The following is a 57,671-nucleotide window of genomic DNA, read 5'->3' as shown; positions in this document are numbered from 1 at the left end:
ATTCGTCAGGTGTTTGCCTGGAATATTTGCCTTTACCGCCACAGATATAAATGCCAAGTTCTTTACTATGCGGATTAACAGATCGTTTTAAAGCGCCCATTACAGATGTTGTAATACCCGACGAGTGCCAGTCCATCCCCATAACAGCCCCCAGGCTCTGAAACCAAAACGGATCGCTAAGGCGGCGCAATACTTCATCCTTGCCATAGTCTAATACGATGGTCTCTACAACAGCCAGCCCCAATTTTGCCATCCGCTCTGCCAGCCATTGTGGTACATAACCATAATGCAAAGGCAGATCAGCACTTCCCGAACGCTTCATGCTAACAAATTTAGCAAATAAATTATTGATACAAAAATATATATGCATTAGGGAGTGAAGCGGATACCGGCCTGCGCCCAAGGCCTGCAGCAGCGGATAACCCGGCCCGAAGGGAACGCCAACATTTATTTTATGATTAAGTAACATTCCAGATAAAATTTACTCAACCCAACTAACCTAACGCAAAAACATTTACATTAGCTAAACCAATATATAATCCTACATGAACAAACTACTACTCACCTTTTTGTTGTGTGGCGCGGCCTTTTGCGCTTTTAGCCAGCCGGCACCAAAACCTTACGGGCCCTTACCAACCAAAGGACAATTGCAATGGCAGGAAACAGAAATGTATTGTATTATTCATTTTGGTCCTGACACTTATACCAACAAGGAGTGGGGCTTTGGCGATGAAGATCCTTCGATAGTAAATCCGGCAGAGTTCAGTGCTATGCAAATTGTTGGCGCGGCTAAAGCCGGTGGATTAAAAGGCATAGTGGTGGTAGCCAAGCACCATGACGGTTTTTGTATGTGGCCAACTAAAACTACCGGGCACAACATTTCAAAGAGCCCGTATAAAAATGGTAAGGGCGATATTTTAAGGGAGTATCGTGAAGCCTGCGACAAGCTGGGAATGAAGATGGGCGTATACTGCTCGCCGTGGGACAGGAATAGCCCTTTGTATGGCAAACCTGCGTATGTTACTGATGTTTATCGCAAACAATTAAAAGAATTATATAGTAATTACGGCCCGCTCTTTATTGTATGGCATGATGGCGCAAATGGCGGCGACGGTTATTATGGCGGCGCCAAAGAAAAGCGAACCATTGACCGCTCCACCTACTATGGCTGGGACGAAACCTGGGGCATAGCCCGCAAGTTGCAGCCTAACGCAGTTATTTTTGGCGACGTTGGCCCCGATGTGCGGTGGGTGGGCAATGAACGCGGTATAGCCGGCGAGACCAGCTGGGCAACTTATACGCCACACGCACCTGAAGCCGGCAAGGCGCCCGGCAATGGTTTTGTGCTGGACAAAGAAGGTACCGAGGGCCATCGTGACGGTCAATTCTGGATGCCGGCTGAGTGTGACGTTTCAATCCGTCCGGGATGGTTTTATCATGCTGATCAGGATGATAAGGTAAAGTCTGCTGAAACGTTAATGGACTTGTATTATAAAAGCGTTGGCCGGGGCGCGTGTTTAGACCTGGGATTATCACCAAACAGGTTGGGTTTACTGGCTTTAGGCGATGTAGCAACGTTAGCAGCATTTGGAACGACCTTAAATCATACTTTTGAAGTGAATTTAATGAAGGACGCAACCCTTACTGCCAGCAATATCCGCGGAGCGAACAAGCTAAAATATGGCCCCTCAAAATTGTTAGACAATGACCGTTATAGCTATTGGGCCACCGATGATAAGGTTACTACACCGGAGCTAATAGTTGATATGCACGCTCCCAAAACTTTTAATGTAATACGCCTGCGAGAAAATATTAAACTGGGACAGCGCATTGATGCGGTAGCGGTTGATGCTTACCGGGATGGAAAATGGCAGGAAGTGGCTACCGCGACCAGTATCGGCGGCAACAGGTTGATCCGTTTAAAGGACGATGTTACCACCTCAAAAGTAAGATTAAGAATAACCAGGGCCGCCGCGTGTGTGGCATTGAGCGACTTTGGCCTTTATAAAGAAGCACTTTTAACATTTCAAAAATGACGACCTCTTTTAAAAAAATAATTACCCTTTCAGCATTTACGTTTATGGCACTAACTGCGGCTGCACAGCATAATTTGTTTGATACTTTTTCAAAACCGAAACTGGTATCTGATCAGTTTGCTTTTACCGAAGGATGCTCGGTGGCTAAAAATGGCGACGTGTTTTTTACCGATCAGCCTAATGACAAGATCTGGAAGTATGAGGTTGAAACCGGGAAGCTATCTGTTTTTCTGGATAAGGCCGGGCGGTCAAACGGTACCTACTTTGATAAAAAAGGCAATTTAATTACCTGTGCCGATGAGAAGGGCGAGTTATGGTCTGTCAGCCCAAAAGGTAAGGTTACGGTACTGATGACCAGTCTGGAGGGCAAGCAAATGAACGGCCCGAACGATATCTGGATCGATAAAAAAGGCGGGATCTATATGACCGACCCTTACTACCAACGCGACTACTGGACGCGTAAGATAACAGAACTGGATGGCGAACATGTCTATTACCTGCCAAAGGGCGCTAAGACACCCATAAAAGTAATAGGTGATATGCGCCAGCCTAACGGCATTGTAGGCACCCCGGATGGCAAATACCTGTATGTGTCTGATCTCGGTGCTCAGAAGACTTATCGGTATACAATTAACAGTGATGCCAGCCTGAGCGGGAAAACATTACTGTTTAATCAAGGATCGGATGGGATGACTTTGGATGAGCGGGGCAATATCTATATCACAGGTAAAGGAGTAACGATCTACAGCCCGGAAGGTAAGAAGATTGCTAACATACCCAATACCGACAACTGGACCGGCAATGTTGTATTTGCAGGAAAGAACCGGGACATCCTGTTTATAACAGCATCTAAATGCGTTTATGTATTAAAGATGAATGTTAGGGGTGTGGAGTAAATCACCCTCAATTTATTATACCAGGACCTTATAGTCATACCCCAGGACCTCGCCGACATTAACGCCCGACACGAGCTTCCAGGCCTGCTGCTCATCTGCAAATTGCGGGATTTCTAGATCTGAGTCTATAGCAGCTTGTGTATAGAAATTCGACCGGGTGGGGTGTGACGGCGAAACGGCATTATAAGTATAACCAAATGCCTGTTTATCCAGTACCGCGCAGCTTATGCCTATACAATCCGTAAGGTGGATCAGGTTAACCGGCGCAGCGCCATTGGGTACGCCGGCCCTGCCGGCAAAGAAACGCCCCGGATCACGGCCCGGGCCAATCAAACCGGCAAAGCGGACAATGGTAGTCGTAAAATCGGTTTGCTGTTTTAAAAGGTCCTCGGCGGCTAACAGGATCTTGCCTGATTCGCTGTCCGGCTTTGGGGCGTCCACCTCGGTAACTACGGTGTTGGTATCACCGTAAACGCCGGTGGAGCTTACCAGTACCACCTGTTTGATGCCATGGCTTTTGATTAGCGATATTAACCGCTCAACTTTTAACAGGTAGGCAGCGCCGTTACCTGCCCTGGCTTGTGGCGGGATGCTGATCCATAATACATCACATTCAAAGAAGGCGGCATCGATAGTCTCATCGTTTGGTGTCAGATTGATTAAATAGGGCTCAATCCCGTTCCCGGCCAACCAGGGTAATTTATTGGCTGATGTGGTTGATCCTTTCACTTTTATCCATTTGTTTACCAGGGCTTTGCCCAGTTCTGAACCATACCATCCGCAGCCTAAGATACTTACCGTCATAATTCAAATATCTGTCTTTTTTATTTAATAGCTAAACTTTTGGATAGCGATAACCGTTGTTGTTATATGAAGATGAAGAAAGAGATCATAGCGACATCAGCGTTATTGGGCGTTGCAGGTATAGCTGCTTTGGCTTTACAGGCGCAGGATAAACCACTACAAACCGTTCAATATGTTGAGCTGGATAAATATTTAGGAAGGTGGTATGAGATAGCCGCTTTCCCGCAAAGCTTTGAGCGTGGCTGCAGCCATACCTATGCCGAATACAGCTTAAACCACGATGGCAGCATCCATGTTAAAAACACCTGTATTAAGGACGGTAAAGTTAAAGTAGCCAACGGCAAGGCAACCGTGACCGATAAGAAGACCAATGCCAAACTTGCGGTCCAGTTCTTCTGGCCGTTTAAAGGTAAGTACTGGATAATCGGTTTGGGGCACGATTACTCGTATGCGCTGGTGGGGCACCCTAACCGTAAATACCTGTGGATCCTGGGACGCAAGCCCCATATGGATTCGCAAACCTACAATCACCTGGTTGCGCTGGCAGCAGCAAAGGGTTTTGATGTGCGGAATCTGATCAGGACGGAGCAGGACTAAAGGCGCGTTTCCGTGTTAGGTGATCCACTTAAAAATGTGGATCACCCGGATCACCTAAAATCGTTAATTATTTAATTATCAGCTATTTGGCAAATAAAGCGGATCACTTCGGATCAGCATTATAAGTCAGGATCATTAAGTATAAATACTTCATAATTAATTGATAATCAATTAATTGAAAAATGGCTTGTTTTTGCCCTTTTTTGAGGAGTGGATCAGTAATGTGGATCACCTGAAAATTAACCGATGTAGCCGTGTGCCCGCTTTTGTTGTGTATTATCCCAACAAATGAGTGTTGTCGGACTTTGGATGTTTTGAACGCGCGCCGGCACTCAATTGCCGCTAGGGCTGTTACTTTGTCTTGATACAAAGTAACCAAACATCAAGTCAGCCGATAGGCTTCTTTGGCGCACAGGGCCTTTGCGCACAAAACAGGTAAAACCTGAAGGGCCCGGTCCTTTTGCCGCCTTTGTCGCGCCGGGCTACAGCTCCAGGCAAAATTACCAATGCCCTTGCCGCCGCACGGCCCGGCTTGTTTTACCTGTTTTCGCCCGAAGCTTTTCGGCTGACGGCCCGCTAACAAGACTCCGGATTGATTTGCATTATCCGTGTGTCCGCCTTTGTTGGTGTTGTCACCAACAAAATGATTCGTGCGGACTTCGGACGTTTTGAACGCGCGCCGGCGCTCAATTGCCGCTAGGGCTGTTACTTTGTCTTGATACAAAGTAACCAAAACTTAGCGTAGCGATCTCATCCACACCATTAAAAACAAACAATAAGTGGATACATCAAGGCAGCCGATAGGCTTCTTTGGCGCGCAGGGCCTTTGCGCGGCAAAACAGGTAAAACCTGAAGGGCCCGGTCCTTTTGCCGCCTTTGTCGCGCCGGGCTACAGCTCCAGGCAAAATTACCAATGCCCTTGCCGCCGCGCGGCCCGGCTTGTTTTACCTGTTTTCGCCCGAAGCTTTTCGGCTGACGGCTTGCTAATGAGATCCCGGATGGATCTGCATTCCGCCGCCTTTGTTGGTGTTGTCACCAACAAAATGAGCGGGAGCCGGATTCAATGAGCCATAAGTCCTGATCACCCCCTTAAATTGTCCTTTTTGCACATTTACGCGTAAGTAACCTAACTGTATCTTTGGCTAAACTAAATCAGAAAAAAACTTATGGCAACTCAAATTTTTTTAAACCTGGCGGTAAACGATCTTAACAAATCTGTAGAATTTTTTACCAAATTGGGTTATACGTTTAACCCCAAATTTACCAACGACAAAGCAACCTGCATGGTCATCAGCGATACCATTTACATCATGCTGCTTACGCGGCCTTTCTTTCAGACGTTTACTGAAAAAGAAATTATTGATGCCCACAAATCCGTAGAGTGCTCTATCTGCATCTCGGCCGACAGTAAGGATGCCGTTAACGAAATGGTAGCCAAAGCAGAAGCAGCAGGCGCAACCATACCCAACCCGGCTACCGACTACGGCTTTATGTACCAGCACAGCTTTGCCGACCTTGACGGCCACCACTGGGAATATGTATGGATGGACCCCAACGGCATGCCCGAGCACGTGGGTTAACCAATAGCCGTTCGGGGGTTAGTCCGACAGGCTACCCGCAATAAAAGCCCCGGGCCGGAAGATCCCGGGCTTTTTGTTTTTACGGTAATGGTGTTACTAGCGGACAGTAGCGGACAAGAACAAAGAGCCCCGGCCCGTGCAATCCGATAGCTATCGGATCCTTCCCCCCGGGGAGGGTGTAGGAGGGGTTTAACAAGCGACAAGACTAATCTCTAATCAACCAATCTCTAATCACTAACACGTGCGTTGCCTCCGGCCCGGGCTGTTCATTCATACGCGCACCAGGCATTAGGCGCGGGGCCGGTATCCATTTCCATCCCTAACGCAGGCCGGCGCGACTGGCCATTTGTCTGAACCATGATTCGTAGGATTGATGAATTACCGTGCCGTGGAGACGCAATATTTTGCGTCTCCACCGACAGCCATCTGCGCGGCACCCTCGTGCGATTCCCCTCCTGAGAGCGGCGAAGGGGTGTGTCATTCCTGTGTGGGTATGTTATTTATTCAAAAGCTACCGCAAGCGTCCCCGCTTGTGGTACGGTGATAGGTTAACGCTTTGCTTGCCTATCTTCTACCTGTATGATGCACCACAAGCGGGACGCTTGCGGTAGCGGGGGTAGTCGCAGACTACAAGCATACACGGTCCGAAGTTTTGCAAACTTCGGACAGCAGGATAAAAATCGAGGAGTTATCTGATTTCAACATCAAATTAAAAACAGCACTTAATTACAATCCCAAAAAAGAGAAAAAGGACGAAGGAGATGACGATTTAGAATTAGTGCCGTTGTCTTAAAATAACCTAAATAGACTAAAAAACATAAGTTATTGATATATTTAAGCCGCTTAACGAGTTGATTTTTATTGACCTAAATTATCATAGTATGAAAACAAGTGTTTCCGATGCTTTGCGTATAGTAGTTTATGCTATAGTTATGTTTTTCATTATACCTCTAATTTTTTGTGGGTTTAACTGGTTATGCGTAAATGGCTTACTCTTGTTTTTTGAATTGAAATCAAGAATAAACTCTTTTGTTTTTTGGCTTTCGTTTTTAGTAATAGGGATATCAATAATTTATTTCATAAGGTATATTTTCGCTTTTATATCAATTATGATAGTTAGTCTATTTAGTAAGATATGCCCTATATGGCGGTACAAATTTTCTGAAAGATACACCGTAGCTATGTGCGTCATAACAATTGCTTTCGTAATGTATGGTTTTTATAACGGTGGTGACAAGAACGATTTTATGGCTTACATATCAATTGGGAATGCTTCGGGTCTGTAGCTGCAATGCCGCGTAAGGGATGGAAATGGATACCGGCCATCGCGCTTAAGGCCTGCAGGCGTATGAATGGACAGCCCGGCCCGCAGGGGTACGCCCAAATCACGCTGTCATTTCGAGCGAGCCAGGGGCGGGCAATAGCGCGAGGAGCGACGAGAAATCTTAAACTCCATGCTGCGGATCGCTTGTATATAATCGCTTTTATAAGATTTTTTCGCTATCGCTCAAGAGAGAAGTTCTCCCTCGTACCTCGGTTCGAAATGACAAACTGCTTTATACTCACGGTACAGTATCCACCATCATCATTCTTAGATTTGGTTACAACTTGCGTGTATCCGGTTAATTTTATTTTGATTAATGCCCCTACATTTGTATTGTTAAAAAAGTAATTGCACATCAGTAAAAAATCACCTATGTCAGCAACAGAACCATACCGCATCCGCACGATTGATGAATATCATCATTTAGCCGGTTTGCCCAGGCCGGAGCATCCGTTAGTCAGCGTTATTAACATGGCCGATGTAAGATGGGTAATGACAGATCCGCCGGTTAGCCGCACGATCGATTTTTATTGTATCACCTTAAAGCGGCACAGTGGCAGTGGTTTCAGGTACGGGCAGCAGCAGTATCAAACCCAGGGCGGTATTATGTATTTTATGGCGCCGGGGCAGGTATTTGGTCCGCCGGCAAGGTATGACGAAGCAAATAAAACTACCGGGTGGGGGCTTTATATACATCCTGATTTTTTATGGAAAACGCCGTTGGCCAAGATAATAAGGCGGTACGAGTACTTTGATTATGCCGTAAATGAGGCGCTGGCATTAACCGAAAAAGAGGAGGCGATAATGATCAGTATCATACAGAATATCCAGGCGGAGTATAATGCCAACATGGACAGGTTTAGCCAGGATATCATTATATCGCATATAGAAACGCTGTTGAATTATTCTGACAGGTTTTACAACCGCCAGTTCCTTAGCCGTAGGATCGAGAATAACCAAATGCTTGACCGGTTGGAGGATTTGCTGAACGGCTATTTTAACGGCAGGGATCTGTTGGCGCACGGCTCGCCCAGTGTACAGTATGTAGCCGAAAAATTAAATATATCGCCCAACTATTTAAGCGGATTACTTAAAACACTCACCGGGCGCAATACACAACAGCATATCCAGGACAAAATGCTGGAGAAGGCCAAAGAAAAGATCTCGACCACGGAGCTGTCTGTAAGCGAGATCTCCTACGAGTTGGGTTTTGATCACCCGCAGTCTTTCAGTCGTTTGTTCAAGGCCAAGACCGGGCTTTCGCCCCTGGAGTTCAGGCAAACCTTTAATTAACTAAACATTACAGACGCTGACGAGCGTATCGATATATATAATTTGTTCTTTGAAAGTGTAGTGATTAGAGATTAGTTAATTAGTGATTAGGTTGTTTAGGCGCTAAAAACCATTCACTCCATCACTCATTCGCTAATACACTCATTAATTTATTTAACACTGTTAAATTCATGACAAATAAATGATACGCTATTAAAAAAAGCGTTATACATTTGTACCGTTTAACAGTGTTAAATAAATTAATGCCCAAAACAGCATGGCAAGTAAAGACAGGATATTACGTTTAAAAGAAGAAACCCGTTGCAATATACTGGATGCTTCTTTGAAGATTGTAAAAGAGGGGGGATGGGATGCCTTAAGTATGCGTAAGATAGCAGACGAGATAGAATATACGGCGCCTATTATTTATGAATACTTCTCAAACAAAGGGGCTATCTTATTGGAGCTTACCCGTAAGGGGTTTTTGTTATTAGCTAAAGATCTGGAAGCTGCAAAAAGCAGGCACCGCTTACCGGCCAAACAGCTGGAAGCCATGTGGCTGGCCTACTGGAACTTTGCCTTTGCCGAAAAAGAACTGTACCAGGTGATGTACGGCGTTGAAACCAGCTGTTGCGAGATGGCTAAGAAGATGCCCGAATCTGAACTGCCTATGGACCTGATATGGGACGTAATTGTTGAACTGATGACGCCGATAATGGCGCCGCATGTGCCAACCGAAGACGAGATTTGTATTAAGTACTATACGTTTTGGTCGGTTATTCACGGATTAATATCAATCAATATGGTTAACCGCGGTACCAGCGATGAAACCAACCACGAAGTTTTAAAGACCGCTATCAGCGGCATTATCCGGTCGATAACCGGCTAACAACATCGTTAAAAGGATAAAATTTTTTACAACAGAATTAACATTGTTAAACTATTTAACAGTGTTAATTAATCAAATTCAAAATCTACTATTAAAATAAATACACCATGACAACTCCATCACTTCCTTATTCATTTAACACTGTTAAAAAAATTAATAGTGTTATAGCAATTGCGCTAGCACTGGCATCGCTGCTTTTATTAAACAGCTGTTCATCAACGCCCGCCGCCACGCCGGCACCGCCGCCGCCGTCATTACCGGTGGGTACTGTTCAAACCAGCTCGGTAACTACTTACCAGGAATATCCGGCTTCTATTGAAGGCGCGGTTAACGTTGAGATCCGTCCGCAGGTTGGCGGGTCATTAGACCGCGTATTTGTTGACGAAGGCGCTTTGGTATCAGCCGGTCAGCCGTTATTTAAAATAAATGATCAGCCTTACCGCGCCGCATTAAATAATGCACTGGCCAGCCTGCATGCCGCAGAAGCCGCACAAGCTAATGCACAGCTAGAGATTGACAAATTAACCCCGCTTGTTGCCAACAAAGTTGTTTCAGACTATCAGCTTAAAACAGCGAAAGCCACTTTCCAGATCGCCAAAGCCAATATCGAATCGGCAAAGGCAAATGTTTCAACCGCGCAGATCAACCTGGGGTACACATTAATAAAAGCGCCCGTGAGCGGTTACCTGGGTCGTCTGCTAAAAAAACAGGGTAGCCTGGTTTCGCCGCAGGATGTTGAAGCTTTAACGCAGTTATCAGATGTACATAACGTTCATGTTTACTTCTCATTAGGCGAGAAAGATTTCGTAGGCTTTAAAGACCAATATGCCGGCTCAACCTTAAGGGACAAAATAAACCACCTGCCACCGGTAGCTTTATTACTGGCTGACAACACCGAATACGCTATTAAAGGTAAGATAGATATGATTGACGGCCAGTTTGACAAAACTACCGGCGCCATTACGGTACGTGCCAGCTTTGCCAACGCGCAGGGCCTGCTGCGCTCGGGCAATACCGGTAAGATCCGTTTAAGTTTGCTACATGCCAACGCGCTTACCGTGCCTGAATCTGCCACTATTGAAATGCAGGACAAAATATTTGTATTTACAGTAGCAGATAGCAACAAAGTGAAAAAAGTACCGATCACCATCGAAGGTAAAAATGGCACAGATTACCTAGTTAAAGACGGCGTAAAAGCAGGCGACCAGATTGTATTAAGCGGTATTGACCACTTACAGGAAGGCGTTAAAATAGCCCCGCAAAAAGCGGCAGACAAGGTTGCTAAAAACTAATATTTAAAAGAATCAAGAACCGGGAATCAGGAAATCAGGATAGTTTGGAGATAGACGTTTTTGTCTTAACCCTTAGATACTGGCGCTTGATTCTACAACACAACACATCATGTTTAAAATATTTATAAAAAGGCCGGTACTGGCAACTGTTATCTCCATACTATTGGTGATACTGGGTGTGCTTGGCCTGAAAAAATTGCCCTTAGAGCGTTTTCCTGATATAGCCCCTCCGGCGGTATTGGTGACCGCCGTATATCCCGGCGCCAACGCCGAAACCATTTTACGGTCGGTAACCCCATCTTTAGAAGAAGCGATAAACGGGGTGGAGGGAATGACCTACATGACCTCTACCGCCAGTAATGATGGTACCTTAGGCGTTACGGTTTACTTTAAACAGGGAACCAATCCCGACCAGGCAGCAGTAAACGTTCAAAACCGTGTTTCGCAGGCTACCAGCCAGTTACCGGCAGAGGTGGTTCAATATGGTATAACCACTACCAAGCAGCAAAATAGCTTTATAGGTGCCATAGGTGTTTACACCGAAGATCCGAAAAAATACGATCAAACCTTTATAGCCAACTATGTGCAGATCAATATTATTCCGGAGATTAAACGTATTCCGGGGGTAGGTTCAGCCAGTATATTTGGTGGTATAAAAGATTACTCGATGCGGGTTTGGCTAAACCCCAGCCAGATGGCAGCTTATAAAATTACCCCTGCCGAAGTTATGGCAGCCATACAGGATAAAAATTTGGAGGCTGCGCCGGGTAAATTGGGCGTACAAAGCAAAGAGGCATTTGAATATGTAATTAAATACAAAGGCAAGCTTACCCAACCGGAAGAGTATCAAAACATTGCTATCCGTGCAAATGCTGATGGATCTGTATTGCATTTAAAAGATGTGGCGCGTGTAGAGCTGGGTACTTATTCATATACCAGTGCAACCCACCTTAACGGGCACGACGGTATCATTATCGGTGTTATACAGTTATCAGGATCTAACGCCAACGAGATCCAGATAGCCATTGATAAGCTGATGGAAAAAGCGTCGAAGGAGTTCCCGGTCGGCATCAAATACAACCAGTTCTATCGTACCAAAACCGATCTGGACGAATCCATCACCCAGGTTGAACATACCCTGATCGAAGCATTTATACTGGTATTTATCGTAGTATTTATTTTCTTGCAGGATTTCAGGTCCACCTTAATTCCGGCTATTGCCGTGCCGGTTGCAATTATCGGTACATTTTTCTTCATGAACCTGTTCGGTTTCTCGGTTAACCTTTTAACGCTGTTTGCGTTGGTACTGGCCATAGGTATTGTGGTGGATGATGCCATTGTGGTGGTAGAGGCGGTGCATGCTAAAATGGAACACAACCCGGGCCTTTCGCCCAGGGCTGCAACCACACAGGCTATGCATGAAATAACAGGTGCCATTATCTCTATTACGCTGGTTATGGCGGCTGTATTTTTACCGGTTAGTTTCATGACCGGGTCTACCGGTATATTTTACCGTCAGTTTGCGTTAACCATGGCTATAGCGATCTTAATATCAGCTGTTAACGCCTTAACGTTAAGCCCTGCACTGGCAGCATTATTCCTGAAAAATAAACATACCGCTGACGGCCATGAGGCGCCCAAAAAAGGCTTTAGTGAAAAATTTTATGCGGGCTTCAACAGCAGCTTTAACTACATGACCGATAAATACATCGGCGGAGTAAGAACGCTGATCAAGAACAGATGGGTTGCCGTATCCGGCCTTGCATTGGTGACAGTTGCCACGGTTTACCTGGTAAATACCACCAAATCGGGCTTTATCCCAACAGAGGATCAGGGCTTTGTGGCGATAGCGGTTTCAACACCATCAGGTAGTTCGTTAGATGCCACCAATAAAACATTTAAACAGGCCGAAGATCAGTTAAAAACTTTACCATCAGCAAGGTTTGTTACTGCGCTGTCTGGTTTCAACTTTTTAACGCAATCAAGCAGCCCGTCGGCAGGTGTAATATTCCTGCTGTTAAAACCCAATGAGCAAAGAGGCGGTGTTAAGAATATTGATGATATCCAAAATATCGTAAGGGGTAAATTAGCCGGTATACCGGGCGGTACCTTCTTTGTGTTCAGTTTCCCAACTGTGCCGGGCTTTAGTAACGTAGAAGCGCTTGATGTGATGCTGCAGGATAAAACCAACGGCAGGCTGGATAAGTTTAGCGGTATTGCCAATAACTTTATCGGCAAGCTGATGCAGAAAAAAGAGATCGCTTTTGCCTTCACTTCTTACAAAGCAGATTATCCGCAATTACAACTGGAGGTTGATGATGAAAAAGCCAGTCAGCTGGGTGTAAATGTTAAGGATATCTTAGCTACCATGCAGGCCTATTTCGGTACCGCTCAGGCATCAGATTTTAACCGCTTTGGAAAATACTACCGCGTGGTTGTTCAGGCTGATATTGCCGACCGTACTGATCCAGCGGCTATTGACCGTGTGTTTGTAAAAAACAATAAAGGCGAAATGGTGCCGGTTAACACGCTGGTAAAATTAACCCGTGTTTTTGGTTCAGAAACCGCGTCAAGGTACAACCTGTTCAACTCTATCGAGGTGAATGCCATCCCAAAACCCGGCTACAGCTCGGGTGATGCCATCAGGGCGATCCAGGAAGTTGCCAAAGACGAATTGCCAACCGGCTTTGCCTACGAGTTCTCGGGCCAAACCCGCGAAGAGATCTCATCAGGAGGGCAATCTACCATCGTATTCCTGATGTGTTTGATATTTGTTTACTTCCTGTTATCGGCACAATACGAAAGCTATATCTTGCCGCTGGCGGTGATCCTGTCTATCCCTACAGGTGTCTTCGGTGTGTTTGTGGTATTAGGTTTAACCGGTATCGAAAACAATATCTACGTGCAGGTAGCCCTGATCATGCTGATAGGCTTGCTGGCTAAAAATGCCATCCTGATCGTCGAGTTTGCCATACAGCGCCGCAGGGCAGGACGCGACCTGGTAGCATCAGCCATTGAGGCCGCTAAATTAAGGTTGCGCCCCATCGTCATGACATCCCTGGCCTTCGTGTTTGGTTTGTTCCCGATGAGTATCGCTACCGGTCCGTCGGCACAGGGTAACCACTCTATCAGTATTGGCGCCGCAGGCGGGATGGTATCCGGCGTATTGCTGGGACTGTTTATTATCCCGGTACTGTTTGTGATCTTCCAGCATCTGCAGGAAAAAATTACCGGTGTTCCGTTCGCTTTGGATAAAGATCACGAAGATCATCATCACCATCAAAATGGCGTAACTATACCGGCCGTTCCTGAAACCCAACTGGTATAACTTTTAACACTTACTAAAATGAAGAATTATATAGATAAATACCTTTTGATAGCTGCTGTACTGGTGCTTGGCGCCTGTAAAGTATCAAAGGATATGAAAACACCGCAGGCTGAATTGCCTGCGGCTTTTAGAAACAGTACCACCACGGATACCACCAGCATCGCTGACATCCCGTGGAAGAATTTCTTTACCGATGCCGAACTGCAAAAGCTGATAGACAGCGCCATTGTAAAAAATTACGATATGCAACTGGCTATCAAAAATATCGAGGCATCTCAGTTACTGGTTAAACAGGTAAAGTGGAACTATGTGCCAACTGTTGGTTTAAATGTTAGCGCCAGCACCAGCCGCCCGTCAGACAACAGCCTGAACGGACTTAGTTTAGCAAACGCGGGTATAGGTACCAAACATATCGAGGATTACTCGGCTAATTTATCCCTGTCATGGGAGGCTGATATATGGGGTAAGATCCATAATCAAAATAAAGCCGCCTTAGCTGCTTATTTGCAAACTACCGAGGCTAAAAAAGCGATACAGACTAATATTGTAGCTTCGGTTTCGCAAGGTTATTATAACCTGTTGATGCTGGATGCCCAGTTAGCAACCGCGCAAAGAAATGTAAGGTTAAACGATAGTACGCTGCGCATTATCAACCTGCAATATACCGCGGGCCAGGTTACTTTACTGGCGGTACAACAAGCCGAAGCGCAACGATTGGCCGCATCGCAATTAGTGCCGCAATTTGAGCAGAACATAGCCCTGCAGGAAAACGCGTTACGCATATTAACCGGCGAATTGCCCGACAGGATTGAGCGCAATAAAACCTTAAATGAGGTTACTTTTTCTGATAACCTTTCAGCCGGGTTACCATCAGTATTGGTTAGCCGCCGGCCTGATGTAAAAAGCAGCGAGCTTGCACTTAACATAGCCAATGCCAACGTTGGCATTAACCAGGCCGAAATGTACCCCGCTTTGCGGATCACTGCCAGCGGTGGTGTAAACTCGTTCAAAGCCAGCAATTGGTTTAATATCCCGGCTTCGTTATTCGGGATAGTATCCGGCAGCGTTTTACAGCCTTTGTTAAATCACAAAGAGTTAAAAACCAGTTATGAAGTAGCAAAGATTGATCGGGAGAAGACAGTGATCCAATTCAGGCAGACGGTATTAACTGCCGTTGGCGAGGTATCTGACGCGCTGGTTAAGATCGACAAACTCAAAGCCGAACAGGATATTGCAGCCAACCGGGTAAATACCCTCCAAAAAGCAACAGCCAACGCCAACCAGCTCTTTAAAAACGGCATGGCAAATTACCTTGAGGTTATAACTGCTCAGGGCAACGTTTTACAAAGCGAGCTGGAGCTGGCCACTATTAAAACCGAACGCTTAAATGCAGTTGCAGAACTATACCGTTCGCTTGGAGGGGGTTGGCGCTAATGTGTATTGTGTAACATTTACACATCTTTAGCATTTTTTTATAACATTATTAAAGTTTTGTTTGGATTTTGAATACTTTTAGAACCGCAATCTATTGCTAAACCAAAAGACAGCCAAACAAAACTTTAATTAAATGAAATTAAGACTCTTTAGCTTTTTAAGCATTGCTCTTTTAGCACTGTTAAGTGCAGGTAATGCCGAAGCACAGGTAAAACCACGACTATTGGTTTTTAAGAAAACGGCAGGTTTTCATCATGGCTCTATCCCGCTTGCGGCACAGGCTATCATGAAACTGGGCCAGGAAAATGGTTTCCTGGTTGATACCACTACCGATGCGGATAAGATTACAGAAAGCAACTTAAAAAAATACACCGTATTGGTGTTTGCCAGTACAACCGGTGATATTTTAAACAACAGGCAGCAAGCCGACCTGGAAAGATATATCCAGGCAGGTGGTGGTTTCGTGGGCATCCACGCTGCTGCCGATGCGGAATATAACTGGCCATGGTATGGCCGGATGGTAGGCGGATATTTTGCACATCACCCTGCACAGCAAATGGCTACTTTAACTGTGGTGGATAAAAGCTTTATCGCTACTAAAATGTTGCCGGCCGAGTGGAAACGCAAGGACGAGTGGTACCATTATAAATCCGTAAATCCGGATATCCACGTATTGATAAATTTAGAAGAATCATCACTTAACTATGCTAAAAACGGTGGGGATGATGCCTTTAAAATGGGGGCCAGGCACCCTATAGCCTGGTATCATGAGTTTGATGGCGGCCGGGTGTTTTATACCGGTTTGGGCCATACTGATGAATCCTACAGCGAGCCATTATTTTTGCAGCATTTATTGGGTGGTATTAAATATGCTATCGGTAATAACACGCCGCTAAATTACGCCAAAGCAAAAACCCAGCGTGTACCTGAGGATAACCGGTTTAACAAAAAACAACTGGTTACCGACACTTTTGACGAACCCACCGAAATGACCGTTTTGCCAAACCTGGACATACTGGTAGCACAGCGCAAAGGCGAGTTTATGTTATATCATCACCTTACCAAAAAAGTTACCAAAGTTGGTCAGCTTGATGTTTACTATAAGACATTGCATACCCCCGGTGTTAACGCCGAAGAAGGTTTATTAGGTGTACAGATCGATCCCGATTTTAAAACCAATCATTATTTCTATGCTTATTACAGCCCTTCCGGCTCGGTAGTTAACCGCTTATCGCGCTTTACCCTGATCAACGATAAGGTTAGTATGAAAAGCGAGAAAGTTGTTATAGAGGTTAAAACAACCCGCGAAATTTGCTGCCATACCGGCGGGTCGATCGCCTTTGGCAAGGACCATATACTTTTTGTTTCGCAGGGCGATAACACAACGCCCTTTGATGAGCCTAATGACGGCAGGGGTAAAAATCCGCCAAACTCCTATTCCTATTCTCCGTTGGATGACAGGCCCGGGTTTGAGCAGTATGATGACCGGAGAGGATCCGGAAACACAAACGACCTGCGCGGGAAGATCCTGCGTTTAAAAATACACCCGGATGGCAGTTATACCATCCCTGAGGGTAACCTGTTCCCTAAGGGAATGGAAAAAACCCGCCCTGAAATTTATGTAATGGGTAACCGTAACCCATACCGGATTTCTGTTGATAAAAAGACCGGCTTTTTATACTGGGGCGAGGTTGGCCCGGATGCTAACAATGACAGCCTTGAAACACACGGCCCGCGCGGTTATGACGAAATTAACCAGGCCCGTAAAGCCGGTAATTTTGGCTATCCCTATTTTGTTGGAGACAACTACCCGTACCGCGAGTATGATTACGCAACCGGTAAAGTTGGCGCCGCGTTCGACCCTAGTCATGTTGTCAATAATTCAAGAAACAACACCGGTTTAAGCGTGTTGCCAAACGCACAACCGGCATTTATCTGGTATCCGTATGCCGAGTCGCCGCAGTTTCCTGAGCTGGGTTCAGGTGGTCGCACCGCTATGGCCGGCCCGGTTTATCACTCCGAAGATTTTAAAACGCCGGGCGCTTTGCCGGCTTACTATAATAACAAGTTGTTTATTTACGATTTTATACGCGGCTGGATAAAAGCGGTAACCATGGATGCACAGGGTAACTACGTATCAATGGAACCATTTATGAAAGATGCCAAATTTAATTCAATGATAGACATGGAGTTAGGCCCAGACGGCAAATTGTATGTACTAGAGTATGGTAACGGCTGGTTCAAGAAGAACGGTGATGCCGGTTTAGTGTGTATTGAATACAACGCAGGCAACCGTGCGCCGGAAATTGCGGGCCTAACCAGTGATAAAACCTACGGCGCATTGCCAACAACGGTAACCCTCTCGGTTAAAGCTACTGACCCTGAAAATGATAAGATGACCTATACCTGGAACTTTGGTAACGGCATTAAAAAAATCACCAGCCAGCCCCGGGTAACTTATACCTATCCAAAGGCAGGCACTTTCAACGCAAGGGTAACGGTTAAGGATGTTAAACTGGCATCCGTAACCAGCAAGCCGGTTATTATTGCAGCGGGCAGCCTTGATGAGCCGGTTGATCCGTCATTGCCATTTGCAGCCGGTAAAGCATTAATGATGTCAATGGATTGTAAATCATGCCATAAAACAAATGAGAAGGTAATAGGCCCCGCATTTGCTGATGTGGCCAACAAATACAAGAAAAATAAAGCCAGCTATACGGCGCTTACCAATAAAATACAAAATGGCGGTACCGGTGTTTGGGGCGATGTTACCATGCCCGCCCACCCAAGCTTAAAAGCTGACGAAGCTAAACAGATATTGGATTGGATCTTCTCTTTGAAGAAACAATAGTACTAAGTCAACACCTTACAAAAGCCGAAACAGATCAGTCTGTTTCGGCTTTTGCGTTATACGGTTTTTTTGATTTGCAGTGGCAAACCGGTTGTGGATCCGCAAAAGCATTAAATTTGAATAGCCTGTTGCAAAACTATTTATTACAATTAGTTGTTTAAAATATTAATAATGAATTAATAATATGGATAATAAAGATAAAGTTGGCAGCCCTGACAGGGAACTGATCAATATTCATGAGAATTATGAAGTGGAATATTGGGCTGAAAAATTAGGTGTAACAGCCAGCAGGTTGCGTGAGGCAGTGCAAAAAGCCGGAAACTCGGTAGCGGCCGTAAAAGCATATTTAAATAATTAAATAATATCGACATGGGTCTTGAAAAATATGCAGAAAAGCGCGACTTTACCAAAACTGCCGAACCTAAAGCCGGCCGCAGTAAGGATAAGGACCACTTAATGTTTGTAATACAAAAGCATGACGCGTCGCGCCTGCATTATGATTTCAGGCTGGAAATGGATGGCGTATTAAAGAGCTGGGCGGTCCCCAAGGGCCCGTCAACCGACCCGAAAGTAAAACGGCTGGCAATGATGGTTGAAGATCATCCGTTTGATTACCGCAACTTTGAAGGCATTATCCCGCAGGGAGAATATGGCGGCGGTACCGTAATCGTCTGGGATGAGGGAACCTATGAGCCTATTGAGGAGATAAAAGGCAAAAAAGCGCAGGAAAAACATTTGCTCCAACAGTTAAAATCAGGCTCGGTTAAAATCAAGCTGCACGGTGAGAAACTGAAAGGCGAATTTGCCCTGGTTAAAACCCATGGCATGGGCGAAAATGGCTGGCTGCTAATCAAACACAATGATGATTTTGCGTCTAAAACGGATATTACCAAAAAAGATAAATCAGTACTGTCCGGCAAATCCATTGAGACCATGGAGAAAACCAGCGAGAAAGTTTGGCAGCACGGTCATGAAGAAGATGTAGACGAATCGCCTAAAGAAAGTAAAAAAAAAAGCCTGGCAAAACCGGCTGAGGAAGTGGTGGTTGAAAACCTGGCTGAGGGGCAGGTGGCTAAAAATGAGCCCGATATAGAGGCGTTATTAAAGGCTGCGCCAAAATCGCCGGTACCTAAAAACATAAAACCCATGAAGGCCACCCTGGTGGACGAGCCTTTTGATGACCCCGACTGGGTGTACGAAGTTAAATGGGACGGTTACCGGGCCATTGCTGCTATTGATAAAAAAGGAGCTGAGCTTATTTCACGCAACAACATCCCGTTTGATAAATACTATCCCATTAATAAAATTCTTAAAAACTGGCAGCTAAACGCTGTGATTGACGGTGAAATTGTGGTACTGAACGACAAAGGCTTATCTGACTTTGGCGCACTGCAAAACTGGCGAAGCGAGGCCGATGGTAACCTGGTTTACTATGTCTTTGATATTTTATGGTACGAAGGTAAAAACCTGATGGGCCTGCCGTTGAGTGACAGGCAGGCAATTCTGCAAAAAGTTTTACCAACTGATACCGACCAGGTAAGGCAAAGCAAAGTGTTTGCCGCCAATGGCAAAGAATTTTTTGCTGCCGCCGAAAAAATCGGAATGGAAGGCATTATTGCTAAAAAGGCAAGCAGTATTTATACTTCTGATCTGCGGTCAAAAGAATGGTTAAAAATCAAGGTGCAGCGCCGCCAGGAGGTGATAATTGCTGGTTTTACCAAAAATGCGGGTACTGCCAAAGCCTTCAGCGCATTGATACTGGCCGTTTATGACGGGGATACGTTGAAATATGTAGGTAAGGTTGGTACCGGGTTTTCTGAAAAATTGCAGAAAGAAATGATGGCAGAGTTTAAGCCGTTAATAACCGATAAAAGCCCGTTTGATGTTGAACCTGATGTTGACAAGCCATCACGCTTCAGGCCGCAGCGCCTGGGTGCCAAACCAACCTGGTTAAAGCCTGACCTGGTAGGCGAAGTTGCTTTTGCAGAAGTTACCAGCGACGGCGTTTTCAGGCAGGCTTCATTTAAAGGACTGCGTATTGATAAAAAAGCCAAAGATGTAATACTTGAAACACCAAAAGATACGGAGGATGTTGTGAAAGAAGCAGAAGAATCACCTGCGGAGGAAACCCACGATGCCATTAAACCGCCATCAGATAAAGACCGCAAAACCCTGCTCAACCCTAAAGATGAGACACAGGTGCGTAAAATATGTGGCCATGAGTTAAAATTTACGCATTTAAGTAAGGTTTACTGGCCCGAAGACGGGGTTACCAAACGCGATATGTTTAACTACTACTATCAGGTGGCCGACTATATTTTGCCTTACCTGAAAGACAGGCCCATGTCGCTTAACCGTTTCCCTAACGGAATACACGGGCCAAGCTTTTATCAAAAAGATGTTAAAGGTAAAGCACCCGATTGGGTAACAAAAACATTCCCCTATACCACCAGTGAGGGCGAGCATAAAGAATACCTCGTTGGGTCAGACGAAGCATATCTGCTCTGGATGGCCTCTTTGGGCTGTATAGAAATGAATCCCTGGTTCAGCCGGATTCAATCGCCGGATAACCCGGATTATTGTGTGATTGATCTTGATCCGGATAAAAACACTTTCGACCAGGTGATAGCTGCGGCCTTAGAGGTAAAGAAAGTGCTGGACGCGTTGGATGTGCCTTGTTATCCAAAAACATCCGGTTCAACGGGGATGCATTTATATATCCCCTTAAATGCCAAATACAGTTATGATCAATCGCAGATGTTCGCCAGGATCGTTGTATCGCTGGTACATAAACAAATCCCTGATTATACCAGTTTAGAACGGATGATATCGGCCCGAAAAGGTAAAATGTATCTTGACTTTCTGCAAAACAGGCCGGGTGCCACTATAGCCGGGCCCTATTCATTACGGCCCAAAATAGGCGCGACGGTATCGATGCCATTAACCTGGGATGAGGTTAAACCCGGACTAACAATGAAAGATTTTACTATATTTAATTCGATAGACCGGCTAAAAGAAACCGGCGACTTGTTTAAAGGCGTTTTAGGTAAGGGGATTGATCTGGAAAAAACAATTAAAAAAGCCAAAAGTATTTTTGGAACCTGATAAAAACGATGGCAGCATTTTATTTTAACATCAGCAGCGAATTACCGTTAATGGTAGTGCCCGAAACCAGGGTATCAATGGATGGACATCCTATACTTACCCATTCTTACAGCCTGTACAGAAACACAAATGGGGATAACGCTGATGCAGTTTTATCGCCTGACGACCAGCAACGGCAATCCAACCCCAATTACCTGGGTTCTATAACTTTTGAGATCCCGGGCCGCGTGTTTAATTATATTGCCGACGGGCAGGCATCTTTATCGCGTGATGAGCTCGAGCAAGCCATTGAGCAAATATCACACTATCGTGATCATCCGGATTTATGGCCACAATCAGATAACGTTTAGCAAGCCGGCTATCTGGCAGGATAAAGCATCAAAAAAAAATCCCGGACAAACGGCCCGGGATTTTTTTGTTAGATTATGGCTGATGGGTTATACCCCCAAGTCTTTTATAATCGCATCAATTTTAGCGTCAAGTTCACTATCAGTTTGCTGATAAGCATCTTTACCGGCCAATTTGCCATTTACACTACAATAAAATTTGATCTTGGGCTCGGTACCCGACGGGCGGGCAGATATAATGCTGCCGTCAGCAGTTATAAACTGCAATACATCAGATACCGGCAATTCAATAGCTGATGTGGTGTTTGAGGTCAGATCGGTTTCAATCCGGCGCTCATAATCCTTAACGGTAATAACTTTTGATCCGCCCAAAGTAGCCGGCGGGTTAGTACGGAAGGTTTCCATCATGGCCTTAATCTCTTCGGCACCTGTTTTACCTTTTTTAGTGATCGATATTAGTTTTTCCTTATAAAAGCCATACCGGATATACATATCAATCATAGCCTCAAACAAGCTGCTGCCTTTATCTTTATAGTAAGCGGTCATCTCGGCAATAAAAGCGCTTGACACTACGGCATCTTTATCCCTAACCAGTTCGCCTATCAGGTAGCCATAACTTTCTTCGCCACCACCAATAAAGGTTTGTTTTCCTTCAAATTTGGTCATCAGCTCGCCAATATATTTAAAGCCGGTTAAGGTGTTATAAAATTTAACCTTTTTGGCTGTCGCGATAGCCTCAATGAGGTTACTGGTAACAATGGTTTTTACAATGTATTCTTTTCCGGTTAATTTGCCTTTTTCTTCCCAGGCGGTTAGCAGGTAATTAATTAACAGGCTACCGGTTTGATTGCCGTTAAGCAATACAAATTCATTGTTCGTATTTTTTACCGCGACGCCTACGCGGTCAGCATCCGGGTCAGTGGCCAATACCAGGTCGGCGTCTATTTCCGCAGCCTTTTTTAGCGCTAAGGTTAATGCTTCCTTCTCTTCCGGATTTGGGTATATCACGGTAGGGAAGTTCCCGTCAGGGGTAGCCTGTTCTTCAACCACATTTACGTTTTCAAATCCGAAGCTCTTCAAGGCAGGCGGTACCAGGGTTATGCCGGTTCCATGAATGGGCGAGAAAACTATGCTCAGGTCCTTTTGGCGTTTTATAGCCTCCGGCGATACGGAAAGCGCGGTTATTTTTTCCAGGTATTCTTTATCGATCTCCTCGCCGATGAGCTCTACGTTTTCAGGGATCCGGTCAAATTTAACGGCATCAATACTGGATATCGCAGCAACTTCGTCCATTACAGCTTTATCGTGCGGCGACACAAACTGGCCGCCATCAGCGCCGTAGGCCTTATAGCCATTATACTCTTTCGGATTATGTGACGCCGTAAGCATCACGCCGCTTTTGCATCCCAGTTTACGTACGGCGTATGATAGTTCGGGCGTCGGGCGCAAAGCACTGAAAAAGTATACATGAATGCCATTGGCCGAAAAAACATCAGCCGTTATTTTAGCGAACAGGTCCGAGTTGTTACGGCTGTCGTGCGCTATCGCCACGCTTATTTTTTCGTTGGGATAAGTCTTCTTTAAAAAGTTAGCCAAACCCTGTGTTGCAGCGCCAATGGTATATTTATTGATACGGTTTGATCCCGGGCCCATAATGCCCCTAAGGCCGCCGGTACCAAATTCAAGATCGCGATAAAAAGAGTCTGTTAGTTCTGCATAGGCGTTGGTGTCTATCATTTGCTGAACTTTTGCTTTAGTTTCAGCATCATAGTTTCCCTGTAGCCATGAGTTGGCTTTATTAAGAATTGTTGGATCTAATTCCTGCATATTATTGGTTTATTTTCTGTTATCAAATATGATAAAAAAATGAATGGGAAGCATTTTTGTTTCCCATATTTTAAATTTGATGGTGGGTGGATTAGGAACCACACTGCTGTGTAGCTTAATAACAAGCCGCTGTTACTTTGTTTGAACCGACATATAATTCAAAATTCAAAACCGAACGAAGCATTGTTCGTATTCGTACAGTATCTGATCGGCATTTTTATTTAAGTATTTTATAATCAAATATTTATGTAACTGGCATGTTTTTGCGTAATTATAATTAATCACTCGTTTTATAATCCCTATATATGATCAAAAATTATCTGAAAGTAGCTTTTCGTAACATGATAAAAAACAAGGTCCATACCGTGATTAACATGGCCGGCCTTTCAGTTGGCCTGGCTTGTAGCCTGCTTATTTTATTGTGGGTGCATAGCGAATCGATGGTAGATGCTTTCCATAAAAACAGCTCAAATCTTTACCAGGTTTACGAAAGGCAATATTATGATCATAAAGTTGTGGGACAGTACTATACGCCGGGCGTTTTAGCCGCCGAAATAAAGAGGACGATCCCTGAAGTGCAATACGCAACCAATGCCGTTTTTTATGAAAAACATAGTTTTAAAGCCGGTGACAAAATAATAAAACTTGCAGGTGGCTCGGCAGATGCAGATTTCTTTAAAATGTTTAGTTTTCCTTTAGTAGAAGGAAATGTCCAAAGTGCATTAGCCGCCATCGCTGATATCGCCATATCAAAAAAAATGGCCGAAAATTTCTTTGGGAGCGCGCGGCTCGCAATAGGTAAAATAGTTCGCATTGATAACCGGAAGGATTTTATAATTACATCGGTGTTTGACAACGTCGGGGCAAATTCTTCAATAAAATTCGATTACCTGATCAACTGGTTTTCTTTTCTTGAAGATAACCCATGGGCGAAAGAATGGAATAACAATACGCCCTTTACTTACGTCCAACTGCGTGCTGGTGCAAATCCGGCTTTAGTTGACAAAAAAATCACTAATTTTTTATTGAATCTGGATAAGGATGAAAAGAAAGGAACTTTTACCGAAGAGCTTGGTTTGCAACGATTTGATGAGGCTTATCTTCATGGAAATATCGCTAACGGGAGAATTGAAGGCGGAAGAATTGAATACGTGCACCTGTTCAGCATCGTAGCCATATTTATTCTGTTAATGGCATGTATCAATTTCATGAATCTAACTACGGCTCGTTCAGTAAAAAGAGCAAAAGAAATAGGCGTAAGAAAAGCTATCGGTGCGCTGCGTGGCGTATTGATTAGACAATTCATTATTGAATCCTTATTAATAACCGTTATTGCAGTAATCTTCTCTTTGTTTTTGCTGGTTGTTTTGTTACCGGTATTTAATCAAATTACCCAAAAAAGTATTGAGTTTCCTTTCTATCAATTATCATTTTGGCTGCAGTTATTGCTTATTACATTAGTAACCGGTGTAATTTCAGGAAGCTACCCCGCCTTATTTTTATCATCCTTTAATCCCGTTAAAGTTTTGAAGGGGACGATGAAGCTTAATTTGGGCACCACGTTGTTTCGGAAAAGCCTGGTTGTGTTTCAATTCGTCTTATCGGCGGTATTGATTATCGGTACGGTTATCGTATCCCGGCAAGTGAGCTATATTCAATCTATGAACTTAGGTTACGATCGCGAAAATCTTATTTACGTGCCTATGGATGGGAGCCTTGCTCCAAAATACCAGGTATTTAAAAATACGGCGCTCAAAATGCCCGGTATTGTTTCAATAACGCGGGCTTCAAATACGCCAACTAACATAGCACAAACTACAATTGGCGTTCAATGGGACGGAAAAAAACCGGATAATAATATATCATTTACAAATGCCGCCATAGGCTATGACTATGTCAAAACGATGAAATTAAAAATGCTGGCCGGTCATGATTTTTCAAAAGATTTTGCAAGTGATTCTGCGGGTTATATCCTAAATGAAACCGCAGTTAAAAGGATCGGTTATACCGATCCGATCGGGAAGTCTTTCACCATATGGGGTAATAAAGGTAAAATCATTGGTGTGGTAAAAGACTTTCATTTCAATTCGATGCACGAGCAGATAAAACCGCTTGTATTACAATATGGAGAGAGGTTGAACGGCGGTAATATTTTGATAAGAACCATTCCGGGGAAAACAAAAGACGCGTTGGCAAGTCTGGAAAAAGTAAATAAAAAATTGAACGCTGGTTTCCAGTTTACTTATACTTTTTCAGACGAAGAATATAACAAGCTATATAACAATGAACAGATAATTGATAAACTTTCAAAAGGGTTTGCTTTCCTGGCGGTATTTATCTCTTGCTTAGGGCTATTGGGCCTGTCCATGTTTACTGCCGAGCAGCGGGTTAAAGAAATAGGTATCCGCAAGGTGTTAGGCGCAAGTGTGGGATCGCTGTTTAGTTTATTGTCGTCGGAGTTTTTAATATTAGTTGTAATAGCTTTGTTTATCGCTCTTCCTATTGCCTGGTATGCTACGCATCAATGGCTGCAAAGCTTTGCCTTTCATGCAACTTTACAGTGGTGGATATTTGGGTTGTCGGGTGGCTTGATAGTTTTGATCGCTTGGGCAACAATAAGTTTTCAGGCGGTAAAATCTGCGTTAGTCAATCCTGTCAAAAGTTTACGTTCCGAATAAAATGATTAATTAATCCGGTTGATGTCAGCAGCGTATAATTAACCTGAAACTTTTTTTTGTTAATTATTTGGTTAAATTTGGTTTAACAGTTAACCGGCCGTTTATTACCGGTTAAGTAACAAACAATATGAAACCTAAAGAACCACAACAACCCGGCTCCAGAAGAGATTTTATTAAGAAATCTGCAATAGGGGCGGCTGCATTTACCATCGTACCACGTTTTGTATTGGGCAGGGGCTATCTGGCCCCCAGCGATAAACTAACCAAAGCTGTGATAGGTGTTGGCGGTATGGGCCGCGGGCACCTGGTTTACGAGAATACGCCTGTAGTAGCCATTTGCGACGTCGACCAAAAACATCTGGCGCAAGCCGCCGGCATGCTGGATAAGGGTGTGAAAACCTTCGGCGACTATCGCGAGCTGCTACAGTTGCCCGAAGTAGATATAGTGCACATTGCAACCCCGCCGCATTGGCATGGTATTATTGCTGTGGATGCTGCCCGGGCAGGTAAGGATATCTGGTGCGAAAAACCAATGACCCATACCATTGGTGAAGGTAAGCGGGTAATAGAGGCCGTGCAACAGCATGGGCGCATGTTTCGTTTAAATACGTGGTTTAGATTTAAGGATGTATTTTATGGCATGGGTGTCATGTCAAAACCTATAAAAAAACTATGCGACAGCGGCCTGTTGGGATGGCCTTTAAAGATTAACGTTGGCAAGCACACCGGCTTCGACTGGAAATTTTACTGGGTAGGCAAGGAGAACCTTGAGCCGCAACCCGTACCACCCGAATTGGATTACGATACCTGGCTGGGCCCGGCGCCTTATAAGCCTTACAACGTACATCGGGTTCATCAAACTTTTCGCGGGTATTGGGATTATGATGGCGGTGGATTGAGCGATATGGGCCAGCATTATATGGACCCTGTTCAATATTTTTTAAATAAAGATGATACCAGTCCCGTTTCGGTTGAGGTTGACGCGCCCCAGCAACATCCGGACGCTGTTGGTACCTGGCGAAGAATAACCTATACGTATGCCGATGGCTGCCAGATTATACTGGACGGCGAGGGTAAAGATGAAAATGTCCCTTACATTGAAGGGCCCAAGGGTAAATTGTATCCTGGCTTTAAATCCGATATCCCTGACCTGGAACGTAAGCTGGCTGCTTTCCCCGACCCTGCGCCGCAGATCACTACCTTTACCGAGTCGGTTAAAACAAGGCAAAAGTTCGCTCTGAACGAAGAGAACGGGTTCCGTTCATGCACCCTTGTTAACATGGGACTAATAGCGCTGCGACTGGGGCGATCATTAAAATTTGATCCGGTAAAACAGGAGTTTATTGACGACGATGCGGCCAACAGGCTTATCAATCCAACCATGCGCGCACCTTTCAGTATTTAATCAGTTCAGATCAACGTTAAAATGAAAAAAATTTACCTTACACTGGTAGCTGCGTTCATGTTGCAAAATATTGGCAACGCGCAGGACAACGCTAAAATTACCGGTCTGCTGGCACAGATGCCCGCCAAAGATGCCGCTACGCTGCAAAAAAATATGGGTATGGTGGCCGCGCTTGGCGAGGATGGCTACGTAACTTTAATAAGCGGCCTTGCTGCTCCCGGCAACGAACATAACGCGCCAATAGAATATACTGTAGGCGGATTTTCTGCTTATGTAACCAGGCCCGGAAATGAAAACTTGCGCAAAATGACCGTAAGTGCTTATAGTAAAGCTTTACAAACCCTCGCCGATAAAAAAAATAAATCGTTTATCATCAGCCAGTTTGATATTGTTGGTAAGGATGATGCCATACCCTGTTTGCAGGGATATCTGACCGACGATAACCTGGCCGATCCTGCGGCAAGGGCCCTGGTTAAAATAAACACCCCGGCTTCAAAAACTGCTTTGCTGAACGCGTTATCGAAAGCGAACGGCACCGCCCGGCTTTTTGTTATTGAGGCTTTGGGCGACAGCCGTTATTTAGCCGCCGCCGTGCCATTAAATAAATTGGCAGCAGGTAGCGATCCGGTTACGGCTAAAGTTGCATTTTATGCATTAGCGCAGATTGCTGCCCCGTCGTCAGAACCGGTGCTGGCGGCGGCCGCCGATAAAAGCGGTTATAAGTTTGAAAAAACAAATGCCACCGGCGCTTATCTGGTATATGCCGAAAACCTGCTGAAAAAAGGCAACACTGTTTTGGTGCAGAAAATAGCCAACCATATTTTAACAAAAGCAAAAGCTGCCGATTTGGTGAGCATCCGTACAAATGCCCTACAGTTGCTGGTTAAAACAAGTGCCAACCGCCAGCAACTATTGCTAGCCGCCGCCGGCAATGCCGATCCGCAATATCGCGCTGCAGCGTTACGTTATGCGCTGCCTTACCTAACGCCCGCAACAACGCCGCTTTGGACAAAAAAAATGGCCGCTGTTGATGACAGTACCAAAATAGATATCCTTTATATGCTGGGACAAAGCCAGGCAAAGAGTGCTTTGCCTGCCATACTTACCCTCGCAAAAAACAAAGATCAAAGAGTGAAAGCGGCCGCGATCAATGCGGCTGTTAATATCGGGCAGGAACAGGTGTTGGGCAGCCTTGTCAAATTGATGAATACTGCTAACCCGGATGATATGGACCTGATTACCGGTGCGATATCGCGGATGAAAGGGGCAGGGGTTGCCGCGCAGCTTGCCGCAGCAGTACCTGCAGCACCGCAAAGTACCCAGGTAGCGCTGATCGATATCCTCGATTCGCGCGCTGCTTCCGGTCAGTACAATATGGTATTTTCGCAGTTAAAAAGTAAAAATCCGCGTACGCGGCATGCTGCTTATGCTGCGCTGAGTCACGTATCAACGCGCGACAATCTGCCCCAGCTATTTACCTTGCTTTATGAAACTAACGATTCAGAAGAATCTGCAGTGCAGGACGCCATTGTTGCCGTTTTAGGCGGATCAGGCGACAACGGGCAAAAAGCAGATCTGGTGTTACAGCAAATGGCTTCCGCTCCCGAAAACAAGAAGCTGTTATTTTATAAAATGCTGGGTAGCCTGGGCGACGCCAAATCACTAAAGGTGATTGTAGATGGTTATGGCAGCAATAATGCCCAGGTTCAGAAGGCCGCGTTTGATGCGTTGGTAGCCTGGCCCAACGATGCTGCTGCCCGGGACCTGTTAAAGATTGCCCGCGAAACCAAAGATGCCGAAGTGCAGGATGCCGCCCTGGGCAGTTACCTGGGATCTGTAAAACAGAATACCTATACGCCCGAGCAACGATTGTTATTGTTGCGCGCCGCAATGGATGTGGCAAAAACTACCAGCGTGAAGCAGGGTATACTTAAGGATATGCAGCAGGCCAAATGCTACAATGCCATCCTTTTTGCCGGTAAGTTTTTAGATGATGCCGAATTACAGCAAACCGCAGCCAATACGATAGCAAACATCACGCTGGCCGGCAACTACGACGGCGATTTGGTAAAACAAATATTAACTAAGACACTGGCGATAATTAGTGGCCGTGACGCTGCGACAAAAAAGGAAAACATCCGGAAATATATAGCCGGTATGAAAGATGGAACCGGCTTTGTACAGATTTTTAATGGTAAGGACTTAACCGGCTGGAAAGGTTTGGTGGCTGACCCTATTAAACGCAGTAAAATGGACGCCAGGACATTGGCCGAGGCACAGATAAAAGCCGATGCGCTGGCAAAAGAAAGCTGGAAAGTTATAAACGGCGAATTGGTATTTCAAAGTCACGGCGATAACCTGGCTACCGTAAAACAATACGGCGATTTTGAAATGCTGGTAGACTGGAAGATCATAGACGACAAGAAAGGCCAGGGCGATGCCGGTATTTATTTAAGGGGCTCGCCGCAGGTACAGATCTGGGACCTGGCGCGCACTAATGTAGGCGCACAGGTAGGCTCGGGCGGATTGTACAACAACCAGGTCAATCCAAGTAAACCGTTGGTAGTTGCCGATAATAAACTGGATGAATGGAATACCTTCCGCATCATAATGAAGGGCGACAGGGTAACCGTTTGGCTAAATGGCCAGTTGGTTACTGACAATGTAATGCTTGAAAATTATTGGAACAGAAACATACCGATCTTTGCCAAAGAGCAGATCGAATTACAGGCACACGGCTCGCCGGTAGCTTACCGGGATATTTATATCAAAGAATTGCCGGCTGTAAAACCTTTTGAATTGAGTACGCAGGAAAAGAACGAAGGCTTTAAAGTATTGTTTGATGGTACCAACATGTTCAATTGGATTGGTAATACTGTTGATTATTCTACAGAGGACGGAAATATCGTTATCCGTCCAAAACCGGGCAAAGGTTCTGGCGGCAACTTGTATACTAAACAAGAATATAGCGACTTTGATTTCCGCTTTGAGTTTCAACTGACCCCGGGCGCTAATAATGGTTTGGGAATAAGGGCACCTTTAGAAGGAGATGCCGCTTACACGGGCATGGAATTACAAATTCTGGATAATGATGCGCCTATGTATAAAGACCTGCATGTTTATCAATATCATGGGTCTGTGTATGGCACCATCCCCGCAAAAAGAGGCTTCCTTAAACCGGTGGGCGAATGGAACTACGAAGAAGTTGTTGTAAAGGGACCGCTGGTTAAGGTGATTCTTAATGGCACGGTGATATTGGATGGCGACCTTACGCCATTCCGTAAGAACGGCACTCCCGACGGAAAAGATCATCCGGGCCTGCAACGGGATAGCGGCCATATTGGCTTCCTGGGCCATGGCTCGGTGGTACAGTTTCGTAATATCCGCGTTAAGGATCTGAGTGGCAAATAACAGGTTGATGATAGTTAGTTGGAAATATAGAATAATAATATGTCTGCAAAAAATTTAAGAGTATTGGTGGTGGGTTGTGGTAACATGGGCGCTTCGCACGCAACTGCGTATCATAATTTAACCGGGTTTGAAATATGCGGATTGGTATCTACCGGAAAAAGTAAAGAGGTGCTCAATCAAAAGCTGGGTGGTGGTTATCCCTTGTTTAACGACTTTTATGAAGCCCTTGAGGCGACCAGGCCGGACGCTGTCTGTATTTCCACGTATCCCGATACACACGAGGCTTATGCCGTCAAATCGTTTGAGCAGGGTTGTCATGTATTTATTGAAAAACCGCTGGCTGATACGGTAGCTGGTGCAATAAGGGTAGCAGAAGCCGCTAAGAAGGCGAATAAGAAGCTTTTAGTAGGCTATATCCTCAGGTATCATCCCTCGTGGGAAAAGTTTACCGTACTGGCAAGAGAAATGGGGAAACCGCTGGTGATGCGTATGAACCTGAACCAACAGAGCCACGGCCCTAAATGGACGGTTCACCGCAATTTAATGAAAAGCCTGAGCCCGATTGTAGATTGCGCCGTACATTATATTGATATCATGTGCCAGATGACCCGGTCAAAGCCGGTAAAAGTTAGCGCCATTGGTGCCCGGCTTACTGACGATATCCCTGAATGGAACTATAACTACGGCCAGTTGCAGATCCGTTTTGAAGATGGTTCTGTAGGCTGGTACGAAGCCGGCTGGGGGCCGATGGTGAGCGATAACGCATTTTTTATCAAGGATGTATTTGGTCCTAAAGGTGCGGTATCTATCGTTGCTAAAACCGCCGCGGCGGCCGGCAACTCAGACAATATCGACGCGCATACCAAAACCGAATCGATCAAAATTCACTACGCTGACCTGGACGCAAACGATGAATTTATAAAAGAAAATAAATGGATAGATTTAGAGGATGAACCAGACCATCAGGAGCTTTGCAATCGGGAACAGCGTTACTTTTTAAAGGCGATTTTAGAAGATATAGAACTTTCAGAACCTACTGACGATGCCATAAATAGCCTGAAAATTGCCTTCGCATGCGATGAATCAGTGAAGACGGGAAAAATGATTGATGTGTAACTATAGTGTTATAAACCTGTCAACGGTTATAATTTGATTCTATTAGATAAATGATGTTTTCTTAAACTGCTTTTAAAAGAGCGGGAACTATAATTTATTAATGTAAAATGAAAAGCATTTTTAAATCATCAGCATCACCTCATGCCAGGATTACCGGGTTTATCTATTTGTTTTACTTTATAACCGCGGTGCTGGGCGCTCTTCTGGTAAAAAACAAGTTAGTTATATTTGGTTATATCGTAAATGGTGTTTCCATCGCCTGTTATATAATTGTGACCGTGCTTTTTTACTATCTGTTTAAGCCCGTAAATAAATATCTTTCGTTATTTGCGGCGCTTTTAAGTCTGCTGGGGTGTGCCCTGACAGCTTTTAGTATCTTTCATCTGGCAATAGCCCCAATGATCAACCCGCTGTTATTTTTTGGCCCCTATTGTATCCTGCTTGGCTATCTTATTTTCAGGTCGAACTTCCTTCCGCATTTTTTGGGGGTCTTGCTGATATTTGCAGGGATAGGCTGGCTGATTATCCTGACACCACTTGCAAACTATCTATCGCTTTATATTAAGCTGCTTGGAATTTTGGCAGAAGCATCACTTATGTTATGGCTTATAATAAAAGGCGTAGATAATAAACGATGGAACGCGTAAGATTAATGCCCGGCGGTTAAGTTGTTGCGAATAAAAGTGGCCAGCAAAATATACGTCCTAATGATTCACAACTATTACTCCAATTTGTTGTTTTGTCTATAGGTTTATCGTATTAATCACTATCTATGTTAAAGATCACCTGCGCCTGCCTCTTTCTTTGTTGTTTATCCATCCACGCAGTTGGTGCCCGGCCGCCGGTTAAACGGGATAGCCTGTTAACCATCCTCCACATTAGCAACCCGCAGGCCCGGGAAAGGCAATTGATACTTTTCCTCCGTTATTACTTCGAGGATGTGCCGAAAAATCGCCTGGATGCCACCAAAGCCGAAACCAATCTGTTAATGCAACGATACGACGTGACCGATCGCATTGGTATCGGCTATTTTATTGAAACCCTTTCCCTGATGCAACTGCGGCGTTACCGGGAGGCGGAAAGGGCATTAATACAGGCAATAGCACTGGCAGATAAAAACGACGACAGCTATTTGCTGTATGCCTGTTTTACACATTTGGGTTTTATTCAAACGTACTACGGCAATATGATCGAAGCTACATCCAGTTTTCGGATGGCTAAAAAACAAGCCGGTTTGTTAGAGGATGCCTATATGCAGGTTATCATTGATATCAATATTTCTGATATTTATTACAGGATAAACCTTTACAGCCAGGCTTTATTTTACATCGACCAGGCCCGGTCGCTGATGATCAGCCATCATATCACCGAACCCAAGATCAAGAATGCCATCAATAACAATAAAGCGGAGATTTACTTCCACATGGGTAATATTGATTCTTTGAAAAAGTATAATCAGGTGTTGACTGCCACCAGGGTTGGGACCTACCGATTATATAGTTATCAAAAACGCACTAACTATTATGTCGATCTCCTGCAACACAATTATTCCGGCGCGATCTCGCGTCTTCAGCAGTTGCGTAAAGATAGTGCCTATCGGTTTGACAATACTGATGAACAAAACCTGGCTGATGCTTATTTTATGGCGGGCATGCCTGATTCGGCCAGGGTAGCGATCAATCGCCTGCTGGCCGGTGAAGCGCAAAATAACCACCCCGAGATCAAATCACACCTTTATGATATGCTTGGCCTTATAGCCGAAAAAGACCGCAACCCACAGCAGGCGGTTTTCGGTTTTAAAATGGCGCTGCAACAGGCAAAGGAGCAAATCGGCAGGCTGACCAGTGTTGACACGATCTCTGCGCAAATCAAAATGGACGAAATGCAGAGTGCTTATATTCAAAAGACCGAAAACTATAAGCGGGAACGCCTCTGGCTGATATTTGCCGTCATTATTACGGTGTTAAGCCTGATCATTGTTGCGTTGTTTTACCGCAATATTAAGCGAAAAAAATACTATGAGCAGCTTTTTTTTACAGCTAAGAAAGAAGAATTGGCCTTCATCAATTCTCACGAAGTGAGGCGGCATCTGTCTAATATTTTGGGTATTATCGATACAATTAAACAAAGTGATGATAAGCACCAGGCCTACATCGAGGCAGAGGATCATTTATTATGCGCTGCAGCCAACATGGACACTGCGATCAAAAATATCTCTGATAAACTGGAGGCTTGAAAACGCTATGGATACATTTGCGCATTCGAAAACGATTACTGTGTAATATATTTTGCAGCTATAAGCAGCAGCAGGGTACGATCAGCCTTGGCTTCATCGTAATTCTCTTTTAGCAATTGTTTAACCTGTTTGTTTTTAAGTTTAACAGCGGCCATTTGCAGTACCTGGAAAGAAGCCATTTCCACGCTTTCTATATTTTGCAGATAAAAGATGATTGACATATCGCGTAGTTCCGCTTCACCGCTTTGCTCCCGGATGGCTTCAAAGGCGTCATCCACCAGGCCCGTCAAACCGTTGATACTGCCTTTCGAGATCTGCGCGTCCAGCAGTTCATAGATCAGTTCCATTCTTGCCATTTGCTTTTCGACGTCCTCCACCGTCTCCCGGATGGCCAGCTGCAGGTCATTAAAGTACACTTCGTCTTTTAACTGCGGCAGCCAGTTTACCAGGTGCGCCTTCGCGAAATAGATCCTGTTGAGATGATTGATGAAAAACGTTTTTAGTTTTTCGGAGCCTAAGTTTGTTTTTTGGGAGGAATGTGATTTACCTGATGCCATCGGCTAATGCTTTACTGGGCTAAGATAGGAATTCTTTTACCGGTGAAAGCAGATCAAAAATATCAAAGGGTTTGGCACGTATGAATCAGCAACGCAAATTCCGGCTGAAACAACACTGTGTATTTTTATTAACACAAAATATTTTCTTTTATATTAAAATTTTATACTATGTTTTAAGGCCGTCGTATTCGCCAATTTGACAAAATTCTCCATTACAGCATTCGGGCAGGGTTATTGAATAGGACGTAGTGTTGAGCATAAGTTCAACAGTACAAAAATTTTTCTAATGAATTTTAATTTTACAAAATCACTCCTGGCCGTTGCCTTAGTGAGTTTATCGGTAGCGGCATCTGCCCAAACCGGCAGCAATGATTCCACTAACCGTTTTCAAAAAAGACAATTCCGCACCTGGTCGATAGGCCTGAATGGTGGCATCTTGAGCCATTATACGCCGTTTAACGGTGAAAATAACGGCGACTTTAAAAGCCCTCAGGTAAGCTGGGGATACGGCGGTTATATTAAGAAACAAATTTTACCAGGTTTTGGTATCCAGGCAGATTTCCTTGCCGGTACAATTAAAGGTTCTCATGCCAATTCTTTGCCGTCACCTTCTGCAGCACAGGATAACAGCAGCTTTAGTACGCGCATTGACTGGTCAGCTTCATTAAGCTCTGTTTTTACAGTGGCCAATGTAAGCCTTAATCAAAAACGCAGTTTCCTTGCACCATATTTAACAGCCGGTGCGGGTTATATGTCTTCAAGCGCCCATGTGTTTAACACACCGGCCGGAAACAATACTAATTATCACAACAACTGGTTTATCCCAATTGGTGCTGGTTTTAAACTTGGACTTTCACGTGTAGTTAATATTGATTTGGGTTATACCGTATCTTTCATGAAATCTCGTGATTTTGATGGTGTAGTTGGTGCGATCAATGACCGCTTCGCTTATGCACATGCTGGTATTGAGATTGCATTGGGTAAAAAGAAAAGCTCTCAGTTACAAAATTTCAGCGCTGTTGCTGCAATTCGTGAAGAAAGTGCTGCTGAAAGCAATGAATTACGTAACCGTTTAGCAATTGCTGAACAAAACAGATTGCGTGACCAGGCTGCTTATGCTGCCGCTGCTGATCAGTTAGCCCGCGATATGGGTGATGAAGACGGCGATGGTGTTGCTAATAAATATGATAAATGCCCGGGCACTGCAGCTAACACTACAGTAGATGGCGCAGGTTGTCCTTTAAGAACTCCTGCTCAGGTTATTCATGAAAAAGTGATCATAACAGAAGCTGACCGCAAGGTAGTGGGTGAAGCGATCAGAAATCTTGAGTTTGATTTAGGGAAAGCTACTATTAAGGCCAGATCTTATCCAACACTTGATCGTGTTGCCGATCTATTGGTTCAAAAGAACTTTAGCTTAAAATTAGCTGGTCATACCGATAACACCGGTTCAATGGCGCTTAACTTAGCTTTATCAAAAGATCGTGCTGAAGCTGTAAAAGCTTACCTGGTATCAAAGGGCGCCAATGCGTCAACCATTGAAGCTACAGGTTACGGACCGAACCAACCGATAGCAACCAATAAAACTGCTGCCGGTCGTCAACAAAACCGCAGAGTTGAATTCTCTTTATTTTAAGATAAATAGTAACTAACAATAGTAATAGTTGAAAGAGGCTGTCCCGAAAGGGATGGCCTCTTTCTGTTTAGCGCAAAAAGTCCACTGTAGCTGATGGTTTAAGGCCGCAAGCTGTAGTAACTATAGCGATTAACCAGACGGAAACGTGCAGTCGCTGTTCGTTTCTGATACAATCTGTTTAAAGATTAGCGTTTCAATAATCTGTAAATCAGTTTGTTATTTAATTGGCATTATATTCTCTCCGTTTCAAAAAAACTGGAACCAATGATCAGGAACTATATCAAAACAGCGTGGCGGAGCCTGCTTCGTCATAAAACCTATGCGGCGATCAACGGCACCGGATTAACTGTGGGCATAGCCGCCTGCCCGGCTGATACTGTGAACGGTTACGTAATCAACGAGGCTATGGTAAAATCGCTGGGGCTGTCAAGCCCGCAGCAGGCCATTGGTAAATCCATTAACTTATGGGGCGATAAGCATTTGGACGCGCCCATCGTCGGCGTTGTCCGCGATTTTAATGTTGGTTCTTTCAGGGATGCCGTCCCGCCGGTACTAATGGCTTCCCAAAAGAGCGCTTATGGCGTACTTAATATTAAAATTGGACAAGCTAATATGCAGCAAACGCTGGCCACAATCGAAAACAAATGGAACGCGGCTTTCCCCCAGTCTTTATATGAATATTATTTTATAGACGAACAGATCGCGCGGTTTTACAAAGCAGATACCCAGTTATCACGTTTATATCAGGTCTTTGCCGGAATCGCCATTTTTATTTCATGTCTGGGCCTTTTCGGGCTGGTTTCATTCATGGCCGTCCAGCGAACCCGTGAGGTGGGTATACGCAAAACCCTGGGTGCTTCCGTAAGTCATATCGTTTACCTGTTCTCTAAAGAGTTTACCTTGCTGGTTCTTATAGCTTTTGCTATCTCGGCACCGATAGGCTGGTACCTCATGAACAAATGGCTCGAATCTTATACCTTCCGGATCAAGCTTGGGCCGGGCATCTTCCTGTTGGCTATTACGCTATCGGTTGCTGTTGCCTGGTTGACGGTGGGCTATAAAGCTGTCAAGGCGGCTCTGGTTAACCCGGTTAAAAGTTTAAAAAGTGAATAATAACGCGGTTTAGCATACATTTATATATTAATGCCCTATGATCAAAAACTTCTTTAAAATAGCTTACCGTAATGTGGTGCGCAGCAAAGGTTTTTCGTTTTTAAATATAACCGGGCTTGCCATAGGTATGGCTGCAGCTATCTTAATATTATTATGGATCCAAAATGAAGTAAGCGTAGACCGTTTTCATACAAATACAGAACGGATTTATAGGGTATGGAACCGTGTTGTAGAAGACGGAGCTATTCGATGCTCGTCCAACGTATCTGCACCAACAGCCCGTGCAGTCGAGAAGGACCTGCCGGAAGTGGAGCGTGCTGTAAGAGTAACCCGCAGCAGCATGCTTTTTTCGGTTGGCGATAAAAAGATAGTAAAATCAGGAGGGATTGTTGATACAGGCTTCCTGCAAATGTTTAGCTTCCCCTTACTGAAGGGCGACCCACACACAGCGTTAAACGATATGCATTCGGTAGTGCTTACCGAAAAAACGGCTAAAAGTATCTTCGGCAATGACGACCCTATAGGCAAAACAGTATTGCTGGATAATAAAGATAATTTTACCGTTAGCGGTGTTATGAAAGACCAGCCTAATAATACGGTATTCAACTTTGATTACATCTTACCATGGTCGTACATCAAATTAGATAAAAAACAGGACTTGGGCTGGAATGATAACAGCACCCGTACCTATGTGATGCTAAAGCAGAACGCAAGCCTTGCATCGGCCAACGCCAAAATAAAAGGGCTTAAACAGAAATATAGCGACGAAGCCAGGAAAATGAAATGGGAGCTGTTTTTATACCCGCTGGAACGATCATACTTATATGCCAGCTTTACCAACGGGGTAGAGGATAACAATGGCCGCAGCAAGTTTATACAGTTATTTGGCATTATTGCCGGCTTTATATTATTAATAGCCTGTATTAACTTTATGAACCTAAGCACGGCCCGCAGCGAGAAACGGGCAAAAGAAGTAGGCATACGCAAAGTTGTTGGTGCGCAAAAAGCATCGCTTGTTTTGCAGTTTATCGGCGAGTCTGTTTTTCTTTCGTTTTTGGCCGGCATTATTGCAATAATCATTGTGTTGCTATGCCTGCCCGCCTATAACCAGTTTACAGAGAAACAGCTGGCAATAGCTATCAGTGATATTAATACATGGCTGCTGTTTACCGGGTTTATCCTGTTCACCGGGTTGTTAGCGGGTAGTTACCCGGCATTTTTCCTGTCATCATTCAGGCCGGTTAAGGTATTAAAAGGTACATTTAAAAAAGCCGACGCTTTGGTTACCCCACGCAAAGCACTGGTGGTATTGCAATTTAGCTTCGCTATTATATTAATAATATGTACCATAATAGTAAAGCAGCAAATAGATTATGCCCGCAGCCGCGAGACAGGCTATAATAAGTATAACCTGGTTTACCACATGATGACCGGTGATATCCCTAAAAATTATACGCTGATAAAAGATGAATTGCTACAATCGGGAGTTGCAATAGCTGTTACCAAAACAAACTCGCCGCTTACCGACAGGTGGAGCGATGGCTGGGGCCAGAACTGGAAAGGGAAGGACCCTAATGACAGGACTTCGTTCGACCGTTTGCTGGAAGATGAGGGCCTGGGGAAAACCGCGGGCTTAAAATTTATACAGGGCCGTGATCTTGATCTGAAGCAGTTCCCAACGGATTCGACCGGGCTGATCATCAACGAATCGGCATTAAAAATAATGAAGTTTAAAGACCCGATAGGGCAAGTTGTTAGCGATCTTGGTGTCGACTGGCATATTGTGGGCGTGGTTAAAGATTTTATCCTGACCAACCCCTATGAACCAACACGCCCTATATTAATATGCGGAGCCAAACCCAGCTTTATGCAGTTTAATGTGATCCAGATGAAGTTTAGCGGCCAGAACCCCATGGCTGATAATTTGAAGAAAGCACAAGCAATCTTTCAGAAATATAACCCGCAATATCCATTCGACTATAAATTTGTTGACGAAAGCTACGCCGAAAAATTTGATAACGAAAAGCGCCAGGGAACATTGGCTGCCTTGTTTGCGGGCCTTACCATTTTTATATCCTGCCTTGGTTTATTCGGCTTAGCCAGCTACACCGCCGAGAACCGTATAAAAGAAATAGGTGTACGCAAAGTATTAGGCGCTTCGGTAGCCGAGATCACAACGCTTTTAACAAAAGACTTTTTAGTGCTGGTTGCTATATCACTTATTGTAGCTACGCCGATAGCTTATTGGGCCATGAATAAATGGTTAATGGGCTACACCTATCGTGTAAATATAAACTGGTGGGTGTTTGCGCTGGCAGGTATTTTATCACTCGGTATAGCATTGCTAACGGTTAGTTACCAGTCGGTAAAAGCTGGCCTGGCGAACCCGGTGAAAAGCCTGCGGGCAGAATAAGTGGCAGCGACTTAGGGTTTAACTGTCAATTAATATATAAACATTAATCACAAATCGCTAAAAGTCAATGGCTAATGAAGCATAAAGGCAGCATTAACTGATCTGTAACCAGCAACCGCAATATCCTGCTGATAATTCGCCATTTTTTTCCCAAATTTGCGGCATATTTAACTACGTGTTGGAAACATATATTCGGCTTGCTTTATTTGTGCTTTTTTTGCTGGTGTTTATCATCCAGTTATATTACCTCATCAGCAGTCACAAATCATTGTCAGCTTATGAAGTGCCCACGGAGTTGCCCGAAGTCAATCTGCCAATATCTGTAATTATAAGCGCACGCAACGAATCAAAGAATTTAAACGAGAATTTACCCTTTATATTACAGCAAAACTATCCTGATTTTGAAGTGGTGGTAGTTAATGATTGTTCGTACGATAATTCAGACGAGGTGCTGGAAGCGCTTAAGGAAACTTATCCGCACTTAAAAATAGTTACCATTACGGAGCATGCCCGGTTTAAAACCGGCAAAAAATTCGCGCTGACTTTAGGTATCAAGGCTGCTAAAAATGAGCATTTGTTATTTACCGATGCAGACTGCAAACCGGCATCGGCAAACTGGATAACGCGGATGGCTGCACACTTTAAAAACAACAATGTGCAATTGGTATTGGGTTATTCGCCTTATTATAAAACAGGTAATTTTTTAAATTCGTTAATCCGGTTTGAAACACTTAAAACGGCTATAAACTATTTATCGGCAGCATTAAACGGCGACCCGTACATGGGTATCGGCCGTAACCTGGCTTATACCAAAACGCTGTTTTTTTCAAACAAGGGTTTTGCCGCGCATATGCACGTACTGTCTGGCGATGATGATCTTTTTGTGAACCAAAATGCAACTGCCGGCAACACAACTATTGAAATTCACCCGGATACCTTTGTATATACCGATGCCAAAACCGGCATTTTAGCTTTATACCGGCAAAAAAAGCGCCATATGGGGGTGGGTAAATTATACCGGAACAAACATCGCCGCCTGCTTAGTTTTGATGCTTTAAGCGGATTTTTATTTTATACGCTCTTTATAGTTTGCCTTGCGGTATACTTTGAGCCTTTATTGGCATTGGCTTTGTTTTTTTTTAGATGGATATTGCAACTATTGGTGTACCGCAAAACGTTTAAGAAATTAAATGCGGGGTCGCAACTCTGGTATTTGCCGTTTCTTGATTTTGTTTACTACATTTATATAAATGTTTTTGGACTAATAGGCACCTTTGTAAAAACTACTCAATGGAAATAAATTCCAATTTTACCGAGAATGCGAAGAACGATTTCTACCTGGTAGTAAAAGCCAGGGAGGGGAGCCAGAAGGCTTACGCCGACCTGATGCAACGGTATAAGGACTCCATATACTTTATGGTACTAAAAATGGTTAACAACAAAGAGGACGCTATGGACCTTACTGTTGAAACCTTTGCCAAAGCGTTTGAAAAACTGGACAAATACCAGCCCGATTACGCTTTTAGCACCTGGCTGTTTAGGGTTGCTACCAACAATTGTATTGATTTTATCCGCAAAAAGAAATTACATACTACCTCTATACACGGTATGACAGACGAGGACGGTGACGAAAAACCGCTGCAGATTAAGGCTGACGTTTTAAATCCCGAAGAAACCTCTATAAAAAAGCAACAAACCGAAGAGCTTAAATTACTGATACAAAGTTTGCCGCCGCGTTACCGCAACCTGATCACCCTGCGCTATTTTGATGAACTGGCCTACGAAGAGATTGCCCAGCAGCTTGACCTGCCTTTGGGCACAGTTAAGGCACAGTTATTCAGGGCAAGGTACCTGCTTGGTAATATTATAAACCGTTTTAACAGGGATGACATCTGATCAGCTTTTTACCTATTTTCCTGATTTAACCGATACGCAGAAACAGCAATTTGAACAATTGCCGGCGTTGTATGAGTTCTGGAACAACCAGATCAACGTCATCTCGCGTAAGGATATCGACCAGTTATTTGAGCGTCATGTATTACACTCGTTGGGTATTGCCAAAATAATGCCTTTTTTACCCGGCGAAAGCGTGCTTGACGTGGGTACGGGTGGTGGTTTCCCGGGCATCCCGTTAGCTATACTATTTCCGGATACGAAGTTTTACCTGGTTGATTCCATCGGCAAAAAAATAAAGGTGGTGCAGGAAGTTTCAAAGGCCCTTGGCCTTAAAAACCTGCGTGCCGAGCATTTACGTGCCGAACAGGTGGATGAGAAGTTTGATTTTATTGTATCGCGCGCTGTGACCCGCCTGGGCGAGTTTTATCCATGGATAAAAGGAAAATTTACACGCACCTCAAAAAATACCTTACCCAGCGGTATCCTTTACCTTAAGGGCGGCGACCTGGCCGATGAGATCAAAGAATCGGGCTTAAAAGTTACCCAATACTACCTGAAAGATCATTTTACCGAAGAGTTTTTTGAAACCAAGCAGGTGATCTATGTGAAGGGGTAAGTGTATTGCTTACAGGCGGGTTTTACCTGTAATCGGCATAAAAGAAACCCCGAACATTCACCTTTTTTAGTACTATTATACGCGCTGCAGTTAATTTACTTAGTATTTCTTTAATACCCGTTTCGTCGGGGATTTTATGGTTATCCTGTACGGTTACCTCAAAGTAAAAAGGGATAGCGTACACTTGTCCTGCATTTTTAGCAAATGTGGCTGGAGCTTTTTCTAATACAGTTATAACCGATTTGATAAGGTTTTCATTAGGGTTGTTCACTATTTTTATATCTGTGGCGCGATGATCTGTATTAACCCTGAAGCTAACTATTACAACACCTGTTATTCCATCCCGAAGTTCGGGCCCGGGGTATCGAATGTTTTGATCAATATATTTATCAAAGGAGTAGGTTTCCAAGGGCACGGACGCTGTGGAATTATTTGCGCTTTTAATGTTAAACTCCCCAAAATGAAAAGTAAAATAAGTTTGCTTGAAATACTCATTACTTAGTCAATTTATATTGGCCCCAAAAATCGGTTGTCGCTAAATTGTTAGCAGCAACCGGCGGTGGGTAGCTTTCTCCCGGAGCTACCGGGGCATTTTTTTCGCCCGATTCGCCGTTTATTTTAATTTGATAGCTAAACGGATTAACGCCATTATCCGCAAGATTTAGATATTTAATGGGGATAGCCAGCTCATAATTATATAGCATTTTACTATCAAATTGCGCCGCGGCTTTTATGCCATCGGTGTTGTAAACTGACAGCGTATCGCTATCCAACCCTTTAATGCCAGCTGTAATTATAGTTTTTGATCCTGAGTTTATCCTGTCATTAAGTTCGGTGATAGGCATGGGTTTGTAGCTGGTGTCGGGCTGGGTGTAAAATCGTCCGGCAATGCCATTGGCCACGCGCGAGAAATCGCTTCCCCGCAAATTAGGATAGGTTATAGTAACTGGTTGCGGGTCTTTTTTATTTATAGTATGATTGATTACAAGAGTGATACCACCACGCATAATTTTGCTGATGATCTCCTCGTATTTTGCCTGTACAATTAAATAAAGGTTATTATCGTCATTACTTATGGCATAAAATATTTGTGTGCTTTTATTATAAGCCTGTAACCTGTCGCCCCATTCTCTGGCAATGCCATCAATTTTTAATTTTGAAGGAGCGCGAAAACTGATCTCCTGTTTATTGGGAAGCTTTTGCGCGATAACATTACTTGTCAGTAATAAAGTAACTGCTGTACAAGCGGAAAATATTTTCATGGTAAGGCTAATTGGTTATATAAATATACCAAATAGCTAAACTTTATCCAATAATCTAAAAATTAATTACCAGTTGGCAGGGCTGGCGGTGCCGGCGGCTTGGGCAGTTTCTTTTTCCTGATCACATCAACCGGATTTGGCGGCGGTGGCGGTGCCTGCGGGTTTGCCGGTAAAACCAGGTCGTTATTCTTTTTAGCAGCTTTTGTAGCTTTTTTCTTTTTAAACGGATTGATCTTTTGCAGCAGCGCGCCCGGCGGCGGCGGGGTAGGTGGCGGCGGCGGGGCCTGCGCAAACGCGCTGCTTACACCAAAACTTAAAACGCCGGCCAGCAACATTTTAGCTGTAGACCTTTTGACTGATTTCTTTTTAGTTGACCGCATAACCGTTCCATTAAATTGAAATGATATATAAAGCAACAGTGTATTTTGATTTTGGTTTGAAATACCCGGCAAGATTATGATCTTTTATGGTATCCTATTAGTTTAATCTCCTTAAATCTAAATGTATTATCAATTAACTTTTCGGTTGTTTTATCATTGTAAGGGGAAGGGGTGACAGTATAAGGTTCGCCTCCGTTATCTATTTTAAATAATACTGATAATGTATAAATGACGCCGGGATTTTTCAATGATGGAATTAAATAGCTTTTAACAAATTTTACAACGGCATCTGATAATCCCTGATTAGAGCTTTTAATTATTTCAATATTCTGAGCCTTGTTTTGGTTATCAATTTGAAAAGAAACTGTAACTCTGCCTGCTATATCCTGCTCTCTCAATTCAGCCGGATAACGGATAGTTACCCGGTATTTATAAAATCCTTCAAGCTCAGATTTGTCAATAGTGTCTACAACGGGGTTTTTAAAGACACGGTTTTGCGCATTAATTGGTGTGCCGATAAATATCGAGCCGACCAATAGCAATTGCGATTACTTTCATGAAGCGGGTTATGGAATACTAAGATAAATAAAAATGCCCGGCAAACGGCCGGGCATTGAAGTATCAAAAATGATAGTTTTCTGTTGAAGTAAAGTTAATGTGCCTCTTCCGATGTATACAGGAATTTTTTAATCAACCCGAAATTTCTTTTTCCCGATTCGTCATTAGAATCATCAGACTGCAGATAAGCGGCCCATCCCTGCGGTGTTCCATTATAAATTTTATCCGCGGCATAAAGACTTGCGCCCGCCTCAACCAGTAGTTTTACAGTATCTAATGAACCCGAACTTACGGCCTGGTGCAATGGCGTAGCATGGCTATGGAAACCGCTGTTGTCCTTCGGGAATCCATTAGGATTGACACCCGTTTCCAGTAAGCGCCTAACCATATTTGCTTTTCCATAAAATGCTGCGGTTGCAAGTGCTGTTAGTTTTTCATCCTCACTTGCCAATGCAGCTAAATGATTAATATCATCTTTACCTTCCAGGCAAACAGCTATCGCTAACGTGAGATTATCGCCGCGGTCAACCAAATGCTGTGCAGCATCCAAATTGCCATTTGCCAGAGCAACCATCGCGGCATTAGGCGAAGCCCCTGCATCTATTAGTAAATCGATCATCGCAATCTGCACACCACAATCGCGTGGGACACGACCAGATGCTACTAAGCTAAGTGTGTAATCAACCTGGTATTTATAGGTGTCTGGCGCTTTGTTTTTGGCGACCTGCAGCAACGACCTGGTTACATCCAGTATATTGTGTCGTAGTTGGTCAGTCCGTATAGGGTTATCCGCGACAAACCACAGCAAGTAAGGGTTTTTAAAATAACCGTCATCGTTGTTCTGTAATCTGTCAACTACCAGGTCTGGGTGGAGATCAATCAATTCCATCAGTTCGGCTGTCTTACCAGAATCTATTGCTGTTATTGCTTGTTGAACTATGATATCCGCTATATCTCTCATTATGCGAATTAATTAAGTTATGCCTGTTAATAAATAATCCGGTTATACTTAGCATAAATATATCAATTGTAATGCGATTCATAATACTTAGGTTAAGGTTTTCTGATATAGCCCCGTATAATAACTTCGTTAATCATGAGGCTGCCGGGTGGATTGTCAGCTTCTGTTTTTAGGTTATTGGTGTGACGTGCTAAGGTTTTGGTGTTATTGTTTTTTAGGCATCGAGAATGAAATCATGATCGGTTTGCTTTCGCCCCTGGCAACTTCGCCCACATACCCGGTTGTTTTTTTCCAGTTCTCGTCAACCTTTGGCCGTTTGCCATTTTGTACGGTACAGAATACTACGGCTATGGTGTGGGCACCGGCTTTATCATTTATGGTGCCATCAAATGATCTGGCTACGTCCAGCGCTGCCTGGTCGAAATCCTCGCCACCACTTTTTGCTACCGCCCAATCACTAATAGTGCCATTTTGATCCAGTTCGAATTTTAACAATACCGCGCCCGGTGTGGCCTCGCTTTTTTCTTTTTCGGGGTATTTAAGCTCGGTGAGAATATGATTGTAAAATTCAGCGGTATAAGGTTTACTTAAGTAAGAATAAACATCCATACTGTTTGCTAAATAATTATGACTTTTTGTACCACCTTCTAAGCCCCAGTAAGCATTCGACGGGAAAACGTATCCATATTTATTTTTTAACAGTTTTATATCCTCAGGGGTAGCAGTGTCGGTGCTGTAGTTTAGTTCCTGATCATTTTTATCGTAAAAGCGTACTTTGGATACTGTGGGTTCAAGCTTGCCGTTTACCATATGCCCCCCTGTAAACCACTCTGCATACTCGTATCCCTTGCTGGTTCGCGGCGGGTTAAAGCCATACTTAGTAACCGTTACCCAACCTGAGTTGCCAGGGTCATTCTCAAACGGGCGTTTAAAAATCGAATAATCATCAGTGAAAAAAAACACGCCTATTTTAAGCGTTTTTCCCTCATCATCATTAACAATGCCCTGGTAGTTCTTAAAAGCGTTAAGCGCCAGGCTATCCCTAACTTCGCCATCGCTGGTGGCTATTTTAGGGTCTGTTATTTTGCGGTCGGGGCCAACCGTAAAGCTTATTACTACCAGGCCGCCTTTGTCGCCACCGGCAGGTTTGTAATGGATGTTTTTAAGCAGGTAGCGGTTTAGCTTATCATAGCCGCCCGCGCTTTCCATAGGTATAGGCGGATGGTCCTCATCAACAATCCTTGTATTTTTATCAAGGGCAAGGGTATCAGCTTCAAATTTATAACCTGAGTGGGCAATGTCACCATTATCAGTTGCTGATAATTTGATCGGCGCTTCATCAACCACCACATTTTTATTAGTATATGTTTTATGTGCCGATTTATTTGAGAGCGCCTTAAATCCACTTCCTTTTATCGGGTCCAGATCTACCAAAGCATAAGTTTTGCTGAAGGACAGTGTAGAGCAGCATAATAATGCCGCGCATATAGGTATAATAACCAGGTATTTTAGCCTTGCCAAATTACCCGAACGTTTCTGATTTAACATGATGATTCGTTTTTTTAACAGGTTATAATTAAAGAAAGAATGAGTGATAGACGAGCCGCTTGTCCCGTAAGCGTTGTTCACCAAAAAAGAAGAGTAGGCCAGAGCATCAGTTTCGTAGGCCGCGGTTTTCTCGTCAGCTATATATTCGTGCACGTTTTTCAGGCTGTTTTGTAATAAGTATACAAAGGGGTTAAACCAGTTGACCACCTTCAGCACTTCCAGGAACATAATATCAGCCGAGTGCTTTTGGCGGATATGCACCAGCTCATGCCTGATAATGGTATCGGTACCCGAAGCATCGGTGCCGATAAACAGGTAGTTAAAAAATGAGAAAGCAGTGTTAGTTCCGGGCAGGTAAACCAGTTTGTATTCACCCTGATCTGTTAATTTGGCTTTGCGCGTTAGCTTAAATAAGGTGTACAATTTAACTATTAGCATCATCAATAAAACTGCTGCACCCGCTATATAGGCATAAACTAAGTATTCCTGCGGTGTAAGTTTAGTTTCGGTAACAACGGGCGATGCCTGATGTAATGTGTTAACAACTGCAACAGGGGGTAGAGCAGGAGTAGCTGGTGCGATAGTTTTTACTTTATTAACCGGTTGCTGCACCTCATGGTATCGCGGCGCATAATACTCTTGAGGGACGGTGTAATTTACGGTTGTAGTAACCGCGTTTTCTACCGGCCTTAAAGCGCCTATTTGTAAAAGCGGCAGGATAAATGAAGCAACACAGGCAAACAACAGGTATGCCCGCGTTAGTTGATAATAGGTTTCTTTAGTTAAAAAAAGGCGGTAGGCCAGGTAAAATACCCCCAGGTAAATGTTGGCTTCCGCGAGATAATACAACCAGTTCATAATTTCAGGTTTAAGTGATAAGGTTTAGGTAGTGGTTTAATTTATTTTTTTTTGCTTTTCAATTCGTCTATCAGTTTGGTTAGTTCGTCCAGCTCTTTAATGCCAAGCTTCTTCTCATTGGCAATAAAGGATACCAGGCTCTCATACGAGTTACTGAAATAGCTGCTCATCATTTTATCGAACGTAAACTTGCGGTACTGCGCCTCGGTAATAAGCGGGAAATAAACATGCGAGTTCCCGTAGGCTTTATGATCAATAAAACCCTTGCCTTCCAACACCCTTACAACGGTCGACACGGTATTATAGGCGGGTTTAGGTTCGTTCATTTTTTCGATAATGTCTTTTACAACGGCTTCGTTTAACTGCCATAATATTTGCATTACCTGTTCTTCGGCTTTGGTTAATTCTTTAATGTTCATAGTAAACTATTTTTATAGTTAGATAAAGGTAGAACTATTTTTATAGTTTGCAAACTATTTTTGTAGTTTTTTTGAAAATAATTTAATGCTAAAAAAAGTAGCAAAGTTTTTCTATTTTAGCTGCACGTAAACACTATGTCACAACTGCACCAGATAGCCTTAACCTTTGTAAAGAATATAGGCCATACCTTAGGTAAAATAATGGTTAGCCATTTAGGCAGCGCCGAGGCGGTGTTTAACGCCAGGCCTTATCAGTTATTAAATATTCCCGGTATCGGCGAGAAAACTATCCGCGAATTTAATTTTGATGAAGCGTTGAAAAAGGCCGCTGCCGAGCTTAAGTTTATTGAAAAGAACAACATCGAAGTATTATTTTATACCGATGCCCGCTATCCCAAGCGGTTAAAAAACTGTTTCGATGCACCCATATTATTATACAGTAAAGGCAATACCGGCCTGAACGCCCGCAAAATAGTAAGCATAGTAGGCACCCGCAACGCTACCGGCTACGGCCGCCAGCTTTGCGAAGAGCTGATTGCCGAACTACAACAATATGATGATGTTTTGGTAGTGAGCGGGCTTGCCCACGGCATAGATGTAATAGCACATAAAGAATGTATTAAAAACAATGTGACTACCATAGGGGTGTTTGGGCATGGGCTCGACCGGATCTATCCCGTGGCAAATAAAAGCACTGCCGATAAAATGCTGGAGAATGGCGGCTGGTTAACCGAATATCCGTCGGGCACCATCCCCGGCCGGGAAAACTTCCCAGAGCGTAACCGCATAGTGGCCGGTATGGCCGATGCTACCATAGTTATTGAGGCCAGCGTAAAAGGCGGGGCATTGATCACTGCCGAAATAGCCAACTCTTATAACAGGGATGTATTTGCTTTCCCGGGCAGGGTAGGTGATGTGTATTCTGAAGGGTGTAATTTTTTGATCAGGAACAATAAAGCGGCATTGCTTACCTGTGCGGCCGACCTGGCCTACAGCCTCGGTTGGGAAAAACCCGATGATGTTAAACCGGCAGAGCAGTTTTTATTACCGCTTGATCTGTCGCCGGATGAGCGTACGATATTTGATGTGATACAACAGCATAACGCACCACTGGCAATAGATGATCTGACATTAAAAACAAATATGCCGATGAGCCAGCTGGCTATGAACCTGCTGAATATGGAAATGCAGGGATTTATACGTTCGCTGCCGGGGAAGATGTATAGGGTAAGTTAATTAAAGTCAAGCGGCAGGAGCCGGGAGCCGGAAAACAATATTTCCCGGCTCGCAGTTCCTGCCGCTATCTATCAGGCCCTTCTGATCACACCTAATAATAAAGCAACAATTGCTATTACCAATAAGATGTGGATGATACCACCTGCTGAATAGTAGAAAAATCCGAATGCCCAGCCTATGATCAGGATGACGGCGAGAATGTATAATAAGCCTCTCATGTTTTTAAAGTTTTAGTTGTGAATTAATATTGGCCTTATATCTAAAACTATTCCAAAAACCGGCGAAAACAAAAAACCCTGTGCCAATAGCTATCGGCACAGGGTTTTTTTTGATATTAATGGTAATTAATACTCGTCTTCGTTAAAAAAGAAGTCATCTTTTGTAGGGTAATCAGGCCATATTTCTTCAATGTTCTCATAAGGCTCGCCGTCATCTTCTAATGCCTGCAGGTTTTCAATAACCTCAACGGGTGCGCCAGAGCGTATGGCATAATCAATTAATTCGTCTTTAGTGGCAGGCCATGGTGCGTCCTCCAGGTGAGATGCTAATTCAAGTGTCCAGTACATATTTTTATTTTATAATTTTAGTTAATTTTTTAATTTTCAATTTCCGCAAAAGTATAATATTTTTATATTGATTATCAATATATTTTTTTAATTTTTTTAAAGCCGCGGTATCCACTGATTTTCAGGGATTTTACGATCATTTGCCAATTTGCGCGCAAGCGTGAAAAGGTAATCACTTAGCCGGTTAAGGTAAATGGTCACGTTATCGTCCACCGTGCTTTCCTGGGCCAGGTGTACCACTAAACGTTCGGCCCGCCGGCATACACAACGGGCTATATGGCAGTAGGATATGGTACTGCTGCCGCCCGGCAAAATAAAATGTTTTAATTCGGGCAGTTGTCCATTCAGGGCATCCATCTCTTTTTCCAGCAATTCAATATCGGCCGGATGCAGGTCGGGTATTGCCATTTTTGATTTTTCAGGGTCGGCCGCTAATGATGAACCGATGGTAAACAGCCTGTCCTGTATCTCCTTCAAAAAATCTTTATCGGGTAGGGTGATATCCTGATCGCGTATTAAACCAATATAGCTGTTCAGCTCATCAACCGTACCGTAGCTCTCAATACGCAGATGGTGCTTTGGCACGCGCGTACCGCCAATTAAAGAAGTAAAACCTTTATCGCCCGTTTTGGTATATATTTTCATACGGTATTATAAATATTGATTTAAACATAGTTAATTATTGCTCAATATTTATGAGATACTTTAACTTGCATTTATATTTACAATCATTCCATAAACCATCTATTATACATACGTTGTGAAACATATCCTATTATCAACCAGGTTAATTTTAGTGCCGGCGCTCATCTTGTTGTTTTCGGGCTTTAAGTGCGGCGGCCCCGCAAAGGCGGTAGCCGACAAGCCAGCAACAACGCCAGCTTTTAATTTAATTACCGAAAAACAGTTTAATGATCTTTTCCCGCAGCGCGATAAGTTTTATACCTATACCGCTTTTATGCAAGCTATCAAAGAGCTGGGGATGATCAGGGTAAAAATTACCCGCAGGGCGGTATCGGTTTACCAGTTTATCCGTACCGATAAAAATACGGGCAAAGCCACTGTTATAAGGCAGGATGCCGACTGGAACGAGGCCTGGGCTAAGGTTAAGCCGGATAGCACCTATATAATTGACTACGGCAATTTTTGCAATGAGCGCGATCCGCTGATTAATAAAAAAGAACTAGCCGCTTTTTTTGCCAATGTGGCCCATGAAACCCGCCATGGCCTAAACGGCAGCTATACCGATGGCCTGATGCTTATTCATGAAGACAATACCTCGTTGGATTATTTTGGCGATAGCGACGAATATCCGCCGGTTAAAGGCAAAAAATATTATGGCCGCGGCCCCCTGCAGTTAAGCTTCAATGGTAATTATGGCTATGCCTCTGACATGATTTTTGGCGATCGGCATATCCTGCTGAATAACCCCGACCTGGTAACCACCAACCCGGTAGTTGCTTTTAAGGCAGCAATTTATTTTTGGATGACGCCGCAAACCCGCAAGCCATCGGCCCATGATGTGATGACAGGGAAGTGGCAACCTGACGCCGCCGACAAAGCAGCCGGCCGTGTGCCCGGCTTTGGCATGGTGATTAACATTATTAACGGCGCGCTGGAATGTAATTTAGGCGAAAATAACCCCGGGATGCTTGACAGGATTGGCTTTTACCAGCATTTTTTAGCCAGGCTGGGGGTAACTGATGCCAATTGTGCCTGCTCCTGCGGTAAGATGCAGCATTACTAACCCATCAAAGCACTATAGCGGATTTGTTTATCAGGTAACTGATGCCTATTTTTAACCAATACCAGACCCATCCATGGAAAATTACTCTTTTGATACTACGGACCTTGATTATGATACCTTAAACCGCTTTAACGAAACTTATAAAGCTTTACGCGGGAAATTTAAGGTTCAGCCCACGGGGCATATTGATTTCGACCTGCACCAGTTTAAAGCTTTCAGGAATTGCCTGGATGTTAACGTACGCGGATCCTATGTAATTAAACAGGATTGCGGGGATGCCTATATCTTATTTGTAGAAGTGCATTACAAGATAGGCGACAAACACATCACCCATCATCAGGAGTTCCAGGTTTGGGGGTTAACCTATTTGAAGCATAACTTTGGCGGGGTGGTTATCCGCCGCGAAACGCTGACCGATAAATTACTGGAGCTCATACATCCCTTAGAGCTGGATTTTAAAGAAGACAAGCCTTTTAGCGACACGTTTTACGTAGTGGTTAATGACCATGTAAAAGCCAGCGCCGGCATGAACCGTGATTTCAGGAATGCCGTTATGGATATCCGCGACAATGATTTTATGATAGAGATTGTTGACCATACCTTAATCATCGGTAATTACGACCCGATAGTGGCCGAGAAATCATCACACATAGCCGAGTTTGTCGAAAGGATTGCCGCGGCTTGCTGGGGAGAGTAAGGTATTTTTAATATTATATTAACCCCTTACAGCGCAAGTCGGTATAAGTTTATTCCAAAAGTGCCACGCCCGGTAAAGCGTCTACGCTTTACTGCACGAAAATGCGAGCGTCTACGCTCGCTAAGCATTAAGGTGAGCGAGCGTAGACGCTCGCATGGATATCCAGTAAAGCGTGGACGCTTTACTATGCTGGTAATTTTTAATATTATATTAACCTCTTACAGCGCAAGTCGGTATAAAGTTTATTGTGTAAACCTATAGCCGTATAAGACCGTTCGGGGGGTGATCCACTTTGGGTGATCCACTCATCAAAAAAATGGCAAAAAAGACAGTTCTGCAATATGTTGATTATCAATAAATTAACTGATTTTTACGCTTAATGATCCTGACGAATAAGATTGATCCAAAGTGATCCGCTCAAAAAGTTAAGTATTTTATTATCAAATAGTTAACTTAAAACGGTGATCCGGGTGATCCATATTTTTATGTGGATCACCTGCATGCGGTCAGACGATCTCGCTGCGGTCTACGATTTGTACGTTGGTATTGATATAATCGCGTTCTATCAAACCATCGCGCATGCGCACAATGCGGTGGGCATGCATGGCGATATCTTCCTCATGCGTTACCAGGATAATGGTATTGCCCTTGGCGTGGATGTCCTCCATCAGGCTCATGATCTCGATAGATGTTTTGGTATCCAGGTTACCGGTCGGCTCATCCGCCAGTATAATTGACGGGTTATTTATCAACGCCCTTGCCACGGCCACCCGCTGGCGCTGACCGCCGGATAACTCGTTGGGGCGGTGGTCGGTACGGTTACCCAGGCCTACGTTCTCCAATGCCTTTTTTGCGCGGGCCTGCCGGTCTTCTTTATTAACGCCTGCATAAACCAAAGGCAGTGCCACATTATCCAGGGCGGTGTTGCGGGGCAGTAAGTTAAACGTCTGGAATACAAAACCGATTTCAGAGTTACGCACTTCGGCCAGTTCATTGTCGGTCATATGGCTTACGTCGATACCGTTTAGGATATATTCGCCCTTGGTAGGGGTATCCAGGCAGCCCAGAATATTCATCAGGGTTGATTTGCCCGAGCCCGACGGGCCCATCAGCGCCACAAATTCACCTTTATTAATAGTAAGCGATACGGATTTAAGGGCATGAATTACTTCGGTTCCTATAATGTATTTGCGTCCTATATCTTTAATGGTAATTAATGGCTCCATGCTTGTTTTTTTCTTTGACGGTAGGAGAGGCTGATTTGTTACAGATTATTTTGAGCCTAAGGCCCGGAGTCGTAGGTTCAACGTCAACACTAGCCGATAACCTTCGCAACCAGGAAGTATTTATCATCATGCTTAGGTGCGTTTTTCAACGCTTCTTCAGGCGTTATTTCCTGCTTAACCACATCTTCCCTGAAAACATTTACTTCGTTTGACAAGTATACCAACGGCTCAACACCGGAAGTATCAATCTCGTTCAGTTTGGCCATAAAATCCAGGATCTTGTTCATGTCCGCAATCATGTCCTGCTTTTCGGTATCGGCAAGTTCAAGGCGGGCAAGGTGGGCTATTTTGTCTACGGTGTCGCTGTCAATATTCATGTTATGCTTGTAATTTCTGTTCGATAATGGTGTGCACCCGGTCTCGCAGGGCGTCCGCATCATTAATAGTTAAGTTTGCCGTTTCAACGGGTTGATGTACAAATATATTACAAATACCCGGTTTGCTGCCATGATCAAGCCCGGTATCCCATAAAACTTTCCAGGTATTGATTGATGAAACAGGTATGATAGGTATTTTTAAATCAATAGCCAGGCGGAACGGCCCGTTTTTAAAATCGTGCAGTTGCGGTGGGTATTGGTGGGGTATACGGCCCTCGGGGAAAATAATTACCGATATACCGTCGGCCAGGGCCTCGCTTGCTTTTTTAAAGGCGCGGTACGATGACATTTTACTATCACGGTTTACCGGGATATCAACGGTTTTAAAAAAAAGGCGGGTTACAAAATTGCTCAGGAGCTCTTCTTTACCCATAAAACAATGGTTGTTATTTTTGATCAGGATAGTCATGGCGGTGATATCCAGGTTTGAAGTATGATTCGGGCAGATGATATAGGTTTTGTTCCAGTCGATAGGCTGCTCGTAATCAAAGCTATATAAAATACCCACCAGCAATGAACTCACGAAGCCCCAGGTACGGCGTATAGCGTTCATGTATTTATAATTTCGCCTGCTGCGGGATAGGAGGTACAAAAACGGGAAAATCAATGCATAAGTCAAGGCTACAGATACCATATATAAATAGCAATGCAGTTTCCTCAAAAGTATTTTCATCGTCTCCAAAAATATAAAAAATACTTACTTTCGCCGCTATGGAAACTGTTGTTAGTGGTATAAGATCAACCGGGAACTTGCATTTGGGTAATTATTACGGTGCAATACAAAATTTTGTAAAAATGCAGTATGAGTATAACTGCTATTTTTTTATTGCCGACCTGCACTCGTTAACGACGCACCCAACGCCGGATAATCTGCACATTAATGTTAAAAACGTATTGGTTGAGTATCTGGCTGCGGGCATTGACCCCGAGCGCGCCACCATCTACGTACAGTCGGACGTGCCCGAGATAGCCGAACTCTATCTTTATTTGAATATGAACGCTTATTTAGGCGAGCTTGAACGCAGCACTTCATTTAAAGACAAGGTACGAGCCCATCCTGATAATGTAAACGCGGGCCTGTTAACCTACCCGGTTTTAATGGCTGCCGATATATTGATCCATAAAGCCACTAAAGTGCCGGTAGGTAAAGATCAGGAGCAACACCTTGAGATGGCCCGTACCTTTGGCAACCGCTTTAACCGCCTGTATAATAAAGAATATTTCCCCGAGCCTTACGCGTTTAACTTTAGCCAGAACCTGGTAAAGATACCGGGGCTTGATGGCAAAGGTAAAATGGGTAAATCAGAAGGAGAGGGTAACGCTATTTTCCTGTCAGACCCGCCCGAAGTTATCCGCAAAAAAGTGATGCGTGCTGTAACCGACAGCGGCCCTACTGCCGAAAATCAGGCAAAACCCGATGAGATACAAAACCTTTTTGATTTGATGAAAGTAGTATCTGCCCCTGATACCATTGCTCATTTTGATAATTTATATAACACCATGCAGATCCGTTACGGCGACCTTAAAAAGCAGCTTGCCGAGGATATGATTATCGCAACCGCACCAATCCGCGAAAAAATAAACGACATTGCCAATGATGCGCCATATCTGCGCCAGGTGGCCCGTTACGGTGCTATAAAAGCAAGAGAAAGCGCCCAGAAAACAATTAAAGAGGTGAGGGAGATAATCGGGTTCAAAAGCTTCTAACGTCGTTAGTTGTGGTTAATGGCGTACAACTCCGTTAACTATGAACTTGTAAATTTAACATTCAAAGTATATCTTAGCGAATATGCATATAGCTATTGTTGGAAATATCGGAGCGGGTAAAACTACTCTTACAGAATTACTGGCCAAAAATTATGGCTGGGAGCCATTATATGAAGCGGTAGATAATAATCCATACCTGGAAGATTTTTACAGCGACATGAAACGCTGGAGCTTTAACCTGCAGATCTACTTTCTGAACAGCCGGTACCGCCAGATCATCGACATACAAAAAAGCGGGCGCAACATTATACAGGACAGAACCATTTATGAGGATGCCTATATTTTTGCCGAAAACCTGCATGACATGGGTCTGATGACCAGCCGTGACTACGAAAACTACGAATCAATATTCAATAATATTACCGAATACATCAAACCGCCCGACCTGTTGGTGTATTTAAAGGCGTCGGTGCCTACACTCGTGAATAATATCCAGCGCAGGGGCAGGGAGTATGAGATCGGCATCCGGATAGATTATCTTTCAAAACTGAACGAAAAATACGATAAGTGGATAAACGGCTACAAGCTGGGTAAACTACTGGTGTTGGATAAAGATAATCTGGATTTCGCTAACAATACAGAAGATATGTCGTCAATCATCCAAATGGTTGAGCGCGAGATTAACGGGTTGTTTTAAGGTATTACATTACGAAAAGCTGGTTTACTAAAGAGCGTACTACGTATTGCGTCAAACGTATAACATCACGAACATGCAAATTCTCGGTATCATTCCTGCACGTTATGCTTCAAGCCGGTTCCCGGGCAAGCCTTTGGTTGACATTGGCGGTAAGAGCATGATCCGGCGGGTTTATGAGCAGGCAAAAAAATGCGATCATTTAACCGAGGTCATAGTTGCTACCGATGACAATCGTATTTATGATCATGTGATAGCTTTCGGCGGGGTAGCTGTGATGACCGGCACTAACCACCAAAGCGGTACTGACCGCTGTGCCGAAGTGGCCGCCACGCATCCGCAATATCAGGTCGTAATCAATATCCAGGGCGATGAACCTTATATCGATCCTGAACAGATAACCAAGCTTGCCACCTGCTTTAACAGCCCCGGGGTGCAGATAGCTACCCTGGTAAAAAAAGTTAAAACCGAGCAGGAACTTTATAATCCAAACACCCCAAAGGTTATCGTAACCCGGCAGAGTGAGGCCGCTTATTTCTCACGGTCTGCCATACCGCACATCCGGGGCGAAGAGCCGCAAAACTGGTTAGAGTTTTATTCTTTCTTTAAACATATTGGCATTTATGGATACCGGGCTGATGTTTTACAGGAAATAACCAAACTACCCATATCCGCTTTAGAAAAAGCCGAAAGCCTGGAACAACTGCGCTGGATAG

The 57,671-nt window shown here is 44.0% G+C and carries 50 protein-coding genes (2 of these 50 running past the window's edge); 32 read left to right on the top strand and 18 right to left on the bottom strand.

Going from position 1 to position 57,671, the window contains the following annotated elements:
• Positions 1 to 322, bottom strand: partial view of a DUF763 domain-containing protein gene (locus LJ658_RS17370; protein WP_230547808.1) — the start only. The gene continues 881 nt to the left of window position 1, outside the view; 322 of the gene's 1,203 nt are visible here — the first part of the coding sequence; it begins with the start codon at positions 320 to 322; its stop codon lies beyond the left edge, outside the window.
• 223 nt (positions 323 to 545) lie between these two features.
• Here LJ658_RS17370 and LJ658_RS17365 point away from each other — a divergent pair, with 223 nt between their 5' ends.
• Positions 546 to 2,036 carry an alpha-L-fucosidase gene (locus LJ658_RS17365; protein WP_230547807.1) on the top strand — a complete coding sequence of 497 codons (1,491 nt, stop codon included), beginning with the start codon at positions 546 to 548 and terminating at the stop codon, positions 2,034 to 2,036.
• Positions 2,037 to 2,080: 44 nt separating this feature from the next.
• Positions 2,081 to 2,932: an SMP-30/gluconolactonase/LRE family protein gene (locus LJ658_RS17360; RefSeq protein WP_230547806.1), complete on the top strand. Its 852-nt coding sequence runs from the start codon at positions 2,081 to 2,083 to the stop codon at positions 2,930 to 2,932.
• A 15-nt stretch (positions 2,933 to 2,947) separates the two neighbouring features.
• Here LJ658_RS17360 and LJ658_RS17355 read toward each other — a convergent pair whose 3' ends face one another.
• Positions 2,948 to 3,736, bottom strand: coding sequence for an NAD(P)H-binding protein (locus tag LJ658_RS17355; RefSeq protein WP_230547805.1), 789 nt, complete (start codon positions 3,734 to 3,736; stop codon positions 2,948 to 2,950).
• Positions 3,737 to 3,802: 66 nt separating this feature from the next.
• Here LJ658_RS17355 and LJ658_RS17350 point away from each other — a divergent pair, with 66 nt between their 5' ends.
• Positions 3,803 to 4,333 (top strand): lipocalin family protein, encoded by a 531-nt coding sequence (locus LJ658_RS17350; RefSeq protein WP_230547804.1) that lies wholly within the window; start codon positions 3,803 to 3,805, stop codon positions 4,331 to 4,333.
• Positions 4,334 to 4,715: 382 nt separating this feature from the next.
• Here the strand turns inward: LJ658_RS17350 and LJ658_RS17345 are convergent, their stop codons facing one another.
• Positions 4,716 to 5,057 (bottom strand): hypothetical protein, encoded by a 342-nt coding sequence (locus LJ658_RS17345; protein ID WP_230547803.1) that lies wholly within the window; start codon positions 5,055 to 5,057, stop codon positions 4,716 to 4,718.
• A gap of 55 nt (positions 5,058 to 5,112) precedes the next feature.
• Between LJ658_RS17345 and LJ658_RS17340 the strand changes: the two genes are divergently transcribed.
• The 11 genes from LJ658_RS17340 (at position 5,113) to LJ658_RS17290 (ending at position 21,758) form a co-directional block, all read left to right on the top strand.
• Positions 5,113 to 5,400: a hypothetical protein gene (locus LJ658_RS17340; protein WP_230547802.1), complete on the top strand. Its 288-nt coding sequence runs from the start codon at positions 5,113 to 5,115 to the stop codon at positions 5,398 to 5,400.
• Between the two features lie 99 nt (positions 5,401 to 5,499).
• Positions 5,500 to 5,913 (top strand): VOC family protein, encoded by a 414-nt coding sequence (locus LJ658_RS17335; RefSeq protein ID WP_230547801.1) that lies wholly within the window; start codon positions 5,500 to 5,502, stop codon positions 5,911 to 5,913.
• Positions 5,914 to 7,609: 1,696 nt separating this feature from the next.
• Complete coding sequence (locus LJ658_RS17330) at positions 7,610 to 8,530, top strand: AraC family transcriptional regulator (protein WP_230547800.1); 921 nt, start codon at positions 7,610 to 7,612, stop codon at positions 8,528 to 8,530.
• 256 nt (positions 8,531 to 8,786) lie between these two features.
• Positions 8,787 to 9,398 carry a TetR/AcrR family transcriptional regulator gene (locus LJ658_RS17325; RefSeq protein WP_230547799.1) on the top strand — a complete coding sequence of 204 codons (612 nt, stop codon included), beginning with the start codon at positions 8,787 to 8,789 and terminating at the stop codon, positions 9,396 to 9,398.
• A 107-nt stretch (positions 9,399 to 9,505) separates the two neighbouring features.
• Positions 9,506 to 10,690: an efflux RND transporter periplasmic adaptor subunit gene (locus tag LJ658_RS17320; RefSeq protein WP_230547798.1), complete on the top strand. Its 1,185-nt coding sequence runs from the start codon at positions 9,506 to 9,508 to the stop codon at positions 10,688 to 10,690.
• A 109-nt stretch (positions 10,691 to 10,799) separates the two neighbouring features.
• Positions 10,800 to 14,018 (top strand): efflux RND transporter permease subunit, encoded by a 3,219-nt coding sequence (locus LJ658_RS17315; protein ID WP_230547797.1) that lies wholly within the window; start codon positions 10,800 to 10,802, stop codon positions 14,016 to 14,018.
• A gap of 18 nt (positions 14,019 to 14,036) precedes the next feature.
• Positions 14,037 to 15,452, top strand: a complete 1,416-nt coding sequence (locus LJ658_RS17310) for an efflux transporter outer membrane subunit (protein ID WP_230547796.1) — start codon at positions 14,037 to 14,039, stop codon at positions 15,450 to 15,452.
• A gap of 133 nt (positions 15,453 to 15,585) precedes the next feature.
• Positions 15,586 to 18,303, top strand: coding sequence for a ThuA domain-containing protein (locus LJ658_RS17305; RefSeq protein ID WP_230547795.1), 2,718 nt, complete (start codon positions 15,586 to 15,588; stop codon positions 18,301 to 18,303).
• A gap of 184 nt (positions 18,304 to 18,487) precedes the next feature.
• The gene (locus LJ658_RS17300; RefSeq protein WP_230547794.1) at positions 18,488 to 18,661 is read left to right on the top strand and encodes a DUF3606 domain-containing protein; all 174 of its coding nucleotides are present in this window, start codon (positions 18,488 to 18,490) and stop codon (positions 18,659 to 18,661) included.
• Positions 18,662 to 18,672: 11 nt separating this feature from the next.
• Positions 18,673 to 21,408 carry a DNA ligase D gene (ligD, locus tag LJ658_RS17295; protein ID WP_230547793.1) on the top strand — a complete coding sequence of 912 codons (2,736 nt, stop codon included), beginning with the start codon at positions 18,673 to 18,675 and terminating at the stop codon, positions 21,406 to 21,408.
• Positions 21,409 to 21,416: 8 nt separating this feature from the next.
• The gene (locus LJ658_RS17290; RefSeq protein WP_230547792.1) at positions 21,417 to 21,758 is read left to right on the top strand and encodes a hypothetical protein; all 342 of its coding nucleotides are present in this window, start codon (positions 21,417 to 21,419) and stop codon (positions 21,756 to 21,758) included.
• 87 nt (positions 21,759 to 21,845) lie between these two features.
• On the opposite strand, the gene LJ658_RS17285 is transcribed toward LJ658_RS17290, so the two are convergent.
• Positions 21,846 to 23,582 carry a phospho-sugar mutase gene (locus tag LJ658_RS17285; RefSeq protein WP_230547791.1) on the bottom strand — a complete coding sequence of 579 codons (1,737 nt, stop codon included), beginning with the start codon at positions 23,580 to 23,582 and terminating at the stop codon, positions 21,846 to 21,848.
• A 305-nt stretch (positions 23,583 to 23,887) separates the two neighbouring features.
• Between LJ658_RS17285 and LJ658_RS17280 the strand changes: the two genes are divergently transcribed.
• From LJ658_RS17280 to LJ658_RS17255, 6 genes are all read left to right on the top strand, one after another.
• Complete coding sequence (locus LJ658_RS17280) at positions 23,888 to 26,260, top strand: ABC transporter permease (RefSeq protein ID WP_230547790.1); 2,373 nt, start codon at positions 23,888 to 23,890, stop codon at positions 26,258 to 26,260.
• 127 nt (positions 26,261 to 26,387) lie between these two features.
• Complete coding sequence (locus tag LJ658_RS17275; protein WP_230547789.1) at positions 26,388 to 27,665, top strand: Gfo/Idh/MocA family oxidoreductase; 1,278 nt, start codon at positions 26,388 to 26,390, stop codon at positions 27,663 to 27,665.
• A 21-nt stretch (positions 27,666 to 27,686) separates the two neighbouring features.
• A complete protein-coding gene (locus LJ658_RS17270) occupies positions 27,687 to 31,076 on the top strand; it encodes a DUF1080 domain-containing protein (protein WP_230547788.1) in 3,390 nt (1,129 codons plus the stop codon).
• Between the two features lie 39 nt (positions 31,077 to 31,115).
• Positions 31,116 to 32,192, top strand: a complete 1,077-nt coding sequence (locus LJ658_RS17265; RefSeq protein ID WP_230547787.1) for a Gfo/Idh/MocA family protein — start codon at positions 31,116 to 31,118, stop codon at positions 32,190 to 32,192.
• Positions 32,193 to 32,299: 107 nt separating this feature from the next.
• A complete protein-coding gene (locus tag LJ658_RS17260; protein ID WP_230547786.1) occupies positions 32,300 to 32,839 on the top strand; it encodes a DUF4386 domain-containing protein in 540 nt (179 codons plus the stop codon).
• A gap of 125 nt (positions 32,840 to 32,964) precedes the next feature.
• Positions 32,965 to 34,428: a hypothetical protein gene (locus LJ658_RS17255; protein ID WP_230547785.1), complete on the top strand. Its 1,464-nt coding sequence runs from the start codon at positions 32,965 to 32,967 to the stop codon at positions 34,426 to 34,428.
• A 35-nt stretch (positions 34,429 to 34,463) separates the two neighbouring features.
• Here LJ658_RS17255 and LJ658_RS17250 read toward each other — a convergent pair whose 3' ends face one another.
• Positions 34,464 to 34,985: a DUF892 family protein gene (locus LJ658_RS17250; protein ID WP_230547784.1), complete on the bottom strand. Its 522-nt coding sequence runs from the start codon at positions 34,983 to 34,985 to the stop codon at positions 34,464 to 34,466.
• 286 nt (positions 34,986 to 35,271) lie between these two features.
• Here LJ658_RS17250 and LJ658_RS17245 point away from each other — a divergent pair, with 286 nt between their 5' ends.
• The 6 genes from LJ658_RS17245 (at position 35,272) to rsmG (ending at position 42,659) form a co-directional block, all read left to right on the top strand.
• The gene (locus LJ658_RS17245) at positions 35,272 to 36,621 is read left to right on the top strand and encodes an OmpA family protein (protein WP_230547783.1); all 1,350 of its coding nucleotides are present in this window, start codon (positions 35,272 to 35,274) and stop codon (positions 36,619 to 36,621) included.
• Positions 36,622 to 36,885: 264 nt separating this feature from the next.
• On the top strand, positions 36,886 to 37,734 hold the full coding sequence (locus LJ658_RS17240) for an ABC transporter permease (protein ID WP_230547782.1): 849 nt from the start codon (positions 36,886 to 36,888) through the stop codon (positions 37,732 to 37,734).
• Positions 37,735 to 37,771: 37 nt separating this feature from the next.
• The gene (locus LJ658_RS17235; protein ID WP_230547781.1) at positions 37,772 to 40,147 is read left to right on the top strand and encodes an ABC transporter permease; all 2,376 of its coding nucleotides are present in this window, start codon (positions 37,772 to 37,774) and stop codon (positions 40,145 to 40,147) included.
• Between the two features lie 175 nt (positions 40,148 to 40,322).
• A complete protein-coding gene (locus tag LJ658_RS17230) occupies positions 40,323 to 41,447 on the top strand; it encodes a glycosyltransferase (RefSeq protein WP_370633090.1) in 1,125 nt (374 codons plus the stop codon).
• On the top strand, positions 41,438 to 42,043 hold the full coding sequence (locus LJ658_RS17225) for an RNA polymerase sigma factor (RefSeq protein WP_230547779.1): 606 nt from the start codon (positions 41,438 to 41,440) through the stop codon (positions 42,041 to 42,043). The genes LJ658_RS17230 and LJ658_RS17225 overlap by 10 nt, the downstream gene beginning before the upstream one ends.
• A complete protein-coding gene (rsmG, locus tag LJ658_RS17220; protein WP_230547778.1) occupies positions 42,033 to 42,659 on the top strand; it encodes a 16S rRNA (guanine(527)-N(7))-methyltransferase RsmG in 627 nt (208 codons plus the stop codon). Before LJ658_RS17225 ends, rsmG begins: the two co-directional genes overlap by 11 nt.
• 22 nt (positions 42,660 to 42,681) lie before the next feature.
• Here the strand turns inward: rsmG and LJ658_RS17215 are convergent, their stop codons facing one another.
• From LJ658_RS17215 to LJ658_RS17185, 7 genes are all read right to left on the bottom strand, one after another.
• Complete coding sequence (locus tag LJ658_RS17215) at positions 42,682 to 43,068, bottom strand: TonB family protein (protein WP_230547777.1); 387 nt, start codon at positions 43,066 to 43,068, stop codon at positions 42,682 to 42,684.
• An 85-nt stretch (positions 43,069 to 43,153) separates the two neighbouring features.
• Positions 43,154 to 43,921, bottom strand: coding sequence for a hypothetical protein (locus LJ658_RS17210; RefSeq protein ID WP_230547776.1), 768 nt, complete (start codon positions 43,919 to 43,921; stop codon positions 43,154 to 43,156).
• Positions 43,922 to 43,983: 62 nt separating this feature from the next.
• Entirely contained in the window at positions 43,984 to 44,301 is a 318-nt protein-coding gene (locus LJ658_RS17205) for a hypothetical protein (protein ID WP_230547775.1), read from the bottom strand.
• 74 nt (positions 44,302 to 44,375) lie between these two features.
• Entirely contained in the window at positions 44,376 to 44,837 is a 462-nt protein-coding gene (locus LJ658_RS17200; protein WP_255670524.1) for a TonB family protein, read from the bottom strand.
• Between the two features lie 116 nt (positions 44,838 to 44,953).
• Positions 44,954 to 45,820 (bottom strand): ankyrin repeat domain-containing protein, encoded by an 867-nt coding sequence (locus LJ658_RS17195; RefSeq protein WP_230547773.1) that lies wholly within the window; start codon positions 45,818 to 45,820, stop codon positions 44,954 to 44,956.
• 204 nt (positions 45,821 to 46,024) lie between these two features.
• Positions 46,025 to 48,226, bottom strand: a complete 2,202-nt coding sequence (locus tag LJ658_RS17190) for a M56 family metallopeptidase (protein WP_230547772.1) — start codon at positions 48,224 to 48,226, stop codon at positions 46,025 to 46,027.
• 41 nt (positions 48,227 to 48,267) lie between these two features.
• Entirely contained in the window at positions 48,268 to 48,606 is a 339-nt protein-coding gene (locus tag LJ658_RS17185; RefSeq protein ID WP_370633091.1) for a BlaI/MecI/CopY family transcriptional regulator, read from the bottom strand.
• A 174-nt stretch (positions 48,607 to 48,780) separates the two neighbouring features.
• On the opposite strand from LJ658_RS17185, the gene dprA reads away from it, so the two are divergent.
• Positions 48,781 to 49,881, top strand: a complete 1,101-nt coding sequence (gene dprA, locus LJ658_RS17180) for a DNA-processing protein DprA (RefSeq protein ID WP_230547770.1) — start codon at positions 48,781 to 48,783, stop codon at positions 49,879 to 49,881.
• Positions 49,882 to 49,952: 71 nt separating this feature from the next.
• Here the strand turns inward: dprA and LJ658_RS17175 are convergent, their stop codons facing one another.
• From LJ658_RS17175 to LJ658_RS17165, 3 genes are all read right to left on the bottom strand, one after another.
• Positions 49,953 to 50,099, bottom strand: a complete 147-nt coding sequence (locus LJ658_RS17175) for a lmo0937 family membrane protein (protein WP_230547769.1) — start codon at positions 50,097 to 50,099, stop codon at positions 49,953 to 49,955.
• Between the two features lie 126 nt (positions 50,100 to 50,225).
• Positions 50,226 to 50,447: a DUF2795 domain-containing protein gene (locus tag LJ658_RS17170; protein WP_002996718.1), complete on the bottom strand. Its 222-nt coding sequence runs from the start codon at positions 50,445 to 50,447 to the stop codon at positions 50,226 to 50,228.
• Positions 50,448 to 50,543: 96 nt separating this feature from the next.
• On the bottom strand, positions 50,544 to 51,092 hold the full coding sequence (locus tag LJ658_RS17165) for a cob(I)yrinic acid a,c-diamide adenosyltransferase (protein WP_230547768.1): 549 nt from the start codon (positions 51,090 to 51,092) through the stop codon (positions 50,544 to 50,546).
• A gap of 115 nt (positions 51,093 to 51,207) precedes the next feature.
• Between LJ658_RS17165 and LJ658_RS17160 the strand changes: the two genes are divergently transcribed.
• Both LJ658_RS17160 and LJ658_RS17155 read left to right on the top strand, forming a co-directional pair.
• The gene (locus LJ658_RS17160) at positions 51,208 to 52,194 is read left to right on the top strand and encodes a chitinase (protein ID WP_230547767.1); all 987 of its coding nucleotides are present in this window, start codon (positions 51,208 to 51,210) and stop codon (positions 52,192 to 52,194) included.
• A gap of 73 nt (positions 52,195 to 52,267) precedes the next feature.
• Positions 52,268 to 52,891 (top strand): hypothetical protein, encoded by a 624-nt coding sequence (locus LJ658_RS17155; RefSeq protein ID WP_230547766.1) that lies wholly within the window; start codon positions 52,268 to 52,270, stop codon positions 52,889 to 52,891.
• 506 nt (positions 52,892 to 53,397) lie between these two features.
• Here the strand turns inward: LJ658_RS17155 and LJ658_RS17150 are convergent.
• From LJ658_RS17150 to LJ658_RS17140, 3 genes are all read right to left on the bottom strand, one after another.
• Positions 53,398 to 54,117, bottom strand: a complete 720-nt coding sequence (locus LJ658_RS17150) for an ABC transporter ATP-binding protein (protein WP_230547765.1) — start codon at positions 54,115 to 54,117, stop codon at positions 53,398 to 53,400.
• 89 nt (positions 54,118 to 54,206) lie between these two features.
• Positions 54,207 to 54,494, bottom strand: a complete 288-nt coding sequence (gatC, locus tag LJ658_RS17145) for an Asp-tRNA(Asn)/Glu-tRNA(Gln) amidotransferase subunit GatC (RefSeq protein ID WP_230547764.1) — start codon at positions 54,492 to 54,494, stop codon at positions 54,207 to 54,209.
• A gap of 1 nt (position 54,495) precedes the next feature.
• The gene (locus LJ658_RS17140; protein ID WP_370633089.1) at positions 54,496 to 55,107 is read right to left on the bottom strand and encodes a lysophospholipid acyltransferase family protein; all 612 of its coding nucleotides are present in this window, start codon (positions 55,105 to 55,107) and stop codon (positions 54,496 to 54,498) included.
• A gap of 158 nt (positions 55,108 to 55,265) precedes the next feature.
• On the opposite strand from LJ658_RS17140, the gene trpS reads away from it, so the two are divergent.
• The 3 genes from trpS to kdsB form a co-directional block, all read left to right on the top strand.
• Positions 55,266 to 56,261, top strand: a complete 996-nt coding sequence (trpS, locus tag LJ658_RS17135) for a tryptophan--tRNA ligase (protein ID WP_230547762.1) — start codon at positions 55,266 to 55,268, stop codon at positions 56,259 to 56,261.
• A gap of 82 nt (positions 56,262 to 56,343) precedes the next feature.
• Positions 56,344 to 56,958: a deoxynucleoside kinase gene (locus LJ658_RS17130; protein WP_230547761.1), complete on the top strand. Its 615-nt coding sequence runs from the start codon at positions 56,344 to 56,346 to the stop codon at positions 56,956 to 56,958.
• A 73-nt stretch (positions 56,959 to 57,031) separates the two neighbouring features.
• Positions 57,032 to 57,671, top strand: partial view of a 3-deoxy-manno-octulosonate cytidylyltransferase gene (kdsB, locus tag LJ658_RS17125; RefSeq protein WP_230547760.1) — the 5' portion only. It continues 89 nt past the right edge of the window; only the first 640 of its 729 coding nucleotides appear in the window; the start codon lies at positions 57,032 to 57,034; the stop codon falls past the right edge of the window.

Source organism: Mucilaginibacter sp. UR6-11 (assembly GCF_020880695.1).
GTDB lineage: Bacteria > Bacteroidota > Bacteroidia > Sphingobacteriales > Sphingobacteriaceae > Mucilaginibacter.
This window is presented reverse-complemented; position numbering and strand designations above follow the sequence as displayed.

Bases quoted from the DNA above. Each gene is read 5' to 3' on its own strand.
- LJ658_RS17365 (WP_230547807.1), top strand. From the start codon at position 546: ATGAACAAACTACTACTCACCTTTTTGTTGTGTGGCGCGGCCTTTTGC.
- LJ658_RS17285 (WP_230547791.1), bottom strand. From the start codon at position 23,582: ATGCAGGAATTAGATCCAACAATTCTTAATAAAGCCAACTCATGGCTA.
- LJ658_RS17320 (WP_230547798.1), top strand. From the start codon at position 9,506: ATGACAACTCCATCACTTCCTTATTCATTTAACACTGTTAAAAAAATT.
- LJ658_RS17240 (WP_230547782.1), top strand. From the start codon at position 36,886: ATGATCAGGAACTATATCAAAACAGCGTGGCGGAGCCTGCTTCGTCAT.
- rsmG (WP_230547778.1), top strand. From the start codon at position 42,033: ATGACATCTGATCAGCTTTTTACCTATTTTCCTGATTTAACCGATACG.
- LJ658_RS17165 (WP_230547768.1), bottom strand. From the start codon at position 51,092: ATGAAAATATATACCAAAACGGGCGATAAAGGTTTTACTTCTTTAATT.
- LJ658_RS17225 (WP_230547779.1), top strand. From the start codon at position 41,438: ATGGAAATAAATTCCAATTTTACCGAGAATGCGAAGAACGATTTCTAC.
- LJ658_RS17260 (WP_230547786.1), top strand. From the start codon at position 32,300: ATGAAAAGCATTTTTAAATCATCAGCATCACCTCATGCCAGGATTACC.
- LJ658_RS17300 (WP_230547794.1), top strand. From the start codon at position 18,488: ATGGATAATAAAGATAAAGTTGGCAGCCCTGACAGGGAACTGATCAAT.
- LJ658_RS17270 (WP_230547788.1), top strand. From the start codon at position 27,687: ATGAAAAAAATTTACCTTACACTGGTAGCTGCGTTCATGTTGCAAAAT.
- LJ658_RS17150 (WP_230547765.1), bottom strand. From the start codon at position 54,117: ATGGAGCCATTAATTACCATTAAAGATATAGGACGCAAATACATTATA.
- LJ658_RS17290 (WP_230547792.1), top strand. From the start codon at position 21,417: ATGGCAGCATTTTATTTTAACATCAGCAGCGAATTACCGTTAATGGTA.
- dprA (WP_230547770.1), top strand. From the start codon at position 48,781: ATGTCACAACTGCACCAGATAGCCTTAACCTTTGTAAAGAATATAGGC.
- LJ658_RS17140 (WP_370633089.1), bottom strand. From the start codon at position 55,107: ATGAACGCTATACGCCGTACCTGGGGCTTCGTGAGTTCATTGCTGGTG.
- LJ658_RS17265 (WP_230547787.1), top strand. From the start codon at position 31,116: ATGTCTGCAAAAAATTTAAGAGTATTGGTGGTGGGTTGTGGTAACATG.
- LJ658_RS17280 (WP_230547790.1), top strand. From the start codon at position 23,888: ATGATCAAAAATTATCTGAAAGTAGCTTTTCGTAACATGATAAAAAAC.
- LJ658_RS17170 (WP_002996718.1), bottom strand. From the start codon at position 50,447: ATGTACTGGACACTTGAATTAGCATCTCACCTGGAGGACGCACCATGG.
- LJ658_RS17250 (WP_230547784.1), bottom strand. From the start codon at position 34,985: ATGGCATCAGGTAAATCACATTCCTCCCAAAAAACAAACTTAGGCTCC.
- LJ658_RS17190 (WP_230547772.1), bottom strand. From the start codon at position 48,226: ATGAACTGGTTGTATTATCTCGCGGAAGCCAACATTTACCTGGGGGTA.
- LJ658_RS17310 (WP_230547796.1), top strand. From the start codon at position 14,037: ATGAAGAATTATATAGATAAATACCTTTTGATAGCTGCTGTACTGGTG.
- LJ658_RS17195 (WP_230547773.1), bottom strand. From the start codon at position 45,820: ATGAGAGATATAGCGGATATCATAGTTCAACAAGCAATAACAGCAATA.
- LJ658_RS17130 (WP_230547761.1), top strand. From the start codon at position 56,344: ATGCATATAGCTATTGTTGGAAATATCGGAGCGGGTAAAACTACTCTT.
- LJ658_RS17360 (WP_230547806.1), top strand. From the start codon at position 2,081: ATGGCACTAACTGCGGCTGCACAGCATAATTTGTTTGATACTTTTTCA.
- LJ658_RS17205 (WP_230547775.1), bottom strand. From the start codon at position 44,301: ATGCGGTCAACTAAAAAGAAATCAGTCAAAAGGTCTACAGCTAAAATG.
- gatC (WP_230547764.1), bottom strand. From the start codon at position 54,494: ATGAATATTGACAGCGACACCGTAGACAAAATAGCCCACCTTGCCCGC.
- LJ658_RS17175 (WP_230547769.1), bottom strand. From the start codon at position 50,099: ATGAGAGGCTTATTATACATTCTCGCCGTCATCCTGATCATAGGCTGG.
- LJ658_RS17335 (WP_230547801.1), top strand. From the start codon at position 5,500: ATGGCAACTCAAATTTTTTTAAACCTGGCGGTAAACGATCTTAACAAA.
- LJ658_RS17355 (WP_230547805.1), bottom strand. From the start codon at position 3,736: ATGACGGTAAGTATCTTAGGCTGCGGATGGTATGGTTCAGAACTGGGC.
- LJ658_RS17330 (WP_230547800.1), top strand. From the start codon at position 7,610: ATGTCAGCAACAGAACCATACCGCATCCGCACGATTGATGAATATCAT.
- LJ658_RS17275 (WP_230547789.1), top strand. From the start codon at position 26,388: ATGAAACCTAAAGAACCACAACAACCCGGCTCCAGAAGAGATTTTATT.
- ligD (WP_230547793.1), top strand. From the start codon at position 18,673: ATGGGTCTTGAAAAATATGCAGAAAAGCGCGACTTTACCAAAACTGCC.
- LJ658_RS17155 (WP_230547766.1), top strand. From the start codon at position 52,268: ATGGAAAATTACTCTTTTGATACTACGGACCTTGATTATGATACCTTA.
- LJ658_RS17325 (WP_230547799.1), top strand. From the start codon at position 8,787: ATGGCAAGTAAAGACAGGATATTACGTTTAAAAGAAGAAACCCGTTGC.
- LJ658_RS17315 (WP_230547797.1), top strand. From the start codon at position 10,800: ATGTTTAAAATATTTATAAAAAGGCCGGTACTGGCAACTGTTATCTCC.
- trpS (WP_230547762.1), top strand. From the start codon at position 55,266: ATGGAAACTGTTGTTAGTGGTATAAGATCAACCGGGAACTTGCATTTG.
- LJ658_RS17245 (WP_230547783.1), top strand. From the start codon at position 35,272: ATGAATTTTAATTTTACAAAATCACTCCTGGCCGTTGCCTTAGTGAGT.
- LJ658_RS17255 (WP_230547785.1), top strand. From the start codon at position 32,965: ATGTTAAAGATCACCTGCGCCTGCCTCTTTCTTTGTTGTTTATCCATC.
- LJ658_RS17305 (WP_230547795.1), top strand. From the start codon at position 15,586: ATGAAATTAAGACTCTTTAGCTTTTTAAGCATTGCTCTTTTAGCACTG.
- LJ658_RS17235 (WP_230547781.1), top strand. From the start codon at position 37,772: ATGATCAAAAACTTCTTTAAAATAGCTTACCGTAATGTGGTGCGCAGC.
- LJ658_RS17350 (WP_230547804.1), top strand. From the start codon at position 3,803: ATGAAGATGAAGAAAGAGATCATAGCGACATCAGCGTTATTGGGCGTT.
- LJ658_RS17185 (WP_370633091.1), bottom strand. From the start codon at position 48,606: ATGCAAATATTATGGCAGTTAAACGAAGCCGTTGTAAAAGACATTATC.
- LJ658_RS17210 (WP_230547776.1), bottom strand. From the start codon at position 43,921: ATGAAAATATTTTCCGCTTGTACAGCAGTTACTTTATTACTGACAAGT.